The organism is Streptomyces ziwulingensis (genome assembly GCF_039542605.1).
Classification (GTDB): Bacteria; Actinomycetota; Actinomycetes; order Streptomycetales; family Streptomycetaceae; genus Streptomyces; species Streptomyces ziwulingensis.
In genome coordinates this window covers 1-47,430 of sequence record NZ_BAABIG010000015.1, presented here as the reverse complement: position 1 = coordinate 47,430, position 47,430 = coordinate 1, and the positions used below count along the sequence as shown (strand labels likewise).

Below are 47,430 nucleotides of genomic sequence, written 5' to 3'. Positions count from 1 at the left end.
CCGCAAGGGCATCGCCTTCACTGCCCAGGACGTCTTCGAGCACGAGACCCCGGCCGCCCTCGCCACCGTCGCGAGACTCACCGAGGACACCGCGGGCACCGCGGCCCCCGAGGCCGACTCCGCCGGCGAGGTGCCCTGGACGCCGGTGATGCGCGCCCTGCGCGAGAGGGCTCCCCGAGCCGTGGAGACCGGCGGCCTCGCCCAGTGGGCGGTGGTCACGGCCCCGCCCGGCCTCGGCGAACAGACCCTGGCGGCCGGCCTCGGCGCCGTACTCGACACCCACGACATGCTGCGCGCCCGCGTCGAACCCGGCACCGAACCCCGGCTGTTCGTGACCGGACGTGGCACCGTGGACGCCGCCGCACTGATCACCCGGACCCCCGCGGCCGCCACCACCCCCGAAAGCCTCGACGCGCTCGCGGACCGCGCCGCCCGCGACGCCGTCGCCCGACTCGACCCCACCTCCGGGATCATGGCCCAGGCGGTGTGGATCGACGCGGGCGACGAGGCGGGACGGCTGGTACTGGCCGTGCACCACCTCGCGGTCGACGCCGTGTCCTGGCCGCTGCTGCTCACCGGCCTGGAGACCGCCTGCGAGGCGGTGGCCGCCGGGCGGCAGCCGGAACCCGCGCCCACCGGGACCTCCTTCCGGCGCTGGGCCGAAAAACTGGCCGCCGAGGCGCGCGAGGAGTCCCGGACCGCCGAACTGCCCGCCTGGACCGCGCTGCTCGCCGACGGCGACACCCGGATCGGCGGCCGGCCGCTCGACCCCGGGCGGGACACCGCGTCGACCGTGCGCCGCTCCACCTGGACCCTGTGGCCCGCCCGCGCCCGCCACCTGGTGAACCGCGCCCCCAACGCCTTCCACTGCGGTGTCCACGAGGTGCTCCTCGCCACCCTCACCGGCGGCATCGCCCACTGGCGGAAGGGGACCGGAGACACCGCCGTACTCCTCGACATCGAGGGCCACGGCCGCGAGGCACTCGACGGCGTCGACCTGTCCCGAACGGCCGGCTGGTTCACCAGCGTCCGGCCGGTGCGGACGGACACCGGCGGGATCGACCTCGCCCAGGCGCTGACCGGCGGCCCGGCCGCGGGGGAACTGCTGCGGAACGTGAAGGAACAGACCCGGTCCCTGCCCGGCGACGGCCTCGGCTTCGAACTGCTGCGCCACCTCAACCCCGAGACCGCGCCCGCCCTTGCCGCGCTCCCCACCCCCCAGATCGGCTTCAACTACCTCGGCCGGTCCGCCGCCCCCGGCGGCGGCGGAAGCACCGGGCCCTGGCGGCCCCGGGGCGGCATCGGCGGCTCCGTCGACCCCGACACACCCGTCAAGCACGTGATCGAGGCGGGCGCCGCCGTCCGGGACACACCGGACGGACCCGAACTGACCCTCAGCCTGAGCTGGGCCGGAGACATCCTCGACACCGCCGACGCCGAAGCACTCGGCCGGGCCTGGGTGGCCATGCTCGACGGACTCGCCACCCACCTCACCGACCCCGCCGCCGGCGGCCACACCCCGTCCGACTTCCCGCTCCTCGACCTCACCCGGCAGGAAGTCACCGAACTCGACGCGGCGGTCGAGGCCCTCGCCGACGTCTGGCCGCTCTCCCCGCTCCAGGAAGGACTCCTCTTCCACGCCGCCTACGACGAGCAGGGCCCCGACGTCTACGAGGGCCAGCGCTGGCTGGAGCTGACCGGACCGCTCGATCCGGCCCGGCTCCGGGCCGCCTGGCAGGCCGTGGTGACCCGGCACGCCACCCTGCGGGCCGGCTTCCGCGAACTGGAGTCCGGACGGTTCGTCCAGACGGTCAGCCGCGAGGCCGACATCCCCTGGCGCGAGGAGGACGTCTCCCACCTGCCCGAGACCGAGGCACTGGCCGCGTTCGAACGGCTGGCCGCCGAGGACCAGGAACACCGCTTCGACCTCACCCGGGCCCCGCTGCTGCGCGTCCTGCTGACGCGGATCACCGAGCGGCGGCACCGGCTGGCGTTCACCAGCCACCACATCGCCTCCGACGGCTGGTCGCTGCCGGTGATGGTGAGCGAGGTCGCCCGGCTCTACGAAGCCGGCGGCAACCCCCGCGCCCTGCCGCCCGCCACCTCCTACCGCGCCTACCTGGAATGGCTGTCCCGGCAGGACAAGGAAGCCGCCCGCGCCGCCTGGCGGGCCGAACTGGCCCCCGTGGACGGGCCGACGCTCGTGGTGCCCGCGGACCGGATCACCGCACCCGCCGAGCCGCAGCGCGTGACCTACGAGCTGGACGGGGAACTGGGCCGCGCCCTGATCGCCCTCGGCCGGCGCCGCAGCCTGACCCTCAACACCCTCCTGCAAGGGGTCTGGGCGATCCTGCTGGCCCGGCTCACCGGCCGCACCGACGTGGTGTTCGGGACCACGGTCGCCGGGCGCCCCACCGAACTGCCCGGCGTCGAGTCGATGATCGGCCTGTTCATCAACACCCTGCCGGTACGGGCCGGGCTGGACGGCGCGCAGCCGGTCCTGGAGATGCTCACCGACCTCCAGGAACGGCAGGTGGCGCTCATGTCCCACCAGCACCTGGGACTCACCGAGATCCAACGGCTGGCCGGGCCCGCCGCCACCTTCGACACCCTCGTCGTCTACGAGAACTACCCGCGCCCGCCGCTCGGCTCCGACGACCCCGAAGCGCTGTCCATCCGGCCCGCCGGAACACCCGAGGACGCGGGCCACTATCCGCTCACCCTCGTCGCCGTCACGGAGAACGAACGGATCCGCGGCGACCTCGTCTACCGGCCCGACGCCTTCACCCGCGCGGACGTCGAAGAACTCCTCGCCGCCCTGGTCCGGGTACTGGAACAGACCGTCGCCGACCCGTCCGTCCCGGTCGGGCGGCTGGAGGTGACCGGCGCCGCGGACCGCGCCCTGGTCCTGGCCCGGTGGAACGCCACCGCCGCACCGGCCCGGCCCAGGTCCTCGCTCCCCGAACTGTTCACGGACCGGGCGGCCCGCGACCCCGAGGCGACCGCCGTCGTCGGCGCCGCCCGCGAACTGACCTACGCCGAACTGGACGACGAGGCCGGACGGCTGGCCCGCCTGCTGCACGACCTCGGCGTACGCGCCGAGACGAGGGTGGCGCTGCTGCTGCCGCGGTCACCGGAGACGGTCGTGGCGCTGCTCGGGACCGCACGGGCCGGCGGCACCTTCGTACCCGTCGACCCCGCCCACCCCGCCGACCGCATCGCCTACCTGCTGGCCGACGCGGCGCCCCCGGTGCTCCTGTGCACCGCCGCGACCCGGGCCGCCGTACCCGACGGCTACCCGGGCCGGATCGTCGACCTCGACGCCACCACCCTGCCCGCACGGCCGCTCGGCCCCGTAACGGTGGACCCGGACCAGGCCGCGTACGTCATCTACACCTCCGGCTCCACCGGCACCCCCAAGGGCGTCGTGGTCCCGCACACCGGCCTCGGCGACCTGGCCGCCGCGCAGATCGAGCGGTTCGCCGTCACCCCCGACGCCCGCGTCCTGCAACTGGCCTCCCTCGGCTTCGACGCGGTCGTCTCCGAACTGCTGATGGCGCTGCTGTCCGGCGCCGCCGTGATCGTCGCGCCCGCCGAGACGCTGCCCCCGCAGGTGTCGCTCGCCGAGGCGCTGCGCCACTGGGACGTCACCCACGTCACCGTGGTGCCGAGCGCGCTGGCCACCGCGGACGAACTCCCCGACCGCCTGCGCACGCTGGTGGTCGCCGGCGAGACCTGCCCGCCCGCCCTGGCCGACCGCTGGGCCGGCCGATACCGGATGATCAACGCCTACGGCCCGACCGAGACCACCGTGTGCGCGTCGATGAGCCCCCCGCTGACCCCGGGCGCCGGCCCGGTCCCGATCGGCGGGCCCCTCGCCCACACCCGCACCTACGTCCTCGACGCGTTCCTGCGGCCCCTGCCGCCCGGTGTCACCGGCGAGCTGTACGTCGCCGGCACCGGCGTGGCCCGCGGCTACCTGGGCCGGTCCGCGCTCACCGCCACCCGGTTCGTGGCCGACCCGTTCACCCCCGGCGGGCGGCTGTACCGCACCGGCGACCTGGCCCGCTGGACGCCGGAGGGCCAACTGCTCTTCGCCGGACGGGCCGACACCCAGGTCAAGGTGCGCGGCCACCGGATCGAACCCGGCGAGATCGAGGCGGCCCTCACCGAGCACCCGGGCGTGGCCCAGGCGGCGGTGATCGCCCGCGAGGACACCCCCGGCGAGCCGCGACTCGTCGGATACGTCGTACCCGACACCGACGCCGCCGACGACCGCGACCGTGCCGAGCGGGTCGCCCGCGACCAGGTCGGCGAGTGGCAAGTGCTGTACGACACCGTGCACGCCGAGCCCACCGACGCCGCGTTCGGGGAGAACTTCGCCGGCTGGAACAGCAGTTATGACGGACAGCCCCTCCCGCTCGCCGAGATGCGCGAGTGGCGGGAGAGCACCGTGGCCCGGATCCGCGCGCTGCGGCCCCGGCGGGTGCTGGAACTCGGTGTCGGCACCGGACTGCTGCTGTCCCGGCTGGCCGGGGAGTGCGAGGAGTACTGGGGCACCGACTTCTCCGCGCCGGTCGTCGAGGAACTGCGCCGCCAGGTCGGCGAGAAACCGGAGCTGGCCGCGAAGGTGCGGCTGCGGGTACAGGCCGCGGACGACACCGACGGGCTGCCCGAGGGCCACTTCGACACCGTCGTCCTCAACTCCGTGGCGCAGTACTTCCCCGACGCCGGCTACCTGCGGACCGTGCTCGACCGGGCGCTGCGGCTGCTCGCGCCCGGCGGCGCGGTGTTCGTCGGCGATGTGCGCAACCACCGCCTGCAACGGCCGTTCGCGACCGCCGTGGAGACCGCCCGCGCCACCGGCCCGGACGTCCCCGCCCTGCGCCGGGCGGTGACCCAGCACCTCACCCTGGAGAAGGAACTCCTGGTCGACCCGGAGTTCTTCGCCGCGCTCGGCACCGCGCTGCCGGACGTGGCGGGCGCCGACATCCGCCTCAAACGGGCCCGGCACCACAACGAACTGAGCCGGCACCGCTACGACGTGGTGCTGCGCAAGGCCGGCGCGGCCACCCTGACCGTCGCCGACGCCCCCGTGCTGGCCTGGGCGGACTGCGACGGCCTCGCCGCGGTCGCCCGCCACCTGGAGTCCGCGCACCCCGAACGGCTGCGGCTGACCGGCATCCCCAACGCCCGGGTGGCACCCGAGGTCGCCCTCGTCCGCGCCCTCGACGAAGGCGTCCCGCCCACCGCCGACGAGACCTGGACCGCCCCGGACCCCGAGGAGCTGTACGCCCTCGGGGACCGGCTCGGCCACTGGGTGGGCGTCACCTGGTCCGCGACCGCGCCGGACGAGATGGACGCGGTGTTCGTCCGCGCCCCGCTCACCGCCGCCACGACCGTGGTCGACGTCTACACACCCGCCCCGGTGCCGCCGGCCGCGCTCACCAACGACCCCGCCGCCGGCCGCGGCACCGGCGCCCTCCTGGCCGACCTGCGCGAACACCTCGAACGGCGGCTGCCCGCCCACCTGGTGCCGACCGCGCTGGTGCCGATGGACCGGCTGCCGCTCACCCCCAACGGCAAGCTGGACCGGCGCGCGCTGCCCGCCCCCGACTTCGCCGGCCGGGCGGGCGGACGGGACCCCCGTACCCCCGTCGAGGCGCTGCTGTGCCGCCTGTTCGCCGAGGTGCTGGGGCTGGAACGGGTGGGTGCCGACGACAGCTTCTTCGCTCTCGGCGGCGACTCCATCACCTCGATGCAGCTCGCCTCGCGGGCCCGCCGCGAGGACCTCGTGCTCACCCCCCGGCAGGTGTTCACCGAGAAGACCCCCGAGCGGCTGGCGCTGCTCGCCGAGGCCACCGCCGCCGAGCAGGCGGCGACGGGCGAGCTGCCCTGGACCCCCGCCATGCGGGCCGTGCCGGCCGGCGGGGCCGCGCCCGCCCGGTGGCCGGTCCTCGCCGTGCCCGCCGGGCTCGACCGGACCGCCCTGGAACGCGCCCTGCGGGCCGTGCTCGACACCCACGCGATGCTGCGCTGCTCCATCGGCGACGCGGACGCGGGCGGCCGGCTGGTCGTCGGCGAACCCGGAACCCCGGACGCGGCCGGCCTGATCGACGAGGTGCCGGCCGGCGAGCGCCTGGACGACGCCGCCGCCCGCGCCGCCGCCCGGCTCGACCCGGCCGCGGGCGCCCTGGTCCGGCTGGTGTGGGCGGACGCGGGCCGGGACAGCAGGCTGGCCGTCGTCGTCCACGAACTGGTCGTGGACGACGAGTCGTGGCGGATCCTGCTGACCGACCTGCGCACGGCCTACGAGGCCGCGGCGGCCGGACGGGAACCCGCGCCCGAGCCGGAGCGCACCGCCTACCGGCACTGGGCGCGGCTGACCGCCGGGCCGGACGGGGACACGGCGACGGCCACCGAACCCGACGGCCGGACGGCCCCGGCCCGCACCGGCGGGCCGAGCGCACCCGGCGGCGCCGAGAGCCACGTCACCCGGTCGCTCCCGCCGGACGTCACGGCCGTACTCACCGAGCGCACCCCGCGCACCTTCCACTGCGAGCCCTCCGAAGTGGCCCTCGCCGCCCTCGTCGGCGCCGTCGCCGAGGACGACACCACGACCGGCGTGCCGCTGCACCTGGAGATCTCCGGCCGGCATCCCGTCGACGGCGCTGACCCCTCCCGCACGGTCGGCCGCTTCGCCCACCACCTCCCCGTCCACGTCGACCTGCGCGGACTCGACCTCGGCTCCGCGCGGACCGGCGGCCCGGCGGCCGGGGAACTCCTCAAGGCCGTCAAGGAACAGGCACGGGCGGTACCCGGCGGCGAGCCGGTGCCCGCGCGGCCGCACCCCCTCGGCCCCGCCACCGTCCGGCCCGCCCTGGCGTTCGGCTACCGCGGTCACGCCCCGGACCCCGGGGCGCCCTGGCGGCCGCTCACCCGGCCCGCCGCCACCCGGCCTCCCGCCCACGCGGTGCACGCCACCGCCGAACTGCGCGACACACCCGACGGACCCGAACTGACCCTGGAACTGCGCGGCCCGGCCCAGGCGCTCGGCCCCGGCGCGCTCGAACGGCTCGGCCGGGCCTGGCACGAACTGCTCGGCGGCCTCGCCGTCCACACGGACGACCCCGCCGCCGGCGGCCACACCCCTTCCGACTTCTCCCTCCTGGACCTCGCGCAGAGCCAGATCGAGGAGCTGGAGGCGTCCCTCGCCGACGACAGGTGACAGCACACCACCGCAAGCCTTGAGAGGAGTAACGCGATGCCCCGATCCCTTGTCGAAGACGTGTGGCCGCTGTCCCCGTTGCAGGAGGGCCTGCTCTTCCACGCCGCCCTGGACGACCGCGGCGGCCCCGACGTCTACACCGTGCAGGCCGTACTGGCCCTGGACGGACCGGTCGACGGCGCCCGGCTGCGCGCCGCCTGGGAGGCGCTGGTGGCCCGGCACGCCGCCCTGCGCGCCTGCTTCCGCCACGTCAGCGGCGCCCAGATGGTGCAGGTCATCGCCCGGCAGGTGACCCTGCCGTGGCGCGAGGAGGACGTCAGCGCCCTGCCCGAGGACGAGGCGAGGGCCGCCGCCGACCGGGTGGCCGGCGAGGAACTGGCCCGCCGGTTCGACCTGGCGGCGGCCCCACTGCTGCGCATCGCCCTGGTCAGACTGGCCGCCGACCGGCACTGGATGACCGTCACCAGCCACCACGTCCTCATGGACGGCTGGTCGATGCCGGTCGTGATGAGCGAACTGTCCGCCCTGTACGAGAGCGGCGGCGACGCCTCCGCGCTGCCCGCCACCGCCTCCTACCGCGACTATCTCGCCTGGCTGAACCGGCAGGACAAACAGCGGGCCCGGGACGTGTGGCGGGCCGAGCTGGCCGGCCTCGACGCCCCCACGCTGGTCGCCCCCGCCGACCTCACCCGCCTGCCCGACTCCGGTTTCGTCCTCACCGACCTCTCCGAGGAGCTGACGGCGTCCCTGGTGAGCCTGGCCCGCGGCCATGGGCTGACCCTCAACACGGTCGTGCAGGGCGCCTGGGCGGTCGTCCTCGCCCAGCTCGCCGGACGCACCGACGTGGTGTTCGGCGCCACCGTCTCCGGCCGGCCCGCCGAACTGCCCGGCGTCGAATCCATGGTCGGACTGCTGATCAACACCCTGCCGGTACGGGTGCCCCTGGACGGGCGCCGGCCGGCCGTCGAGACGCTGACCGCCCTCCAGGAGCGGCAGGCCGGGCTCATCGCCCACCAGCACCTCGGACTGCCCGAGGTGCAGCGCCTCGGCGGCCCCGGCGCGGTCTTCGACACCCTCGTCGTCTACGAGAACTTCCCGCACGCACCCGGCCGGCCCGGCACCCGGAGCCTGTCGATGCGCCCGGCGAAGCTCTCCCGCGACACCGCCCACTACCCGTTCACCCTGGTCGTCGCCCCCGGCGACCGACTGCACGTCAAACTCGACCACCAGCTCGAACTGTTCGACCGCGGCACCGCCGAAGCGGTACTGGACCGGCTGATCCGGGTGCTGGAGCAGCTCGCCGCCGACCCGCGGGTGCCCGTGGGACGGCTCGCCGCGGTCGGCGGCCCGGAACGCGAACGCGTGCTGCGCGAGTGGAACACCACCGGGGAGGCCGCCTCCGGCACCTCGGTGCCCGAACTGTTCGCCGCGCAGGCGGCCCGCACCCCCGACGCGGTCGCCGTCGTCGACGGCAAGCGGACCGTCACCTACGCCCGGCTCGACGCCGACTCCGCCGCCCTGGCGGCCCACCTGACGGCGCGCGGTGTGCGGCGCGGCGACCGCGTCGCCGTCCTCATGGACCGCTCGGCCGCACTGCTCACCGCGCTGCTCGCGATCTGGCGGGCGGGCGCCGCCTACGTGCCCGTCGACGTGACCCACCCGGCCGAGCGGATCACCTACCTGCTGAAGGACTGCGTACCGGCCGCCGTGCTGTGCACCCGCGCCACCCGCGGCGCCGTACCCGAGGACACCCCGGTGGCCCCCCTCGTCCTGGACGACCTCACCACCACCGTCGACGGGCCGCCGCCGGCGGTGGTGACCCCGGACGACCTCGCCTACGTGATGTACACCTCCGGCTCGACCGGGACGCCCAAGGGCGTGGCCGTACCGCACGGCGCGGTCGCCGCCCTCGCCGGGGACACCGGCTGGGGCCTCGGCCCGGACGACGCGGTGCTGCTGCACGCCCCGCACGCCTTCGACGCCTCCCTGTTCGAGATCTGGGTGCCACTGGTGTCCGGCGCCCGGGTGGTGGTCGCCGAGCCCGGAGTGGTCGACGCCCTGCGGATCCGCGAGGAGGTCGCCGCCGGGGTCACCGCCCTGCACCTGACCGCCGGCACCTTCCGGGTGCTCGCCGAGGAGGAACCCGAGTGCCTCACCGGGCTGCGCGAGGTGCTCACCGGCGGCGACGTGGTACCGGCGCACGCCGTGCACAGAGCCCGGCAGGTCTGCCCGGAGCTGCGGATCCGGCACCTGTACGGACCCACCGAAACTACCCTGTGCGCCACCTGGCACCTGGCCGGACCGGACGTGCCCGGCACCGGCCCGCTGCCGATCGGACGGCCGCTGGCGGGCCGCCGGGCCTACGTCCTGGACGCCTTCCTCCAGCCCGTGCCGGCCGGCGTGCCCGGCGAGCTGTACCTCGCCGGCGAGGGGGTGGCCCACGGGTACGCCGGACGGGCCGCCCTCACCGCCCAGCGGTTCGTGGCCGACCCGTACGCCCCCGGGCGGCGGATGTACCGCACCGGGGACCTGGCACGCTGGACCGGCGACGGCGAACTCGTCTTCGCCGGCCGGGCCGACGACCAGGTCAAGATCCGCGGCTTCCGGGTGGAGCCGGGCGAGGTGGAGACCGCGCTCGCCGCCCTGCCCGGCGTCCGGCAGGCCGTCGTCGTCGCCCGGGACGACGGCCCCGGCCAACAGCGGCTGATCGGCTACGTGGTCGCCGACGGACCCGACCTCGACCCCGACCTGATCCGCGCACAGCTCGCCGAGACGCTGCCGGAGTACATGGTCCCGGCACTCGTGATGGCCATGGCCACGCTGCCCGTGACCGCCAACGGCAAGGTCGACCGCAAGGCGCTGCCCGCCCCCGACTTCGACGCGCGCGTCGCCGGACGGGCCCCGGAGAGCGAGACCGAACAGCTCGTGTGCGCGCTCTTCGCCGAGGTGCTCGCCCTCGACACGGTCGGCGCCGAGGACAACTTCTTCGAACTCGGCGGCGACTCCGGCCTCGGCATGCGCCTCGCCCGCCGGATCCGCGAGGAACTCGGCGTCGACCTGCCCATCCGGCGGCTGTTCTCGGCGCCCACCCCGGCCGGCGTGGCCCGGGCCCTCGCGGCCAAGGTCCGGCCGGTGCTGCAGCGGGTCCCGGACCGCCCGGACCCGCTCCCCGTCACCGCCGGCCAGTTGCGCACCTGGCTGCTGGACCGGCTGGCCGGCGACGGCGGGGCCGCGCCCGCGCACCACGCGCTCGCCCTGCGCATCCGCGGCGCCCTCGACCGGGACGCCCTCACCGCGGCGCTCGGCGACCTCACCGACCGGCACGAGATCCTGCGCACCACCTTCCCCGGCACCGGCCGCTCGGTCCACCAGCGGATCCAGGAGGCGGCGGCCGCACGGCCCGCGCTGCACCTCACCGAGGCCCGCGAGGAGGACCTGCCGGAACTGCTGCGCCGGGCCGGCGCCCACACCTTCGACCTCACCCGCGACACACCCTGGACCCACACCCTGTTCGCCCTCTCCGACACCGACCACGTCCTGCACCTGCTCGTGCACCACATCGCCGCGGACGCCCGGTCGACCGGCGTGCTGATGCGCGACCTCGCCGCGGCCTACGGGGCCCGGCGCCGCGGCCGCGCCCCCGAACGCGCACCGCTGCCCCTGCAGTTCGCCGACTACGCGCTGTGGGAGCGGGAACTGCTCAGCGGCGAGCAGGACCGCGAGACCCTCGCCTGGGACGAGATCCAGTTCTGGCGCGGCGCCCTCGACGGCGCCCCCGAGGGCCTGGACCTGCCCGCCGACCGCGCCCGCCCGGTGCTGCCCACCCGCCGCGCCGGCTCCGTACCGGTCCTGCTGGACGCCCAGGCGCACGCCCGGCTCACGGCTGCGGCCGAACCGGCCGGGGCCGACACGTTCACCGTGCTCCAGGCGGCGCTCGCGCTGCTGCTCGGCCGGCTCGGCGGCGGCGACGACGTCACCCTCGGCACGGTGCTGCCCCGCAGCGACGACGAGGTCGAACTGGAAGGACTGATCGGCGCCTTCGAACGGCCCCTCGCCCTGCGCACCGACCTCTCCGGCGACCCCGGCTTCACCGAACTCCTGCGCCGGACGCACGACGCGGGCCGGGAGGCACGCCGCCGCCAGGACGTGCCCTTCCCCCGGCTGCTGGAGGCCCTCGGACTGCCGCCCACCCCCGACCGCCACCCCGTCTTCCAGGTCGCCCTCGACCTCCGCGACGCCGGCGAGGACCCCTGGGACGCCTGGCAACTGCCCGGCCTGAGCACCAGCCCCGTCGCGCTCGGCACCGACGCCACGGAGTTCGACCTGTCCCTGCGCCTGGACGAGACCGAGGACCCCGACGGCGCCCCCGGCGGCCTCACCGGCGAACTGCGCTACGCCACCGACCTGTTCGACGAGGCCACCGCCACCGCCTTCGCCGCACGGCTGGTCCGCGTCCTGGAACAGGTCGCCGCCGACCCCGGGCTGCGGATCGGGGACGTCGACCTGCTGCTGGACGACACCGAGCGGCGCACGGCCCTGGAGACGGGCGACGACACCGAGCCGCCCGCGACGACCGCCGTCGAGGCACCGGCCGCGCAGGCCGCCGCCACCCCCGGCGCGGTCGCCGTGACGGACGCCGCCGGCTCCCTCACCTACGCCGAACTCGACACGAGCGTCCGCATCCTGGCGCGGCGGCTCGCGGCGCGCGGGATCGGCGCCGAGGACGTGGTCGCCGTGGACGAACCCGCGGGCGCCGCACTGGTCGGCCCGCTGCTCGCGGTGCTGCGCTGCGGTGCCGTGCCCTGGCCGGTCCCCGGCCCCGACGCGGCAGCGGCCGGGATCCGGCCCGCCGCCGTGCTCACCACCGCGGCCCGCGCCGCGGCCTGGACGTCCGCCGCGGACCTGCCCGTCGTGCTCACCGACGCCGACGACCCGACCGCCGAGGGCGCCGACCCGCGCCCCCCGCTCCCCGGCCACGCCGCCCTGCTGCTCCCCGGGACGGCCGGGACCGGCGCGTACACGGTCGTCGAGCACCGCACCCTCGCCGCCCGCGTCGCGCACCGCGCCCGCACCTCACCCGTCTCCGGAGTGACCCTGCTGGACACCCGCGCGCCGGCCGCGTCCCTGCTCACCCCGCTGCTCGCCACCCTCGGCTCCGGCGGTACCGTCCGCTTCGGCACCCCCTCGGCGCGGGAACCGGACGCCGACCTCCTGGTCACCACCGGCGCCCTGCTCGGCGCGCCGGGCGCGGTAGCGGCGGCGTACCCGGAGATCCTGCTCACCGACGACGAGCCGTACCGCGTCCCCGCCGTCACCACCCGGGTCACCGGGCACACCCTCGCCGAGATGGGCGGCGGCTGGCTGGAGGCGCGGCTCGCCCCCGGCGAACACCCGCCCGCCTCCCGGCTCCCGGCGGGACGGCCGCTGCCGCACACCCTCGCCCGTGTCCTGGACGACCGGCTGCGCCCGGTGCCCACCGGCGTCGAGGGGGACCTGTACCTCGCGGGCGGCACCCTCGCCCGGGGCTACGCGGGACGGCCCGGAGCGAGCGCCGAACGGTTCGTCGCCGACCCCTACCGGCCAGGCGGCCGGATGCTGCGCACCGGCGAGCGGGCCAGGCGGGACGCGGCGGGCGTGCTGTCGCTGCGCGACCGGCGTGCCACGCGGACCGCCCGGCCGGCCGGCCGGGGCGGCGGCGAACTGGACGTGCTGCTGCCGCTGCGCGCCGAGGGCGACCGCGCGCCGCTGTTCTGCCTGCACCCGAGCATGGGCCTGAGCTGGTCGTACGGGGCGCTGCTGCCGTATCTGCCGGCCGACCTGCCGGTGTACGGGGTGCAGGCGCGCGGACTGGCCGGACCCGAGGAACTGCCGCACAGCATCGAGGAGATGGCCGCCGACTACGCCGACGAGATCCGCGGTGTGCAGCCCGAGGGGCCGTACCACCTGCTCGGCTGGTCCTTCGGCGGCATGATCGCCCAGGCCATCGCCTGCCGGCTGGAGGAACTGGGCGAACAGGTCGCGCTGCTCGCGCTGCTCGACGCCTACCCCAGCAGCGTGGGCAAGTCGGTCTCCCGGGACCGCGGCGTCTCCCGCGAGGAGCAGGCGTCGACCCTGATGGAGCAGGAGATCGAGGTGTCGGCGGGCGTCGACGCGCGCGGCAACCTCGGCGACCGGGTGCTGTCGCGGATGCAGGAGGTGCTGGGCAACATGGCCCGGTTCGCGCCCGGCCACGAGCCGCGCCGCTTCGGCGGTGACCTCCTGCTGTTCATCGCCGCCGACGACCGGCCCGACGAACTGCCCGCCGACCTGGCCAGGGCCAGTTGGGAGCCGCTCACCGGCGGCACCGTCGAGGCCCACGAGATCCCGGTCGACCACTACCGGATGCTGCACCCCGGACATCTCGCGCCGGTCGGCCGCGTCCTCACCGAGAAGCTCACCGCAAGCCCCACCGAGCGCATCGCGCACCCCACCGCAACCGAAGGCGGATGACACCGTGACGAACCCTTTCGACAACGAGAACGGCACCTTCCTCGTACTCGTCAACGACGAGGGCCAGCACTCGCTCTGGCCGGCGTTCGCGGAGGTACCGCAGGGCTGGACCACCGCGTTCGGCGAGGCCGGCCGGGCCCAGTGCCTGGAATTCGTCGAGGAGCACTGGACCGACCTGCGGCCCAAGAGCCTCATCGCCCGGACGGAGGGCGCCGCCACGGCCTGAGCCGCGGCACCCCCACGGAAGGAGACAGGTGGACACCGAACAGGTGACGGCCGTGGTCATCGGCGACATCGCGCTCATCGTGGTCGCCTCCTGGCTGCTGGGCGCGCTGGCCCGCCGGCTGGGGCAGCCGACCGTGATCGGACAGATCGCGGCCGGTGTCGCCCTCGGCCCCACCCTGCTGGGGCAGCTCCCCGGCGATCCGACGAAGACGCTGTTCCCGCCGGAGGTGCTGCCGTATCTGACCGTGCTCTCCCAGGTCGCCGTCGTGGTCTTCATGTTCCTCGCCGGATACGAGATCGATTACCGGCAGTTGCGCCACGGCGGCCGGTCCGTACTGGCGGTGGCCGCGCTGGCGCTGCTGGTCCCGGCCGCGCTCTCCACCGGCGCGGTCACCCTCCTCGACGGGGCGTTCACCGCGGTCGAACCGGACGCGGGCGGGCGGACGTTCGTGATGTTCATGGCGGTGGCCTGCTCGGTGACCGCGCTGCCGGTGCTGGTGGCGATCGTCCGCGAACGCGGCATGACGGGCACCCCCACCGGCACGGTCGCCGCCACCGCGGCCGGGATCATGGACGTGGTGGCCTGGCTGGTGCTGGCCGCCGCGTTCGCCGGCACCGGTCACACCGCGGGCCCGCCGTGGCTGCTGGCGCTGGTACTGATCGTGCTGTTCGCCGCGGTCATGTTCCTGGTCGTACGGCCGCTGCTCGACCGGCTGCTGCGCCGTTCGCAGGCCTGGCTGCTCAGCCCGGTGCCGATCGCGCTCGGGCTGGCCCTGGGCAGCGCCTGGGTGACGGCCGGGCTGGGGCTGCACCCGGTGTTCGGCGCCTTCCTCGCGGGGCTGGTCATGCCCCGCCGCGACGAGGCCCCGGACCCCGAGGTGGCACGGCCGATGGAGCAGACCGCGGGGCTGCTCCTGCCGCTGTTCTTCGTCACCACCGGACTGAAGTTCGACATCGGCGGGCTCGACACCGACGGACTGGTGCTGCTGGCGCTGATCCTGGTCATCGCGGTGGCCGGCAAACTCGGCCCGGCGTACGCGGCCTGCCGGTTCACCGGACTCGGCCCGCACCACGCCGCGCGGGTGGCCGCCCTGGTGAACACCCGCGGACTCACCGAACTGATCGTGCTCAATGTGGCACTCGACACCGGGGTGATCGGCCCCGGACTTTTCACGGTGCTCGTCCTCATGGCTCTGGTCACCACCTGCATGACCGGGCCGCTGCTCACCTTGATCGGGCGAAACGAACGTCCGATCGCGGAAATTGGACGGGTTGACCGACCCGCCGGACGAATTCAGGCTCCATAGGAACGCAGTAACGGACAGGGAGTTGGCTGTGGCAGCAAGCACCGAAGATTTCGATGTGGCCGTGATCGGGGGCGGACCCGCCGGTTCCACCCTCGCCGCGCTCGTCGCCAAACAGGGCCACCGGGTCGTCGTACTGGAAAAGGAGAATTTCCCGCGCTATCAGATCGGCGAATCGCTGCTGCCGTCCACCATCCACGGCGTGTGCCGGCTCTCCGGCGCCGCGGACGACCTCGCCGCGGCCGGCTTCCCGCTCAAGCGCGGCGGCACCTTCCGCTGGGGCGCCCGGCCCGAGCCGTGGACCTTCGCCTTCGCCGTCTCGCCCCGCATGGCGGGCCCGACGTCCGTGGCCTATCAGGTCGAGCGGTCCAAGTTCGACGACATCCTGCTGAAGAACGCCCGCAAACAGGGCGCCGACGTCCGCGAGGGCTGCCCGGTGCGCGGGGTCGTCGAGGACGGCGAGCGGGTCCGCGGCGTCACCTACAGCGACCCCGACGGCACCGAGCGCGAGATCCGCGCCAAGTACGTGGTCGACGCCTCCGGCAACAAGAGCCGGGTGTACAACAAGGTCGGCGGCACCCGCGAGTACTCCGACTTCTTCCGCAGCCTCGCCCTCTTCGGCTACTTCGAGAACGGCAAGCGGATGCCCGAACCCCAGCGGTTCAACATCCTCTGCGTGGCCTTCGAGAGCGGCTGGTTCTGGTACATCCCGCTCAGCGACACCCTCACCAGCGTCGGCGCGGTCGTCCGGCAGGAACTGGCCGAGAAGATCCAAGGCGACCCGGAGGAGGCGCTGCGGGCGCTGATCGCCGAGTGCCCGATGATCGCCGACTACCTCTCCGACGCCACCCGCGTCACCGAGGGCCAGTACGGCGAGATCCGGGTCCGCAAGGACTACTCGTACCACCACACCACCTTCACCCGGCCCGGCATGATGCTCGTCGGCGACTCCGCCTGCTTCGTGGACCCGGTCTTCTCCTCCGGCGTGCACCTGGCCACCTACAGCTCCCTGCTGGCCGCCCGCTCCCTCAACAGCGTCCTGGAGGGCAAGGTCGGCGAGGACGCCGCGATGGGCGAGTTCGAGGCCCGCTACCGGCGCGAGTACGGCGTCTTCTACGAGTTCCTCGTCTCCTTCTACGAGATGCACCGCGACGAGAACTCCTACTTCTGGCAGGCCAAGAAGGTCACCGCGAACAACGAGCCCGAACTCCAGTCCTTCGTCGAGCTGATCGGCGGGGTCTCCTCCGGCGAGCAGGCCCTGATGAACGCCGGGGCGCTCGGCGACCGGCTCACCGAGAACTCCGAGGAGTTCGCCACCGCGGTGGAGAAGTACGCCGCCAACGACGACGGCAGCGCCGTACCCCTGTTCAGCTCCTCCGTGGTGCGCAACGCCATGCACGCGGCGGGCCAGGTGCAGATGCGGGCGCTGCTCGGCGAGGACGCCGAACCCGAGGCCCCCATGTTCCCCGGCGGTCTCGTCACGTCACCCGACGGCCTCTACTGGCTGCCGGCCACCACCGCCTGAGGAGGCGAACCGAGACGATGGCCCCCCGTGACGTACCCGTGTACAACCGCCGGGACCGGTTCGACCCGGTCCCGGAGCTGGCCGGGCTGCGCGCCCAGTGCCCGGTGCTGCGGACCGAACTGCACGGCGGGCCCTCCAGCCAGGTGGTCGGCTGGCTGGTCACCGGCGCCGAGGAGGCCCGCGAGGTGCTCAGCGACCAGCACCGGTTCACCATGCTGCCGCCCGCCGACACCGAGGCGCAGTCCCGTCGGCTCCAGAACATCGGCAACCCGCTGCACTACGACCCGCCGGAGCACACCAGGCTGCGCAAGATGCTCAACCCCGAGTTCACCATGCGCCGGCTGCGGCGGCTCCAGCCCCGCATCGACGACGTCGTCGAGGAGTGCCTCGATGCGATGGAACAGGCCGGCAGTCCGGCCGACCTGATGCACCACTTCGCCTGGCAGATCCCCGGCCACACCGCCTGCGAACTGCTGGGCGTCCCCCGCGACGACCGGGCGGAACTCTCCCGCCACCTCGACATCACCCGCGACGACGGCCGCGGCCGGGCCCGCCAGATGGCGGCCGGCCGGGCCTACCGCGCCTACTTCACCCAGCTCACCGCACGGCAGCGCCGCGACCCGGGCGACGACCTGCTGGGCATGCTGGTCCGCGACTACGGCGACGAGATCACCGACGAGGAACTGGAGGGCCTGGCCGCGTCACTGACCTCCGCCGGCATCGAGAACGTCGCCAGCATGCTGGGGCTCGGCACCCTCGCCCTGCTCGAACACCCCGGCCAGCTCGCCCTGCTGCGCCGGGACCCCGGCCTCGTCGACCGCACCGTGGAGGAACTGCTGCGCTACGTGTCGGCGATCCCGACCCTCTCGCCGCGCACCGCGCTGGAGGACGTGCCGCTCGGCGGGCACGTGATACCGAAGGGGGAGCGGGTCATCTGCTCCGCCTTCGCGGTGAACCGGATCGCCGCCCCCGGCGGCGACCCCGAGAACGGCTTCGACATCACCCGTGAACCCAGCCCGCACCTGGCGTTCGGACACGGCGTGCACCACTGTCTCGGCGCCCCGCTCGCCCGGATGCAACTGCGCAGCGCCTACCTGGCGTTGTGGCGGCGCTTCCCGGAGCTGCGGCTCGCCGTCCCGCACGACGAGATCCGGTTCCGCATGCCGTCCTCGCGGGTGTACTCCGTGGACGCGCTGCCGGTGGCCTGGTAGGAGGAGAGACGCACATGCCGCAGCAGACCCGAGAGCAGGTCCCGCAGCAACCCCCGCGGGCCCAGGCCTACCCCGAACTGCTCTACACCCGGCGCACCCGGTTCGACCCGGCCGACGACCTGCGGGCCGCGCCCCCGCTGAGCAGGTACGTCATCGGCCCCAACGAGTCCGACGAATGGGTCTGGCTCGCCACCGGCTACGCCGAGGTGCGCCGCATCCTCGGCGACCACACCAACTTCAGCACCCGCCGCCGGTGGGGCGCCGCCGGACCCGACTGGCGCCCGCCGGAGCTGGTCGGCCACCTCATGGACTACGACCCGCCGGAGCACACCCGGCTGCGCCAGATGCTCACCCCCGAGTTCACCGTACGGCGGCTGCGCCGGCTCGAGCCGGACCTCGAAGCGATCATCGAGGAGCACCTGGACGCCGTCGAGGCCGCCGGACCGGGCGCCGACCTGATGCCGCTGTTCGCCCAGCCGGTGCCGGGCGAGGTGCTCTGCGAGCTGATCGGCGTGGCCCGCGACGACCGCCCCGAGTTCCTGCGCCACTGCCACCGGCACCTCGACTTCTCCCGCAGCCGCAAGGTGCGGGCGGCCGACGGCGCCGCGTTCTCCCGCTACCTCGTGTCGATGGTGGCCCGGCAGCGCGAGGACCCCGACGAGGGTTTCATCGGCTCCCTGGTGCGCGAGCACGGCGACCGCTTCACCGACGACGAGATGCGCGGCGTCTGCGTCCTGCTGATCCTCGCCGGCATCGACAACATCGAGGGCATGATCGGCCTCGGCGTGCTGGCGATGCTGGAGCACCCCGAGCAGTTGCCGCTGCTCCTCGGCTCCCGCGACGCGGACGGCGACGGCACGGGTACGGGCACGGGTACGGGCCGGGGCAACGGGGGCGGGGGCGGGGGCCGGCTCGGCTCCGACCGCGCCCTGGACGAGCTGATCCGCTACATGTCGGTGGCCAACGCGCCCACCCCGCGCACCGCGGTGCACGACGTGACCATCGGCGACCAGGTGATCAAGGCCGGTGAGACCGTCATCTGCTCGCTCACCATGGCCAACCGCGACCCGTCCCTCACCGACGGACCGGACCGGCTCGACCTGGCCCGTGAACCGGTCGCCCACGTCGCCTTCGGGCACGGCGTCCACCACTGCCTGGGCGCCGCACTGGCCCGTACCGAACTGCGGATCGCCTACCGGGCGCTGTGGCGGCGCTTCCCCGGCCTGCGGCTGGCCGTCCCCCTGGAGGAGGTGCGCTTCTACAACCGCGCGCTCGCCCACGGGGTGCACCGGCTGCCGGTCACCTGGTGAGCGGCGGGGGAGGGGGCGGACCGATGGAGATCCGGATCGACCGCGACAAGTGTGTGAGCGGGGGTGTCTGCGCGATGTTCGCGCCCCGCGTCTTCGACCAGGACGACGACGGCGTGGGCGTCGTCGACAACACCGCGCCGGCCGCGGAGCTGGCCGCGGCCGTGCGGTCGGTTCTCTGGCGCTGCCCGGGACACGCCATCAGCGTCCACGAGCCGAGCCGCTGAGCCACCGGGGAAGGACACGGAAGGACACGAGAGGGAGGACCCGGGGGGAGGGCGGCGGGGAGGGGGCCGGGTGATCACCCGGCCCCCTCCCCGCCGCCCCGGTCGCCCCGCCGGGCCTCAGGGGCTCGGCCCGCCTCGCCTGAGCGTCGCGAGCCGCCGGGCCTCGGCGACTCCCGCGCATCCGGCCAGCCCCAGCGCGTCCGTCAGCTCGGCGGCCAGGATCTCCAGCACCTGCCGGACACCGTCCTCGCCGCCGGCCGCCAGGCCCCACAGCGGCGCCCGGCCCACCAGCACCCCCGACGCGCCGAGCGCGAGGGCCTTGAGGACGTCCGTGCCGCCGCGCACCCCGCCGTCCAGGAGCACCTCGCAGCCGCCGTCGACGGCCGCCACCACGTCGGGCAGCGCGTCCACGGCGGTCAGCGCGCCGTCCAGTTGGCGGCCACCGTGGTTGGAGACCACCAGGGCGTCGACGCCGTACTCCACCGCCCGCCGCGCGTCCTCGGGGTCCAGTACCCCCTTCAGCACGATCGGCAGCCTGGTGTGCTCGCGCAGCCGCCGCACCGACGACCAGGTCAGGGACCGGGAGAAGGTCTCCGCGGTGTGCGCGGCCACCGCCGACGCGCCGTCGTCGCCGCGGTGCGCCGCCGACGTCCCGGCGCCCAGATGGACCGCCCGGACGTCGGCCGGCAGCGCGAACCCGTTGCGCACGTCACGCAGCCGGCGGCCCATCCACGGCACGTCGACGGTGAGCACCAGCGCCTCGCAGCCGGCGTCCTCGGCCCGGCGGACCAGGTCCAGCGTCCGCCCGGTGTCCCGCAGCCAGTAGAGCTGGAACCACACCGCGCCGCCGACCGCCGTGACCTCCTCCACCGGGACACTGCTCAGCGTCGCCACGGTGAACGGCACCCCCGCCGCCTTCGCGGCCCGCGCGGTCGCCGCCTCGCCCTCGGCATGGACCAGCCGGTGGTACGCCACCGGCCCGACCGCCACCGGGAACCGCACCGGCCGGCCGAGCAGCGTCGTCCCCGGGTCGCACGCGGACACGTCGTTGAGGACCCGGGGACGCACGAACACCGCGTCGAACGCGGCCCGGTTGGCCGCCAGCGACAGTTCCCGGCCGCTGCCCCCGGCGACGAAGTCCCACACCTCGGGCGGCAGGGCCGCGGCGGCGGCCCGCTCGACGTCGTCCAGGTCGAGCGGGCCCGCCGCCGCGTCCCGGCCCAGGTCACCGCTGGCCATGCCGCCCGTTCTTCTCGAGTTCCACCGCCTCGTACAGCGCCTTGATGTTGGCGCTGCCGAACGTCCCCGCGCCCTGCCGTTCGATGACCTCGAAGAACAGCGTGCCCTTGGGGTGCGTGGAGGACGTGAAGATCTGGAAGAGCTGGCCGCCGTGGTCCTCGTCCGCCAGCAGTCCGGTCTCGCGCAGCGTCTCGATGGAGTGCGCCTGCGGCGCGATCCGGCCGTCGAGCAGGTCGTAGTAGGCGTCCGGCGTGTTCAGGAAGCGGACACCGCGCCCGCCCAGCGCGCGGACCGTGCGCACCGCGTCGTCGCTGGAGAAGGCGAGGTGCTGGATGCCGGCTCCGTCGTGGTTCTTCAGGAACGCGTCGATCTGGCCCGGCTCGGCCGAGGTGTCGGGCTGGATGAGGGTGAGCGTCACCGCGCCGTTCCGGCTCTGCACCACCTTCGACTCCATCGCCTGCGTGCCGACGACGATCCGCTCCGCGAAGATCTCGTCGAAGCCCAGCGCGTCACCGTAGAACCGCACCGTCGTCTCCAGGTCCCCGGCGGGCAGGCAGACCGCGAAGTGGTCGATCTCCAGCAGCCCCACCGCACCGGACCAGGACGGCCGTTCACCGGCGACCGGCGTGAACCCCGCCGGGAGCCCGTCCGCCGCGCCGCTCCCGCGCTCCACCAGGGTGTGGACGACGTCCCCGAAGCCGCCGATCAGCGCGCTCGCCCGGACCCCGTCGCCGGAGTGCCGCTCCGGCCCGCGCAGCGCACGGGCGCCCGCGGCCACGGCGGCGGCGTACGCGGCGTCCACGTCGCCGGTGCGCAGCGCGATGTCGGCGACCCCGTCGCCGTGGGCCGGGAGGTACGCGGAGGCGGGGTGCCGGTCGCTCAGCGGGGTCGTCAGGACCAGGGTGATCCCGCCGTGCCGGAGCGCCAGGCCGCGGTGGTCGGCCGAGGCGCTCTCGCCGGCGACCGAGAAGCCGTACGCCTCCCGCCAGTTCCGGGACGCCGCCCGGAGGTCCTCCACATACAACTCGACGTAGTCGATCGTGCATTGGCTGAGGGGATGATTCACGCCCGCTCGATCATTCATGACGGTCCCTGGGTCGAAGAAAGATCGGGATGTGCGGGACAACCGTACAACTCGGCCCTCGAATTACGCACTTGTCCAAGTTTCCGGGCCGAACTCCTCGTCAAAGAAGCGCCGTTGTCGCAGTTGGCCACATGCGTGATACTGGCCCCCATGCAGATCCCGGAAAATCTTGAGGAATTGAGTACGGAGTCGCTGCACGCGTCGCTCACCGCCGCGTCCATGGAATCGATGAATCTGCTGAACAATATTGCCGGCGCCTATCCGGACGCAATATCGTTCGCGGCCGGCCGGCCCTACGAGGGATTCTTCGACACGGATCAGCTCCACACCTACCTGGAGGTGTTCACCGGCCATCTGCGCGACGAGCGGGGCCTGACGCGACAGCAGGTCTCCCGCACCCTCCTGCAGTACGGCGACACCAAGGGCGTCATCGCCGACCTGATCGCCCGCAACCTCGCCGTCGACGAGGGCATCGTCGCCGACCCGGCCTCCGTCGTCGTCACCGTCGGCTTCCAGGAGGCACTGTTCCTGGTGCTGCGCGCCCTGCGCGCCGAGGACCGCGACGCGCTGCTCGCCCCGTCCCCGACCTACGTCGGCCTCACCGGAGCCGCCCTGCTGACCGATCTGCCGGTGCTGCCGGTGCCCTGCGCGGAACACGGACTCGACCTGACGGAGCTGGTGCGGGTACTGCGCGCCGCGCGCGAGGCCGGCCGCCGGGTCCGCGCCTGCTACGTCACCCCGGACTTCGCCAACCCCATCGGCGTCAGCATGCCCCTCGCCGACCGGCACCGGCTCCTCGACATCGCCGCGGCGGAGGGCCTGCTGCTGCTGGAGGACAACCCCTACGGCCTCTTCCACCGCACCCCGGACCGGCGCCCGCCCACACTCAAGTCGCTCGACACCGACCGCCGGGTCGTCTACCTGGGCTCCTTCGCCAAGAGCGGCGTGGCGGGCGCGCGGGTCGGTTTCGCCGTCGCCGACCAGCGGGTGGGCGAGGGGCTGCTCGCCGACGAACTCTCGAAGATCAAGAGCATGCTGACGGTGAACACCTCACCGATCGCCCAGGCCGTCATCGGCGGCAAGCTGATCGCCAACGGCTTCAGCCTGGTCGCCGCCAACGCCCGGGAGGCCGCCGTGTACCAGCGCAATCTGACCCAGGTCCTGGAGGGACTCGACAGACGGTTCCGAGCGTGCCCGGAGGTGACCTGGAACGAGCCCGACGGCGGGTTCTTCGTCGTCGTCACCGTGCCGTTCACCGTGGACGACGCCTTCCTGGAGTACGCCGCAGGCGAGCACGGCGTGCTGTTCACCCCCATGCACCACTTCTTCGGCGCGGGCACCGAATCCCGCCAACTGCGGCTGGCCGTCTCCACCCTGACCCCGGAGCGGATCGAGGAGGGCCTCGACCGGCTGGCCGCCGCCGTCACCTCCCGACTGCCCGGCCCGGCCACCGCCCCCGTCACCACCGGGGCGGTCTCGTGATCCGCACCCTGGCCGTCGTCGGCACCGGACTGATCGGCACCTCCGTGGCGCTCGCCGCCGCCCGGCACGGCGTCACCGTCCACCTCCTCGACACCGACCCCCGCGCGGTCCGCACCGCCGAGCTGCTCGGCGCCGGCACCGCACGGCCGCCCGGGGAGCCGGTGGACCTCGCGGTGCTCGCCGTCCCCCCGAGCCGGGTCGCCGACGTCCTCACCCAGCAGCAGGCGCGCGGCCTGGCCCGCGGCTACACGGACGTGGCCAGCGTCAAGGCCGGCCCGGAACGGGAGGTACTGGCCCGCGCCCCGCGGCCCACGCACTTCGTCGGCGGCCACCCGATGGCCGGCCGGGAACGCTCCGGGCCGCTCGCGGCCCGCGCCGACCTCTTCCAGGACCGGACGTGGGTGCTCACCCCCTCCCGGCTCACCTCCAAGCAGACCTTCGACCGGGCCCTGGAGCTGATCGCCCTGTGCGGCGGCGTGCCCACCGTCATGCAGAGCCTCGCCCACGACGAGACCGTGGCGATCACCTCCCACGCCCCGCACCTCATGGCCGGCCTGGTCGCGGCCCGCCTCGGCGGCCGGTCGCCGGTCACCGCGCTCCTCGTCGGCCAGGGGTTCCGGGACGCCACCCGCATCGCGCGCGGCGACGCCCGGCTGTGGACCGACATCGTCGAGACCAACGCCGCCGAGGTGGCCGGCGTCCTCACCGCCCTGCAGACCGACCTGACCGCCCTGCTCACGGCGGTACGGGAACTGGCGGCACGGGACGGGCAGCACCGGGCGCGCAGCCGGCGCGACCTCACCGGCCTGCTGGAACGCGGCGTCGCCGCCCTGGAGACACTGCCCGCCCCGGCGCCCGGTCCGCTCGCCGCCGACACCGCCCGGGTCGACGTCACCCTCGCCGGGCACCCCGGCGAACTCGCCCGGCTCCTGGACACCGCGGCCGGACACGGCGCGAGCCCCGACACCGTCGCCGCGCCCCTCGCCCCGCACGGCCCGAACGGGCCACTGGTCATCCGCTTCGAACTGGTCCGGGCCGACGCGGCCGTGCTGGCCGGGAAACTGGCCGCCGAGGGCTGGGACGTCGCCCGCGGGCAGGACCCGGAGGGTGACGTACAGGACGGGCCGGCACCCGCTCTCGCCGGTGTTCCCGGCTGACGAGCCGGTGCCCCTCGCGGGGGAATGTCGAGGGGCACCGGTGATCGGGGCGCGGCGGCCGTCGTGACGGGCCGCCGCGGTTCGTCGTACGAGTGCGGCGCCGAGGCCGGTCAGGGGGTCGCCAGTGCCTCGGTCGGAGGCAGCCGGGCCGCGCGCAGCGCCGGATAGAAACCGGCCAGCGCGCCGATCAGCAGCGTCGAGCCGATGCCCCCGGCCATCGCCCAGGCCGGCACCACCGACGGCCAGCCCTGGTACGAGGCGTAGCCGAGGGTCACCACGATGCCCAGGGTCACCCCGCCGAGCCCGCCGAGCAGGGACAGGAGCTGCGACTCGCACAGGAACTGGTTGCGGATCTGGCCCCGGGTGGCCCCCAGCGAGCGGCGCAGCCCGATCTCGGAACGGCGCTCCAGCACGGAGATGACCATCGTGTTGGCCACCCCGACGCCGCCGACCAGCAGCGCCACCGCGCCGAGGCCGAGCAGCAGCCCGCTCAGGGTGTCGTCCGTGGCCTCCTTCGCGGCGAGCACGTCGGAGGGCCGGGACACCGCCACCTCGTCGGGCTTCTCCGGGTTGGCGGTGGCCCCCAGGATGGCCTGCACCTCGGAGACGTGCTCCTCGACGGCCCGTACGTGCACTTCCGTCGGATAGCCGTCGAAGCCGAGCTTCTCCTCGGCGTAGGGCCAGCCGACCAGTGCCTGGGTGTCCAGTTCCGGGATCAGCGCGTTGGGCGCGAGCACCCCGATCACGGTGAACCAGCGGTCGCCCAGCCACACCTGGATGTCCGCCCCGGCGCGGTGCACCCCGAGCTGCTGGGCGGCGCGCGGGCCGAGCACCACGGACGGATAGCGGTCGTTGGCCGCGTTCAGCCAGCGGCCGTCGGCCAGCTTCGCGCCGGTCGTCTCGGTCAGGTTGGTCTTGGCCGCCTTGACGGCGATCCCACTGGTCTCGGCCTCGGGGATGTGGTCGTTGCGGTAGACCTTGGCGTCGACCTTGCCGAGCGCCGTCACCGACTCCACGTCCTGGAGGTTGCCCACCATCTCCACCGACTCGCTCGGCAGCCGGGAGGCGTCACCGCTGAGCGAGGGCCCCGGGGTGACGGAGAGCAGGTTGGTGCCCAGGGCGCTCAGCCGCCGGTCCAGATCCTCCGTGCTGGAGGTGGAGATGCCCACCACGCCCACCATCGCCGCGATGCCGATGGCGATGCCCAGCGCGGACAGGAACACCCGCATCGGCCGGGCCCGCAGCCCGTACCCGCCCACCCGCAGCACGTCGGCGGGGCTCATCCGGGCCGGCCGGGGCCGGGCGCCCTCGGTACGCCGGCCGGTGCCCGTCACCGCTCCACCCCCGGCGCCGCGGCCGCCAGTTCACGGCCCGCCGCGGCCGAGTCGTACTCGATCCGCCCGTCCTTGAGCCGCACCTCGCGCGGCAGCGACGCGGCGACGTCCCGGTCGTGCGTGATGACGACGACCGTGGTGCCGGCGTCGTTCAGCTCGTGCAGCAGTTCCAGCACCGTCGCGCCGGACCGGGAGTCCAGCGCCCCGGTCGGCTCGTCGGCCAGCAGCAGCGGGGGATCGCCCAGCACCGCGCGGGCGATCGCGACCCGCTGCTTCTCGCCACCGGAGAGCTGGTGCGGCTCGTGGTACAGCCGGTGCCCGAGCCCCACCCGGCGCAGCGCCGTCTCGGCGAGCCGGCGCCGCTCGGCGCGCGGCGTGCCGCTGTACAGCAGTCCGTCGGCCACGCTGTCCAGCACCGGGATGCCCGAGGTGAGATGGAACTGCTGGAACACGAAACCGATGGTGCCGGCCCGCAGCGCCGACAGTTCGCGGTCGGTCAGCTCCTCGACGGCGTGGCCGTCGACCCGGACGTGCCCGGAGGTCGGGCGGCTCAGCGTGCCCATGATGTTGAGCATGGTCGACTTCCCCGACCCGGACGGCCCGACGATCCCGACCAGTTCACCGCGCCCGATCACCAGATCCGCCCCGGCCAGCGCGACGACCTCCCCGTACCGCTGCGAGACCTCCGTCAGCTCCACCACGTGCGGCGTCACTTGGGCACCCCCACGGTCATGCCTTCCTTGATGCCGGTGCCCTTCACCTCGACCAGACCGTCGGCGAACATGCCCAGCTCCACCGGCACCATCGAGGTGCCGTCGCCGTCGGCCGCCGGGACCTCCAGGGCGTAACCGCCGCCCGGCCGCGCCATCAGCGCGTTCACCGGCACCGCGAGCACGTTCCGGCGGCTGTCGGCCGCCAGCACCACGTCGACGGAGGCGGCCTGGTAGCGGCCCAGTTTCTTCTGGTCCTCGATCCGCAACTCGACCGGGAGGGTCGCCTCGTCCGCGCCCTGGCTCTCGGCGCCGGCCCCGGCCCCGGAACCGGCGGCGGCGCCCGCCGCGGTGCCGATGTCGGTGACCTCGCCCACCACGGTGGAGCCGTCCGGCAACCGGACCGTGGCCTTGGAGCCCTCCTTCACCAGGTCCTCGTGCTGCGGGTCGAGGTCCACCGAGACGATCCGCTCGGTGCCCGTCCAGGTCAGCACCTCGCCGCCGGCGACCGCGCCGGGCGAGGTCTTCAGCTCCGCGACCCGCCGGGCACCCGAGGCGACCACCGCGTCCCCGGGCCGTACGGTCCCGGTCTCCTCGGCGTTGAGGTCCTCCTGCCACTCCTCGACCGCCTGGGCGGTGCCCGAGGTGTACTCGTCGTCCACCTCGAAGCCGTCGTAGCCCAGCTTGTCGAGGTTGCGTTCCAGCATCCGCACGTCGGAGCCGTCGCTTCCGGGTTCCAGCGTGCGGTAGAAGGGGATCGTCCCGTACAGCAGCGGCACCTCGCGCTCGTTGACCCGGTAGACGGTCTCGCCGCGGGTGAGGGCGTCGCCCTCGCCGGGCACCCAGGTGACGAACTCGCCCTCGGCGGCGGCCTGTCCGCCGCCGCTCTGCCCGCTCTGGCCGGACGCGGCGGCGGAGCCGTCGGTGACGGGGGTCGGCTCGCCGCGGCCCAGGGTGCCGTCCACGGTCTCGGTACTGGTCAGTGTCATCCGCTGGACCTCGGTGGTCGCGGCCGGCCGGTCGGGTGCGGCCGCGGCGGCTTCGTCGTCGCCGCTGAAGGCGCCGGTGGCGGCGAGTCCCGCGGCGGCGGCCACGGCGATCGCCACCACCACGAGCAGGGCCGTACGCCGGCCGCGGCGCCTGCGGCGGTCCGCCGGCGGCCGGTCGCCCTCCTCGGTCACCGCCGGCCGCTCCGCCTCCTCGGCGACGGCCGGTTTCCGCTCCTCGCCGTCCGGGACCGCGGGAGCCCCGCCGGGCTCCGCGACGGCCGGCAGACGATCCGCCTCGTCCTGCGCGGTCACTGGCCCCCGCCGCCCTGGATCATCATGCCGCCCCCAGGCCACTTGTCCTGGCACGCGGAACGGGCCTGCTGGAAGGTCGGGTCGCCCATGCTGAGGCCGGCCCCGGCGAAGTCGAGGGCCATCTGGCCGCCGTTGATCTCCGGGTCCGGGAACTTCGGCACGCCGTTCTCACGGATGCACTCCGCCCAGGCGGCGACCTTCGTCGGATCGAGCGGCTCACCGCCCTGGTCCTGTCCCTGGGCCTGCGGGGCCTTGCCCCGGCACGCCTCCATGGCGCCCTGGAACTCGGGGGAGTCGGTGTCGACGTCGCCCGCGTCCATGCGGACGCCGCCGTCGGCCTGCTGGGGGTCGGGGAAGCCGGGCACGCCCTCGGCGCGCATGCACTCGGCGAACTCCAGGGCCTGGTCGAACTGGCTGTTCGCCGACCCGGAGGAGGAGTCGGAACTCGCCTCGCCGCCGGAGGCCGCGTCGGACTCGTCGGAACAGCCGCTCAGCAGCACGCCGGTGAGCAGCAGGGACACGGGAAGAATGGCGCGCCCGATCAGAGCGCGACGATGTGTGGAGAACATGGACGGAGTTGTACGCGGGCGGCGGTTACACGCCGGGAACAACCGCCCCCACCTCGTTCACCCCGCCACACGTTATTCCCCTGTTACGGGGTCCAGGGCATCCTGACCGGCATGAGAGTGCTGATTGTCGACGACCACCTCGAACTCGCCGAGACGATCGCCGCCGGACTGCGGCAGGAGGGCATGGCCGTCGACCTGGCATTCGACGGACAGCAGGCGCTGGACCAGGCCACCGTGTACGACTACCACGTCATCGTCCTCGACCGGGACCTGCCGGTGCTGCACGGCGACGAGGTGTGCCGCGCCCTGATCGAGCACGGCTCCCGGTCCCGCATCCTCATGCTCACCGCCTCCGCCACCGTCGCCGACCGGGTCGACGGTCTCAGCCTGGGCGCCGACGACTACCTGACCAAGCCGTTCGCCCTGGCCGAACTGGTCGCGCGGATCCGCGCCCTCGCCCGGCGCGCGCACCCCGCCGTGCCCCCGGTGCTCACCCACGGCGATCTGTCGCTCTCGCCCGCCGAGCACACCGCCTGGCGTGGCGAACGCCAACTCGACCTGTCACCCAAGGAGATGGCCGTACTGGAACTGCTGCTGGCCGCGGGGGGCGCGGTGGTCTCCGCGGAGGAACTGCTCGAACGGGCCTGGGACGACGCCACCGACCCGTTCACCAACACCGTGAAGGTGACCGTCAGCAGGCTGCGCCGCAAGCTCGGCGACCCGCCCGTGATCGAGACGGTGCCGCATGTCGGCTACCGCATCTGAACCGGCCGGCCGGTTCCGCATCCGCTGGTCGGCCCGGCTCCGCCTGACCCTGCTCTACGGGGCGCTGTTCCTCGTCTCGGGCGCCACCCTGCTGGCCGTCACCTACCTCCTGGTGGTGCAGAGTCCCGCGTCCAAAGGGACCAGGGTGACCACGGTGAACGCCTCGCGCAACCCGGCCGTGCAGGAGATCAAGTCGCAGATCTCCTACGTCGCCGACCGCCAGCGCCAGGAGGCGCAGCGCACCCTGCTCACCCGGTCCGGGATCGCGCTCGGCGTCATGACCGGTGTCTCCGGCGGGCTGGGCTGGCTGATGGCCGGGCGGGTGCTGCGGCCGGTCCGCGTGATGACGGAACGGGCCCGGCGCATCTCGGCGCACAATCTGCACGAGCGGCTCGCGATGCCCGGCCCCGCCGACGACGAGCTGAAGAACCTCGGCGACACCTTCGACGGGCTGCTCGCCCGGCTGGACGCCGCGTTCGAGGCGCAGCGCCGCTTCGTCGCCAACGCCTCGCACGAACTGCGCACCCCGCTGACCCTGCACCGGACGGTGATCGAGGTCGCGCTCAGCAGACCGGACACCGACGGCCGGGCACTGCGCGCCGTCTGCGAACGGGCGCTGGCCATCGGCGAGGACCAGAACCGGCTGATCGAGGCGCTGCTGACCCTGGCGAGCAGCCAGAGCGGCGTCTTCCCCCGCGAGCCGCTGGACCTCGCGGAGGTCGTCACCGACGTCCTCGACACCCTCGCGCCCACCCGCCCCGGACACGTCCGCGTGGACGTCGCCCTGCGCCCGGCCCCGGCCGAGGGCAACGTCCCCCTGCTGGAACGGCTGGTGACCAACCTGGTCGGCAACGCCTACCGGTACACCCCGCCCGGCGGCTGGATCCGGGTGACGAGCGGACCGCGGGACGCGGGGCCGGTGCTGCGCGTCGTGAACAGCGGACCGGTGGTCCCGCGGGAGGCCATCCCGCTGCTCTACCAGCCCTTCCAGCGGCTCGGCCACCGCTCCGCGCGCGCCGACGGCCACGGCCTGGGGCTGTCGATCGTGGCGGCGGTCGCCGACGCCCACCGGGCCCGGATCGCCACCGAACCGGGCCCCGAGGGCGGCCTCGACATCACCGTCGCCTTCCCCCGCGGCCCCCGCGCCGGCGACCCGCCCGGGACGCCCGGGTGAGTCCAGGCCGACGCCGCACGACCGGGTGCGGGGGAACGCGGGACTGAGCACGGGCCCGGACGGAGGTCCTTCGGAACGAGCCGCCGGAACGAGCCGCCGCGACGAGCCGCCGGGTCGCGTGCCGCCCGTCCTCGGCCCCTGTCACTTTCGGATCGTTCCGGATGCCCCGACCGGCGCACTCGCCCCTACTCGATGTCGTTGGCGATGCCGACGCCCTTGTGGCCGCTGTGGAAGGGCTGGCTCACGAAGCCGGCGGCCGGGCCCGCCGAGGCGGAGACCGCGGTCCCGGCCGCGGCCGGCGTCGTGCCCGCCGCCACCGGCAGGAGGGCAGCGGAGGAGGCGTTGGCCCAGTGGGCCACGATGCCGTTGTCCCGGCGCTGGCTGGCCGGGCCGGAGTGGGCGCTCACCGAGGCGGAGTGGCCGTAGTACTTGGCGGCGTACTTCAGCGCGCCGAAACCGCCCGTCGAGAAACCGGACACGGCTTGGAGTACCAGCCCGCGTGCCCGCCCGGTGTGCGCCCGCCCGGTGGGGGCACACCGGGAGCGGGGGCCTCGACGGGCGTTCTGCGACCGGCGTCAGCGGTTGGCGGCACCGCCCCGGGCGCCGCCGCGCAGGACACTCATGATCATGACAGTCCGCTGCGGTGGGCGTGGCATGTGGTGGCGGTCTTTTCCCGGGCCCGTTCTCGGCGCCGTGACGATCCACTTAGTTTTTGCACTCCGCTTTTCCGCCGCGAATCGAGGAGTCGACGTGTGCCGTGCATTCGTTTCGGGACCCGCGGTCCCGGCCGCCGACGCGGCGGTGGACACCGCGACGCCGGCCGGCCCGCCGGCTCCCACCGACGAGCGGGTGCCGGCCGTGCGGACCTCCGCGGGCGACTTCCCTCCCCGCCCGTCCTGGTGACCGGCGGCGTTTCAGGCAACGCGCGGTACGTCGTGCGGCCCGCCCGTCCCGCGGACCCGCCGGGCACGCCGGCCTTCCCGGTGTCGCCATGACCGCCCGCCCGTCCCGCACCCGCCCGGCTCACGCCCGGCCGTCCCGCATCCGCCCGGCCCACGCCCGGCCCTCCCGCATCCGGCCGTCCCGCATCCGGCCGGCTTCCGGCCGGCCGTCCGTCGGCAGGCTGCTGGGCGTCATCGCGCTGGTCGCCTTCGTGACCACCGCGGACAACTCGGTCCTGGTCGCGGCGCTGACCTCCATCCAGGCCGAACTCGGACTGGGCATGGCGGGCGCCCAGTGGCTCGGCATCGCCTACATGCTGGCCTTCGCCGGGCTGCTGCCGGCCACCGGACCGCTGCTCGACCGCTGGGGTCCGGCCGGGCTGCGGGCGGGGCTGCTGATCTTCGCCTCGACGTCGCTGACCGCCGCGCTGGCGTCCGACGCCGTCGTGCTGCTGGCCGCCCGGGTGGGGCAGGGCCTGGGGGCCGCGCTGGTGGTTCCCGGCACGCTGCGGCTGCTGCGCACCGGGCTGCCCGCCCGGCACCGGCACCTGGGGGCCGCGGTCTGGACCGCGGCCCTGGCCGCGGCGCTCGCGCTGGGACCGTGGCTCGGCGGGCTGCTCACCCAGCACGGCCACTGGTCCTGGATCTTCCTGGCCCATCTGCCCCCGCTGGCCGCCGCGGCGCTCCTGCTCGGCCGGCCGGCTCCCGCCGGGCCCGAGCCGGCCCGCGCTCCGGTCCCCGTCGCCGCCGCCCTGCTCGCGGTCGCCGCGAGCACGGCGCTGCTGGCGGGCGTCGTGGGCTGGGGCGAGGAGTGGTCCTGGCTGCCGGTGGCGGTGGGCGCGGCCGCGCTGGCGACGCTGGTACGCCACGAACGGCGCAGTACGACGCCGCTGCTCCCCCGGGGGGCGGTACGCAACCCCGCCGTGCTCGGTTCGGTCGCGGTGCTGCTGCCCTGGGGGATCGGGGTCAGCGGCGTCGTCTACTTCACCCCGATGGTCCATCAGGAAGCGTTCGCCCAGGGCCCCGTGGCGGCGAGCCTGCCGCTGGTCGTCATCGCGCTCGCGGTGGTGGCCGCCGCACCGGCCGTGGCGCCGATGACCAGGCGGTTCGGGGTGCGTACGACGGTCCTGGCCGGCTGCCTGGCGGGCGGCGGCGGGTTCCTGGCGCTGGCGGGCGCGGCGCACGCGCCCGACCTGCTGTCGCGGCTGCCCGGGCTGGTCCTGCTCGGCCTCGGGGCGGCCTGCACCGCGCCGTTGACCGCGCACCCGCTGGACACGGTCGCCGACCGGGACTCCGGCACGGTCGCGGCGCTGCTGACCGCGGCCCGCGAACTGGCCGCCGCACTGGGCGTCGCCCTGCTCGGCCTGGTGCTGGCCCGCGACGCGGTCGCCGATCCCGCGCACGGCTACGCCACGGCGCTGGTGATCGCGGCCGGGCTCCAGGCCGTCGCCGCGGCCGCCGCGCTGACGCTGCTGCACCCGCCGCCGAAACAGGTCCCCGCTTGACCTCGCCCCCTCACCTCATCCCCGCCCTCACTCCCTCCCGCACTCCCGCCTCCCCAGACCCCTGACCCTGACCCCCTTCCCCTCTCCCTCCGCCCCTCTCCCTCTGCCCCTCTCCCTCTCTCCCCCTTCCCCTCTCCCTCCACGATTGCCGAGAATCCGATGCCCGTGCGACGCGCCGAACCCACCCCCACCTCTGAATTCCTGCCCGCACACACGCTCTCCGCCCTGCTGCGTCGATGTGCCGACCGCCGCGGCGACGAACCCGCCGTCACCTACCTCGACCACTCCCGGGTCCGGGACGGCGCGGCCACCACCGTGACCTGGAGCGAACTCGACGAACGGGTCGACGCCGTGGCCGCGTGGATCCGGCCCCGGGCGGCCGCGGGGGACCGGGTCGCGGTGATGTGCGCCCAGTCGGTCGACTACCTCGCGTCGTTCCTCGGAGTGCTCCGCGCCGGGCTGATCGCCGTACCCCTCTTCCCGCCGGGGGACACCCGGCAGTGGCCGCGGCTGTCCGGCGTGCTCGCCGACTGCGCGCCGACCCTGCTGCTCACCACCTGGCGTGAGGTGCACGCCGTGCAGAAGTTCGCCGTCGCCGAGGGCCTCTCCGAGGGCCGGGTGGTCGCGGTCGACGCGCTGCCCGCCGCCGCCGGCGAGCGGATCGCCGAACCCGACCGGACCGACCCCGACGACATCGCCTACCTCCAGTACACCTCCGGCTCCACCAGGGCCCCGGCCGGCGTCATGGTGAGTCACCGCAACGTCCTCGCCAACTGCCGACAGGCCATCGACACCTTCGGCATGCGGCCCGGACACACCGTCAACGTCTCCTGGCTGCCGCTCTTCCACGACATGGGACTGGTGATCGGACTCGCCTGCCCCGTGGTGTCGCAGACCCGGTCGGTGCTGATGGACCCGGAGGCGTTCCTGGCCGACCCGACCCGGTGGCTGCGCGCGATGTCCGCCAACCCGGGCGCCATCACCGCCGCGCCGAGCTTCGCCTACGGTTACGCCGCGACGCGGGTCGGGGAGGACGACCGCGCGCTGCTGAACCTCGACCACGTGGTCGCGCTGATCGACGGCAGCGAACCGGTCCTGCCCGCCAACATCGAGTTGTTCCGCGCGGCGTTCGCCGACTGCGGCCTGCCGGCACGGGCGCACCGCCCCGCCTACGGACTGGCCGAGGCGACCGTACTGGTGTCGGCCTCGCCCGCCGGGGAAGAGCCGCGGGTGATCCGCCTGGACCGGGACGCCCTCGCCGCCGGACACGCCGTCCGGACGGCGGACCCGCGGGGGGAGACGCCGACGGGAGCACCGGACGGCCCCGGCGTGACCGCGCTGGTCGACTGCGGTCCGCCCGCCGACCAGCGGATCCGGATCACCGACCCGGCCACGGCCCAGCCGCTGCCCGAGGGCCGGGTGGGCGAGGTCTGGGTCAGCGGCGAGAACGTGGGCCTGGGCTACTGGGGCAGGCCCCAGGAGACGGCGGCCGTCTTCGTCCAGGACGGGGAGAGCCGCTGGCTGCGCACCGGAGACCTCGGCGTGCTCGTCGACGGACACCTCTGCGTCACCGGCCGCATCAAGGACCTCGTGGTCCTGGACGGACGCAACCACTATCCGCAGGACATGGAGATCACCGCCGAGCAGGCACACCCCGGCGTGCGCCGGCACGCGGTGGCCGCCTTCGGCATCCCGACCGACGACGGCGAGCGCCTCGTCCTGCTGGCCGAGCGGGCCAGGGGCGTCGAGCCGGACACCGCCCACGACAGCGAGATCATCGCCGCGGTGCGGACGGCGCTGAGCGACGTGCACGGCGTCGGACTGCACGCGATGGTGCTGCTCGGGCCGGGCGAGGTGCCACGCACCTCCAGCGGCAAGATCAGCCGGTCCGGTTCCCGGGCCCTCTTCCTGCGGAACGCGTCATGACGGCCGCGCCGCGCGACGAGCGCGCCTGGCTGCGCTGGCTGCGTACCCGGGTCGGCGCCGAGCTGGGCCACGAACTCACCGACGCGGACCTGTCCCGTCCGCTGCGCGAGTGCGGGCTGTCCTCACGGCAGACCGTCGCCGTCGCCGCGGACATCGCCCGCCGGGCCGGCCGCGACCTGCCTCCCACGCTGCTGTGGAGCGCGCCCACCGTCACCGACCTGGCGAGGGTGCTCGCCGAGGCGGCCGGCCCCGAGGAGCCGGCCGAGGCGCACGCGACCGCGTTCCCGCCGGTCGCGGTGGTGGGGCTCGCGTGCCGGGTGCCCGGCGCCGCCACGGCCGAGGCGTACTGGTCCCTCCTGCTGGAGAGCCGGGACGCGGTCGGAGAGATCCCCGCCGAGCGCTGGCCGCAGGCGGGTGACGACGTGCCGCGACAGGCGGGCGTCCTCGACGGCATCGCCTCCTTCGACGCCGAGTTCTTCGGCATCTCCCCCGAGGAGGCCGCGCTGATGGACCCGCAGCAGCGGCTGCTGCTGGAGGTCGCCTGGGAGGCCCTGGCGCACGCCGGGATGCCGCCGGGCCGGCTGCGCGGCACGGACACCGGCGTCTACGTCGGACTGTCGGCCACCGAGTACTCGCTGCTCACCCTCGCCGACGCGACCAGGGCCGACACCTGGTCCAGCCAGGGCGCGGCGGCCTCGATCGCGGCCAACCGGCTCTCCTACGCCCTGGGCGTGCACGGCCCCAGCATGACCATCGACACCGCGTGCTCGTCGTCCCTGGTGGCCGTGTACCAGGCGGCGCGCGCACTGGCGCTGCGTGAGGCCGACACCGCCCTGGCCTGCGGGGTCAACCTGCTGATCACCCCGGGGGTGAGCGCCTCGTTCGCCGCCGCCGGCGCGCTGGCCCCGGACGGGCGGTGCAAACCGTTCGACGCGGCCGCGGACGGCATCGTCCGCGGCGAGGGCTGCGGTGTGGTCGTCCTCAAGCGGCTCACCGACGCCCGCCGGGCGGGGGACCGGATACTCGCCGTGATCCGCGGCGGGGCCGTCAACTCCGACGGCCGCTCCAACGGCCTGCTGGCCCCCAACCCGCTGGCCCAGCGGCGACTGCTGCGCCAGGCGTACGCCTCGGCCGGGGTCGCGCCGTCCACCGTCGACTACGTGGAGGCGCACGGGACCGGGACCCTGCTCGGCGACCCCATCGAGGCGACCGCCCTGACCGAGGCCCTCGCCGCCGACCGGCCCGAGAGCCAGCCGCTGCTCACCGGCTCGGTCAAGAGCAACATCGGCCACCTGGAGGGCGCCGCGGGCATCGCCGGCCTGATCAAGACCGTGCTGGCCCTGCACCACGGCCGTATCCCGGCCAGCCGCAACCACACCGAACCCAACCCCCACATCGACATGTCACGGCTGCGGGTGGTCACCGAGAGCACGCCGTGGCCCCGGCACTCCGGCCAGGCCCGCGCCGGGGTGTCCGCCTTCGGGTTCGGCGGGACCAACGCCCACCTCGTCCTGGAGGAGTGGCCGCGCGCCGCGCCACCGCCCGCGCAGCCGCAGCGCCGCCCGGCGGTGATCGCCCTCGGCGCCCCGACCACCGAGCGGCTCGCCCGCGACGCCCGTACGCTCGCCGACCGGCTGGCCGAACGGGACGTGGACCCGCACGAACTGGCCGCCGCGCTCGCCCACGGCCGCGACCACGGCACCTGCCGCGCCACGATCGTCGCCACCGAGCAGTCCGACGTCCTCGACGCGCTGCGCGCCCTCGCCGCCGGCCGCCCGCACGAACTGCTGGACACCGCGCGGCCGTCCCCGGCGCTCGACCGGGCACCGGTGTTCGTGTTCTCCGGCTACGGATCGCAGTGGCCGGCGATGGGCGCCCGCCTCCTCCAGGAGGAACCGGCGTTCGCCCGCGCGGTGGCCGGACTCGACGCCCACTACACCGAACTGGCGGGGTTCTCGCTCTCGGCAGCCCTGGACGGGACCGCGGGCGCCGGGGAGTTCCGGGTCCACCAGCCCGCGCTGTTCGGCATGCAGCTCGCGCTGGCCGAGCTGTGGCGCGCCCACGGCGTCACCCCCGGCGCGGTGATCGGGCACTCGATCGGCGAGATCGCCGCCGCCGTCGTGGCGGGCGGGCTGACCGCCAGGGACGGCCTGCGGGTGGTGCTCGCCCGCTCCGCCCTGCTGTCCGGGATCGACAGCGCGGGCACGGGGGCGATGGCGGTGGTCGAACTGTCACCGGCCGCACTCGCCGAACTGGGCGAGGCGTTCCCCGGCGTCACCGTCGCCGTGCACGCGTCCCCGACCCAGTGCACCGTCAGCGGACCGCGCGACCAGGTCACCGCCCTGGTCGCGCACGTCGGCTCGGGCGGCGGCATGGCACGGCTGCTGAAGGTGGGCGGCGCCGGCCACTCGGCGGCGGTGGACCCGCTGCTGGGCCGGTTCCGCGCCGACCTCGGACCGCTCCACCCCGCCCCGCCCATGATCCCGGTGTACTCCAGCGTCACCGACGACCCCCGCGCGAAGGCCGGCTTCGGCACCGACCACTGGGCGGCCAACCTGCGCCGGCCGGTCCGGTTCACCCAGGCCGTGGCGGCCGCCCTCGACGACGGCCACAACGCCTTCATAGAGGTGTCCGCGCACCCCATCGCGACGATCTCGGTCGAGCAGACCGCGGCCGGCCGGGAGCCCGCCGTCCAGGTGCTGGCGACCCTGCGCCGTGACCCGGACCGTTCGACCGGGGGATTCGCCGCCGCGCTGGCCCGCGCCCACGTCCTGGGGCACCCGGACGCCCTGCTCGCCCGGCACCCCGGCCGAGTGGTGCTCGACCTGCCCGCGCCGGGCTGGGAGCACCGCGAGTACTGGGCCCCGCCCGCCCCCGCGGGCCGGCCCGCCGGAGGCCACCCGATGCTGGGGGAGGGCGACGAACTGCCCGAGGGCGACGGCCACGTGTGGTTCGGCGACGTCGGGCTCGCCGACCACCCCTGGCTGGCCGACCACGCCGTCGACGGCATCCCGGTCCTGCCGGCCACCGCGCACCTGGAACTGGTGCTCGCCGCCGGCCGGTCCGTGCTCGGCCCGGCCGCGGTGCGCGACCTCGTCCTGCACCGCATGCTTCCGCTGGCCGACAGCACCCGGGTGTGTCTGCGCGGGCGGCGCACCGGCACCGGCGTGCACCTCCGCGTGTACGGACCGGTGGGGGACCGGCACGTACTGCTGGCCGAGGCCACCGCCGAGCCGGCCGGACGCCGTCCGGCCGACGCCATCGCCGTGCCCGACGGCGACCCGGTCGATCTCTACTCGCGGCTGGACGGCGTCGGCCAGCGCTACGGCCCGGCGTTCCGGGCGCTGCGGTCGGCCACGGCGTCGGCGGGCACCGCCCGGGCCGACCTCACCGTGCCCGGACACCTGCGCCCCCGCCGCTTCCACCTGCACCCCGCCAGTGCCGACGCCTGTCTGCACGCGCTGGCCGCGGCGGTCGACGCCGATGAGGCCGCGCACACGGCCTGGCTGCCGGTCCGCTTCGGCGGCGTACGCGTGTGGGGCGACGTCGCAACAGGCGTACGGGTCCGGGCCAGGCTCGCGCCGGCCGGAGAGGGCGCCGTCCGCCGCGGGGACGTACAACTCCTCGACGCCGACGACCGGGTGGTGGCGGCGTTCGAATCCGTCGAGTGCGCCCCCCTGCCCGGCGGAGACATCCCCCTGGGCCTCGACCGGCTCGGCCACCACGCCGTCTGGACCCCGCTGCCGCACGACGGGACACCCCGGCCCGCGGGCACGCATGTGCTGCTCGATCACGGAGCCGCCTGGACGGCCGAACTGGCCGACGAGATCGCCGCCCGGGGAGGGCAGGTCCACCTCGCCCCGGCGCACGAGGCCGCCACCGCCGGTACCGCCGGCCGGGACAGCGTGATCCTGGCCCTCGACGGCCCCGCCGAACCGCTCGATCCGCACGCGGCCCGGCGGCTGGTCGCCTCGGTCGCGGACACCGTCCGTGCCCTGGCCGAACTCGACACCCCGCCACGGCTGTGGCTGGTGACCCGGGGCGCCGCCCCGCTCACCGACGACCGGACCGGACACCCGGGCACGGCGGCACTGCGCGCGCTGATCCGGGTACTCGCCTTCGAACACCCGGAGTTGCGAGCCACCCTGGTGGACCTCGACCCGGCACCCGGCCGGCCGGCCGTCACGGAGGCGGCCGCCGAGATCCTCGCGTCCGCGCCGGACGACGAGGTCGCCTGGCGCGACGGCATCCGGCACGTCCGCAGACTGCGGGGCGGCGCCCCCGCGCCGGGCGCCCCGCGCACGCCGGTCGTACGCCCGGGCTCCTACCTGATCACCGGCGGTCTCACCGGCCTCGGTCTGGCCACCGCCGAGTGGCTGGCCGAGCGGGGCGCGACCCGGCTGGTGCTCGCCGGCCGCCGGACGCCCGGCCCCACCGCGGCCGGGAGCATCGAGCGGATGCGCGCGGCGGGCGTCGAGGTGGCCGTGGTCACCGGGGACATCGCCGCCTCCGGCACCGCGGACCGCATGGTCGCCGAAGGCGGTGCGGACGGCACCCCGGTCCGGGGTGTCATCCACGCGGCGGGCGCCCTCGACGACGCGGCCGTGGTGGCCATGACCGACGGCCAGCTCGACGCGGTCTGGCGGGCCAAGGCCGACGGCGCCCTGCGGCTGCACGAGGCGACGGCGGCGCTCGACCTGGATTGGTGGGTGGACTACTCCTCGGCCGCGGCCCTGCTCGGGTCCCCGGGCCAGGCCGCCTACGCCACCGCGAACGCCTGGCTCGACGCCTTCGGCGCCCACCGGCGCGCGCGGGGCGTCCCGGTGGTCACCGTCCACTGGGGTGCCTGGTCCGGGATCGGCGCCGCCGTCGTGGCGGCGGAGTCCTCCGCCGCGCGCCTCGGACCCGTCGAAGGGTTCGCCGCCCTGGGCGAGCTGCTGGCCTCGGGGCTCTCCCAGGTCGGTGTGTTCCGGCTGGACATGAGCGCGGTACGGGACCTGTTCCCCGACGCCGCGGACCGGGCCTACTTCGCGGAGCACGCGGCGCCGGCGCCGTCCACGGCGCGTCCGGTCGTCGACGCCGCCGAACCGGAGGCCATCGCCGGCCACCTGCTCGGCGTGTTCGGCGACCTGCTCCGCGTCGACGCCTCCTCGCTCGACCCCGACGTGCCCCTGACGTCGCTCGGACTGGACTCGCTCACCGCCATGCGGGCCCGCTCCACCGTCGAACGCGACCTCGGGGTGCCGCTGCCGCTCCCCCTGCTGCTGCGTGGCGCCTCCACCACGGAACTCGCCACCGCCCTGGCCGAACGGCTCACCACCCCCACGACACCGGCACCCGAGCGGCGGCCGGGGACCGGGGGAGCCCCGGGTCCGGAAGCGGGCGCCGAGCGCACCCTGGCACCGGAGCCGCACGCCGGTGGCGCCCCGGCACGGGAGCCGCGCCCCGGTAGTACCCCGGGACCGAATCCGCGCCCCGGGAAAGCCCCGGGACCGGAACCGCGTGACACCGCCGAGCGCTGGGTGGCCCGGCACTGGCGCCGGGTGTTCGGCGCCCACGCGAACACCGTCGACGTCACGCCGGCGGCCGCGGGTGCCGAGGAGTCGGACCTGGTCCGCCTCGCGCACGAGATGAACGCCGCGCTGCCCGGGGACGACCCGGTCCGGCTCACCCCCGCGGACACGATCGCGACCGTCGCCGACGCCCTGCGCCACCGCATCGAGGGCGACGCGGCCGACGGCCCGGTACGGGTGCTCGCCGACCGCGGACACCACCCGGCGCTCTTCCTGTTCCACCCCTCGGGCGGCCCCACCGCCGTCTACCAGCCACTCGCCGACCGGATCGGTGCGACGGCCAACTGCTACGGACTGGAACGGCTCGACGCCCTCGACACCGTGGAGGCCAAGGCCGCCGCCTACATCGAGGAGATCCGCCGGCTGCGCCCCCACGGCCCCTACCGGCTCGGCGGCTGGTCCTTCGGCGGCTGCCTCGCCTACGAGGTCGCGCGGCAACTGACCGCCGCCGGCGCCGAGGTCGACCTGCTCTTCCTGATCGACGCCATCCTTCCGCTGCCCACCGACGACATCGACCGGGCCCGCCGCACCCGCGTCGCGCGCTACGCCGAGCACATCGAGCACACCTACGGCGTCGCCCTCGGCCTGGACGCCGCGGCCCAGCACGAGGGAACCGACCTCGACCTGTTCGAACAGGTCATCGCCCGCGTCCGCGAACGGGTCCCGCAGATGGGCCGGGCCGCCCTGCACCACCAGTACACCTCGTACCTCGACGCGCGCATCGCCGAGGTCTACCGGCCGCGGCCGTACCACGGCCCGGTCCTGCTCTTCCGGGCGGCCGAGCCGCACCCGCTCACCACGTCGCTCGACCCGCGCTACCTGCGCACCGACACCGCCCTGGGCTGGGACGCCCGCTGCCCCGACCTCGAAGTCGTCCACGTCCCCGGGGACCACATCTCCGTGATCGATCCGCCGCACATCGACGTCGTGGCACATCGGCTGCTCAAGGAACTGGAGTCGATGACACGCGACGGGGGAGGCCACCATGGATGACCACTACCTGGACGGCATCGCCGTCAGCATCGCCGACCTGCTCGCCCGCGACGAGGAAGTCCTGCGAGTCAACGAGAAGAGCGCGGTCGAACGGCAGCACGCCAAAGGCAAGCTGACCGCGCGGGAGCGGATCGACCTGCTCGTCGACCCCGGCTCCTTCACCGAGTTCGACCGCTTCGCCCGGCACCGCTGCACCGACTTCGGCATGGCGGACAACCGTCCCTACGGCGACGGCGTGGTGACCGGCCAGGCCACCGTGGACGGACGCCCCATCTGCGTGTTCTCCCAGGACTTCAGCATCCTGGGCGGCAGCCTCGGCGAGGTCTTCGGCGAGAAGATCCTCAAGATCATGGACCGGGCCCTCGACATCGGGTGCCCGATCGTGGGCATCAACGACTCCGGCGGGGCCCGCATCCAGGAGGGCGTGACCTCGCTGGCGTACTACGCCGAGATCGCCATGCGCAACGTCGCCGCCTCCGGAGTGGTGCCGCAGATCTCGCTGATCCTCGGGCCCTGCGCGGGCGGTGCGGTCTACACCCCGGCCCTCACCGACTTCACCGTGATGGTCGACCGGACGGCGCACATGTTCGTCACCGGACCGGACGTCGTCGCCGCCGTCACCGGGGAACGCGTCAGCGCCACCGACCTCGGCGGGGCCGTCGTGAACAGCACGGTGTCCGGCAACGCCCACTACCGGGCCGGCGACGAGCACGACGCCGTCGACTGGGTCCGCACCCTCCTGGGCTACCTCCCGGCCAACAACATGGACCCCGTTCCCACCTACCGGTCCACCTCCGGCGACGAGATCACCCTCACCGACCGGGCGCTGGAGTCCCTGGTCCCCAGCGATCCCGACCAGTCGTACGACATGCGGGAACTCGTCACCGCGCTCGCCGACGACGGCGAGTTCCTGGAGGTGCACGAGGGGTTCGCGCCGAACATGCTCTGCGCGTTCGCCAGTATCGAGGGCGGCACGGTCGGCGTCGTGGCCAACCAGCCCCGCCACCTCGCCGGCGTCATCGACATCGACGCCTCCGAGAAGGCGGCCCGTTTCATCCGGTTCTGCGACGCCTTCGGCATCCCGCTGCTCACCCTGGCCGACGTCCCCGGATACCTGCCCGGCGTGGCCCAGGAACGGGCGGGCATCATCCGGCGCGGAGCCAAGCTCCTCTACGCGTACGCGGAGGCGACCGTCCCCAAGGTGACCGTCGTGGTCCGCAAGGCCTACGGCGGCGGCTACGCGGTCATGGGCTCCAAGCACCTCGGCGCCGACATCAACCTCGCCTGGCCCTCGGCGGAGATCGCGGTGATGGGCGCCGAGGGCGCGGTGGCCGTCCTGCACCGCCGCACGCTCGGCGAGGCCGACGAAGGCGACCGCGACCGGCTCAGGCAAGCGCTGGTGGACGACTACCGGGCCAGGACGGCGTCACCGTACCTGGCAGCCGAGCGGGGCTATGTCGATCGCGTCATACGCCCCGCGGCGACCCGGATCGAGGTGGCGCGGGCACTTCGCTCGCTCCGCTCGAAACGCAAGAGGCTCCCCGCCCGCAAGCACGGCAACATCCCGCTGTGAGCCCAGCCNCCCAGCCCCACTCCCAGCCCCACTCCCAGCCCCACCCCCAGCCCCACCCCCAGTCCCGAGGAAGACGATGAGAGGAAAGAGCATGGGAATCCCGCGCAGACATCGTGCGGCTGTCGTGGCCCTGCTGGCCGCCGCGCTGGCCGCAGGCCCGCTCACCCCCGCGGCGACGCCCGCCACCGCGTCCGTGCCCCCGTCCGGGACGGCGTCCACGTCGGCGTCCGGGGCCGCCGCGTTCCTGCCCGCCGACGACGGCGCGCAGATCGTGCGCGAGACCCGCGTCGACGACCGCACGCTCGACCTGGAGATCGACTCGCCCGCGCTCGGCCGGCGGGCGACGGTCCGGGTCCTCCTCCCCACGGGCTGGGCCGGCCAGCCCGGCCGGACCTGGCCGACCCTGTGGCTGCTGCACGGCTGCTGCGAGCCCGCCGACTACCGCGCGTGGACCCAGTTCACCGACGTCGAGGAGTTCACCGCCGACAAAGAGACGATGGTCGTCATGCCCTCCGGCGGGGCGGCCGGAATGTACTCGGCATGGTGGAATTTCGGCCTCAGTACGAAGCCGGACTGGGAGACCTTCCATGTGACCGAGACCCGGCAACTCCTCGAACGCAACTACCGGGCGGGCACCCGGCGTTCCGTGGCCGGCCTGTCCATCGGCGGATTCGGCGCCATGCACTACGCGTTCCGGCACCCGGAGCTGTTCGGCGCGGCCGCCTCTTATAGCGGAATGCTAAACACGCTGTCCTTTGGTGTTCCCGCGCTGATAAAAACCATCCTGGTCCGGGAGGGAATCTGGAACTGGACGGCCCTGTGGGGTGAAGAGCTGCTGACCAACAAGTTGTGGCGCTCCCACAACCCGTACGACAACATCGAGCCACTGCGCGGAAAAGCGCTCTACGTCTCGTCCGGAAACGGCCAGCCCAGTGATCTCGCGCCGCAGGAGAGTGCCGACGCCCTCGAACCCGCGGCCCTGGGAACCTCGAAGCAATTCGTCGAAAAACTCCGCGCCAACGGGGTGGCGGTGACCGACGATTTCTACGGAAAAGGCACGCACGACTGGCCATATTGGGAACGCGCGCTGCATCGGTCCTGGCCCACTCTTGCCGAAGGGCTCGGTTTATGAGACAAGTTGTCAGCAGCAGTTGACACCGTGCCGGCCGGAGGTGCTCGGGTGGGAAGGAACAACGTCACGGCCCCGATCTACGACCCTTGGTTCGAATTACCGGTCGAGATGGCCCAGGTACTGCGACCCCGGGCGGACACCATCGCCACCGAGATGATCGAGGTCATCCAGCGCAGCGTGGCCAGCTACCGCGGGTCGCTGGAATCCCCGGTCGGGCGTGACCTGGTCGGCGCGGTCCGGCGTGCCGTCTACCAGTTCGTGGAACTCATCGAGGACCCCGGGCGGCCCCAGGACCAGGTCACCGCCTACTTCCGCAGGCTCGGCCGCACCGAGTTCTTCGCCGGCCGCGACCTCGACCACCTCCAGGAGGCGTATCGCATCGGGGCGCAGGTCGCCTGCCGGTGCTACGTCGAATCGGCCCGGCAGGCCGACCTGCCGCTCTCGGCGGTGCTGCGGCTGGGCGAGGCCGTGCTGGTGCACATCAACGCCCTGGCCAACGAGTCGACCAAGGGCTATGCCGAGGCCAAAGCGGTGGGCACCGACGAACTGGCCGACCACCGGCGCGCCTTGGCCGAGCGGCTGCTGCAGCGCGACCTCGACGGCGGTGCGGCGCTGGAGGTGCTGGCCGACAAGGCCCGGTGGCCCCTGCCCGACCAGGTCTCCTGTCTCGTCGTCGAGAACCAGACGGCGGCGCCGCCCGGCCACCTCCAGGACGTTCTGTTCGTCACCCGCGGCACCGAACTGCGCGCGGTCGTCCCGGTCACGGCCGCCGGCGGACCCGAACGGGAGCAGCGCCTGCGGGCGGCGTTCCCCGGCAGGCGCCTGGTGGTGGGCCCGGCGGTTGCGCTGGCGGAGGCGTGGCTGTCGCTGCACTGCGCCCGCCTGACGGTGCATCACATCCGGCGGGGCCGCATCCCGGGCGGTTCGTCGCTGGTGCGGGCCGAGACACATCTGACCGACCTGATCCTGCTGGCGGGCGACCCGGTCAGCGCCCTGGTGGTCGAGCGGCTGACCGATCCCCTGGGAGGACTGTCGCTCGGCAAGGCCAAACGCCTGGAGGAGACGCTGCGCGCGCTGCTCTCCTCCTGGAGCCGGTCCGCGCCGGAGGTCGCCGCGGCCCTCGGCATCCATCCCCAGACGGCCCGCAACCGGCTGCGCCAGCTCAGGGAACTTCTCGGCGACCGCCTCGGCGACGCCAACTTCCGCTTCGACGCGGAACTGGCGCTCCGCCTCCGGGAGACGTCGTACGGACGGAGCGGAGCGGACGCCTGACCGTCCGCGGATCCGCCGCAGCGGCGTGCCCCGCCGGCGCCGGCGGCGTCACTTCCTGGGCAGTCCCTCCCACACGCGGGCGGCCATGGCGTCCGCCTCGTCCTGTGGGGTGCCGGCCCGCACGAGGATGATCCCGCGGGACCGGTCGGGGAAGGTGACCTCGCGCATGACCGTACCCAGCGGGCTCGGCGACGGCTCGTCCGGCATGGCAGCCCCAATCTCTGGACGACAACCGCCAGGCTAGCGGCCGGCGGGCATCCCGGCGGGCGTGGACGATCGCGCGTCCGGGTGATCCGGGCCGGCCACCGGGTGGTGAGCGCCGACGGGCTTCGGGACCCGCGGCGATCATCCTCGTTCACCATTGCTTGCATCTCCAACGGCATCTCCCGCGGGCAGCCGCAGGTATACGGTCCGAAACGGTCCCCCCTGATCAGGTTCACCGCACCGGTGAGCCGGGCCGACCGAGCCGACCGAGCCGCGCAGAGGTGTCAATGTCGACCACCGCTTCCCCGATACCGCCCCAGCCCGCCCCCGCGTCCCCACCGCCCCGGCGCGCCAGGGCCACCCTCGTCCTCGCCTGCCTCGGTGTCTTCGTCTCCTATCTGCCGGTGGTCGGTGTCTCCACCGCGCTGCCGGTGCTGCACGAGGCGCTCGACGCGGACACCGCCGGACTGCAGTGGATCACCGACTCCTTCATCCTGCCGACCGCCGCACTGCTCCTGACCTGCGGAATGCTGGCCGACCTGTACGGCCGTAAGAAGGTCTACGTGGCCGGGCTGGCGTTCTTCTGCGCCGGCTCGGCGGTCTGTCTCAGCGCCGACGGCGTCGTCCAGGTCTGCGTCGGCCAGGCGCTCACCGGCGTCGGCACAGCGTGTCTGCTGCCCGCCACCCTCGCGCTGATCAGCCACGTCTGTCCCGACCCCCGCGTCAGGGCCCGCGCCATCGCGGCGTGGACCGCCTCCCTCGGCCTGGGGCTGACGCTCGGGCCGCTCATCGACGGCCTCCTCGTCCAGGAGGCCGGCTGGCGCTGGATGTTCCTGCCGGCGCTGGTCCTCGCCGCCCTCACCGCCCTCGCCGGTGCCCTGCTGCTGACCGACTCCCGGGCCCAGCGCGAACGCCACCTGGACCTCCCCGGGCAACTCCTCGCCGTCGTCGCGATCACCGCGCTGGTCTACGCCGTCATCGAGGGCGGCGTGGCCGGCTGGGGCTCCGCGCACACCGTGACCGGTTTCGTGGTGGCGGTCCTCGCGCTCCCCGCCTTCGTCGCCGTCGAACTGCGCTCGCCCTGCCCCATGCTGGACATGCGGCTGTTCCGCTCGCGGGCGTTCTCCGGCGCCGCGCTCGTCATGGGCGTCACCCTCTTCGCCCAGGTCGGCCTGGTCTACACGCTCAGCCTGTACTTCGGCCTGGTGCACCACGCCTCGACCCTGGACATCGGCGTCCGGCTGCTGGCCGTCAACGGCTTCACCGTCCTCCTCGGCCCCGTCGTCGGACGGCTGATGAACCGGACCTCCCCGGGCCTGCTGCTGATCACCGGTCTGCTCGTCGGCGGCATCGGCGCCCTGTGCGTCTCCCTGTTCGACGCCACCACCGGGGCCGGCACCGCGACCCTGGTCGTCGCCGTGTTCGGCATCGGCATCGCGCTGGCGATGGCCCCCGTCACCACCCTCACCATGGACAGCCTGCCCTACCGGCTGGCGGGCACGGCCGGCGCCGCCAACAGCGCCCTGCGGCAGCTCGGCAGCGCGCTCGGCCCGGCCGTCTTCGGGGTGATCCTCGCCGGCCGCACCCTCGACGCCCTGCCCGGCCACCTCGCCGCCACCGGCCTCGCCGCCGCCGACCGGGGAAAGACGCTCGGCATCGTCACCGACGCCGGCATCGAGGCCGGAGCCCGTCTCCAGTTGGGCTCGGCCGAGGCCACGGCCGCCTACTGGGCGGCGTACGGCGCGAGTTTCAGCGACGCCCTGCAGACCTGCGCGGTCGTCGGCGGCGTGGGCATGCTGGTGGCCGCGGCGATCGCCGCGGCCCTGATCGGCGTACGCGGACGGCAGGCGCCCGGCCCGCGGGCCGGGACCGCCGCCGCCCTGACCGGGCCCGCCGCCGGCCCCGCCCCGGCCGAGTGTCCCGCTCACTCATGCGGGAAGTAGCCCCGTTATGTTTTTCGTGGTCCTGCAAGAGGGCCGC

27 protein-coding genes and 1 pseudogene are annotated in these 47,430 nt (G+C 74.5%); 20 read left to right on the top strand and 8 right to left on the bottom strand.

The window, feature by feature from the left end; genetic code table 11:
* The 8 genes from ABEB00_RS07135 to ABEB00_RS07100 all read left to right on the top strand — a co-directional run.
* A partial coding sequence (locus tag ABEB00_RS07135) for an amino acid adenylation domain-containing protein (protein WP_345618107.1) occupies positions 1 to 7,228 on the top strand: 7,228 nt, incomplete at its 5' end.
* A gap of 36 nt (positions 7,229 to 7,264) precedes the next feature.
* Positions 7,265 to 13,717, top strand: coding sequence for an amino acid adenylation domain-containing protein (locus ABEB00_RS07130; protein ID WP_345618105.1), 6,453 nt, complete (start codon positions 7,265 to 7,267; stop codon positions 13,715 to 13,717).
* 4 nt (positions 13,718 to 13,721) lie between these two features.
* The gene (locus ABEB00_RS07125) at positions 13,722 to 13,943 is read left to right on the top strand and encodes an MbtH family protein (RefSeq protein WP_345618103.1); all 222 of its coding nucleotides are present in this window, start codon (positions 13,722 to 13,724) and stop codon (positions 13,941 to 13,943) included.
* Between the two features lie 28 nt (positions 13,944 to 13,971).
* The gene (locus tag ABEB00_RS07120; RefSeq protein ID WP_345618102.1) at positions 13,972 to 15,249 is read left to right on the top strand and encodes a cation:proton antiporter; all 1,278 of its coding nucleotides are present in this window, start codon (positions 13,972 to 13,974) and stop codon (positions 15,247 to 15,249) included.
* 28 nt (positions 15,250 to 15,277) lie between these two features.
* Entirely contained in the window at positions 15,278 to 16,771 is a 1,494-nt protein-coding gene (locus tag ABEB00_RS07115) for a tryptophan 7-halogenase (protein WP_345618100.1), read from the top strand.
* Between the two features lie 17 nt (positions 16,772 to 16,788).
* The gene (locus ABEB00_RS07110; protein ID WP_345618099.1) at positions 16,789 to 17,982 is read left to right on the top strand and encodes a cytochrome P450; all 1,194 of its coding nucleotides are present in this window, start codon (positions 16,789 to 16,791) and stop codon (positions 17,980 to 17,982) included.
* A 14-nt stretch (positions 17,983 to 17,996) separates the two neighbouring features.
* A complete protein-coding gene (locus tag ABEB00_RS07105) occupies positions 17,997 to 19,292 on the top strand; it encodes a cytochrome P450 (protein WP_345618098.1) in 1,296 nt (431 codons plus the stop codon).
* Between the two features lie 23 nt (positions 19,293 to 19,315).
* Positions 19,316 to 19,516 carry a ferredoxin gene (locus ABEB00_RS07100; protein ID WP_345618097.1) on the top strand — a complete coding sequence of 67 codons (201 nt, stop codon included), beginning with the start codon at positions 19,316 to 19,318 and terminating at the stop codon, positions 19,514 to 19,516.
* A 117-nt stretch (positions 19,517 to 19,633) separates the two neighbouring features.
* Here the strand turns inward: ABEB00_RS07100 and ABEB00_RS07095 are convergent, their stop codons facing one another.
* Complete coding sequence (locus tag ABEB00_RS07095; RefSeq protein WP_345618096.1) at positions 19,634 to 20,755, bottom strand: alpha-hydroxy acid oxidase; 1,122 nt, start codon at positions 20,753 to 20,755, stop codon at positions 19,634 to 19,636.
* The gene (hppD, locus tag ABEB00_RS07090; protein ID WP_425586451.1) at positions 20,742 to 21,839 is read right to left on the bottom strand and encodes a 4-hydroxyphenylpyruvate dioxygenase; all 1,098 of its coding nucleotides are present in this window, start codon (positions 21,837 to 21,839) and stop codon (positions 20,742 to 20,744) included. The genes ABEB00_RS07095 and hppD overlap by 14 nt, the downstream gene beginning before the upstream one ends.
* A gap of 150 nt (positions 21,840 to 21,989) precedes the next feature.
* On the opposite strand from hppD, the gene ABEB00_RS07085 reads away from it, so the two are divergent.
* Positions 21,990 to 23,321 (top strand): aminotransferase-like domain-containing protein, encoded by a 1,332-nt coding sequence (locus ABEB00_RS07085; RefSeq protein WP_345618094.1) that lies wholly within the window; start codon positions 21,990 to 21,992, stop codon positions 23,319 to 23,321.
* Positions 23,318 to 24,478 carry a prephenate dehydrogenase gene (locus ABEB00_RS07080; RefSeq protein ID WP_345618093.1) on the top strand — a complete coding sequence of 387 codons (1,161 nt, stop codon included), beginning with the start codon at positions 23,318 to 23,320 and terminating at the stop codon, positions 24,476 to 24,478. The genes ABEB00_RS07085 and ABEB00_RS07080 overlap by 4 nt, the downstream gene beginning before the upstream one ends.
* Before the next feature lie 110 nt (positions 24,479 to 24,588).
* On the opposite strand, the gene ABEB00_RS07075 is transcribed toward ABEB00_RS07080, so the two are convergent.
* From ABEB00_RS07075 to ABEB00_RS07060, 4 genes are read right to left on the bottom strand one after another with little or no spacing between them, the layout of a single operon-like run.
* Positions 24,589 to 25,761, bottom strand: a complete 1,173-nt coding sequence (locus ABEB00_RS07075) for an ABC transporter permease (protein ID WP_345618109.1) — start codon at positions 25,759 to 25,761, stop codon at positions 24,589 to 24,591.
* Between the two features lie 47 nt (positions 25,762 to 25,808).
* Complete coding sequence (locus ABEB00_RS07070; protein ID WP_345618092.1) at positions 25,809 to 26,525, bottom strand: ABC transporter ATP-binding protein; 717 nt, start codon at positions 26,523 to 26,525, stop codon at positions 25,809 to 25,811.
* Positions 26,522 to 27,823, bottom strand: coding sequence for a peptidoglycan-binding protein (locus ABEB00_RS07065; RefSeq protein ID WP_345618091.1), 1,302 nt, complete (start codon positions 27,821 to 27,823; stop codon positions 26,522 to 26,524). The genes ABEB00_RS07070 and ABEB00_RS07065 overlap by 4 nt, the downstream gene beginning before the upstream one ends.
* A complete protein-coding gene (locus ABEB00_RS07060; protein WP_345618089.1) occupies positions 27,820 to 28,392 on the bottom strand; it encodes a hypothetical protein in 573 nt (190 codons plus the stop codon). Before ABEB00_RS07060 ends, ABEB00_RS07065 begins: the two co-directional genes overlap by 4 nt.
* Before the next feature lie 111 nt (positions 28,393 to 28,503).
* Here ABEB00_RS07060 and ABEB00_RS07055 point away from each other — a divergent pair, with 111 nt between their 5' ends.
* Both ABEB00_RS07055 and ABEB00_RS07050 read left to right on the top strand, forming a co-directional pair.
* Positions 28,504 to 29,157, top strand: a complete 654-nt coding sequence (locus ABEB00_RS07055) for a response regulator transcription factor (RefSeq protein ID WP_345618088.1) — start codon at positions 28,504 to 28,506, stop codon at positions 29,155 to 29,157.
* A complete protein-coding gene (locus ABEB00_RS07050; protein WP_345618086.1) occupies positions 29,138 to 30,331 on the top strand; it encodes a sensor histidine kinase in 1,194 nt (397 codons plus the stop codon). The genes ABEB00_RS07055 and ABEB00_RS07050 overlap by 20 nt, the downstream gene beginning before the upstream one ends.
* 323 nt (positions 30,332 to 30,654) lie before the next feature.
* Here ABEB00_RS07050 and ABEB00_RS07045 read toward each other — a convergent pair.
* Positions 30,655 to 30,816 (bottom strand): annotated as a pseudogene (locus ABEB00_RS07045) (alpha/beta hydrolase-fold protein); the annotation flags it as partial.
* Positions 30,817 to 31,081: 265 nt separating this feature from the next.
* On the opposite strand from ABEB00_RS07045, the gene ABEB00_RS07040 reads away from it, so the two are divergent.
* From ABEB00_RS07040 to ABEB00_RS07010, 7 genes are all read left to right on the top strand, one after another.
* The gene (locus ABEB00_RS07040; RefSeq protein ID WP_345618084.1) at positions 31,082 to 31,234 is read left to right on the top strand and encodes a hypothetical protein; all 153 of its coding nucleotides are present in this window, start codon (positions 31,082 to 31,084) and stop codon (positions 31,232 to 31,234) included.
* An 88-nt stretch (positions 31,235 to 31,322) separates the two neighbouring features.
* A complete protein-coding gene (locus ABEB00_RS07035; RefSeq protein ID WP_345618083.1) occupies positions 31,323 to 32,777 on the top strand; it encodes an MFS transporter in 1,455 nt (484 codons plus the stop codon).
* 159 nt (positions 32,778 to 32,936) lie between these two features.
* Entirely contained in the window at positions 32,937 to 34,703 is a 1,767-nt protein-coding gene (locus tag ABEB00_RS07030; RefSeq protein WP_345618082.1) for a fatty acyl-AMP ligase, read from the top strand.
* Positions 34,700 to 41,269: an SDR family NAD(P)-dependent oxidoreductase gene (locus ABEB00_RS07025; protein ID WP_345618081.1), complete on the top strand. Its 6,570-nt coding sequence runs from the start codon at positions 34,700 to 34,702 to the stop codon at positions 41,267 to 41,269. The genes ABEB00_RS07030 and ABEB00_RS07025 overlap by 4 nt, the downstream gene beginning before the upstream one ends.
* The gene (locus tag ABEB00_RS07020; protein ID WP_345618080.1) at positions 41,262 to 42,842 is read left to right on the top strand and encodes an acyl-CoA carboxylase subunit beta; all 1,581 of its coding nucleotides are present in this window, start codon (positions 41,262 to 41,264) and stop codon (positions 42,840 to 42,842) included. The genes ABEB00_RS07025 and ABEB00_RS07020 overlap by 8 nt, the downstream gene beginning before the upstream one ends.
* 124 nt (positions 42,843 to 42,966) lie before the next feature.
* Entirely contained in the window at positions 42,967 to 43,974 is a 1,008-nt protein-coding gene (locus ABEB00_RS07015; RefSeq protein ID WP_345618079.1) for an alpha/beta hydrolase, read from the top strand.
* Between the two features lie 48 nt (positions 43,975 to 44,022).
* On the top strand, positions 44,023 to 45,246 hold the full coding sequence (locus tag ABEB00_RS07010) for a PucR family transcriptional regulator (protein WP_345618078.1): 1,224 nt from the start codon (positions 44,023 to 44,025) through the stop codon (positions 45,244 to 45,246).
* Positions 45,247 to 45,294: 48 nt separating this feature from the next.
* On the opposite strand, the gene ABEB00_RS07005 is transcribed toward ABEB00_RS07010, so the two are convergent.
* Complete coding sequence (locus tag ABEB00_RS07005) at positions 45,295 to 45,453, bottom strand: hypothetical protein (RefSeq protein WP_345618077.1); 159 nt, start codon at positions 45,451 to 45,453, stop codon at positions 45,295 to 45,297.
* 284 nt (positions 45,454 to 45,737) lie between these two features.
* Here ABEB00_RS07005 and ABEB00_RS07000 point away from each other — a divergent pair, with 284 nt between their 5' ends.
* Complete coding sequence (locus ABEB00_RS07000; RefSeq protein ID WP_345618076.1) at positions 45,738 to 47,393, top strand: MFS transporter; 1,656 nt, start codon at positions 45,738 to 45,740, stop codon at positions 47,391 to 47,393.
* Positions 47,394 to 47,430 lie beyond the last annotated feature (37 nt).

Coding starts and splice junctions, on each gene's coding strand:
- ABEB00_RS07130 (WP_345618105.1), top strand. CDS start 7,265: ATGCCCCGATCCCTTGTCGAAGACGTGTGGCCGCTGTCCCCGTTGCAG.
- ABEB00_RS07110 (WP_345618099.1), top strand. CDS start 16,789: ATGGCCCCCCGTGACGTACCCGTGTACAACCGCCGGGACCGGTTCGAC.
- ABEB00_RS07105 (WP_345618098.1), top strand. CDS start 17,997: ATGCCGCAGCAGACCCGAGAGCAGGTCCCGCAGCAACCCCCGCGGGCC.
- ABEB00_RS07100 (WP_345618097.1), top strand. CDS start 19,316: ATGGAGATCCGGATCGACCGCGACAAGTGTGTGAGCGGGGGTGTCTGC.
- ABEB00_RS07095 (WP_345618096.1), bottom strand. CDS start 20,755: ATGGCCAGCGGTGACCTGGGCCGGGACGCGGCGGCGGGCCCGCTCGAC.
- hppD (WP_425586451.1), bottom strand. CDS start 21,839: ATGAATGATCGAGCGGGCGTGAATCATCCCCTCAGCCAATGCACGATC.
- ABEB00_RS07085 (WP_345618094.1), top strand. CDS start 21,990: ATGCAGATCCCGGAAAATCTTGAGGAATTGAGTACGGAGTCGCTGCAC.
- ABEB00_RS07075 (WP_345618109.1), bottom strand. CDS start 25,761: ATGAGCCCCGCCGACGTGCTGCGGGTGGGCGGGTACGGGCTGCGGGCC.
- ABEB00_RS07060 (WP_345618089.1), bottom strand. CDS start 28,392: ATGTTCTCCACACATCGTCGCGCTCTGATCGGGCGCGCCATTCTTCCC.
- ABEB00_RS07055 (WP_345618088.1), top strand. CDS start 28,504: ATGAGAGTGCTGATTGTCGACGACCACCTCGAACTCGCCGAGACGATC.
- ABEB00_RS07050 (WP_345618086.1), top strand. CDS start 29,138: ATGTCGGCTACCGCATCTGAACCGGCCGGCCGGTTCCGCATCCGCTGG.
- ABEB00_RS07035 (WP_345618083.1), top strand. CDS start 31,323: ATGACCGCCCGCCCGTCCCGCACCCGCCCGGCTCACGCCCGGCCGTCC.
- ABEB00_RS07030 (WP_345618082.1), top strand. CDS start 32,937: ATGCCCGTGCGACGCGCCGAACCCACCCCCACCTCTGAATTCCTGCCC.
- ABEB00_RS07025 (WP_345618081.1), top strand. CDS start 34,700: ATGACGGCCGCGCCGCGCGACGAGCGCGCCTGGCTGCGCTGGCTGCGT.
- ABEB00_RS07020 (WP_345618080.1), top strand. CDS start 41,262: ATGGATGACCACTACCTGGACGGCATCGCCGTCAGCATCGCCGACCTG.
- ABEB00_RS07005 (WP_345618077.1), bottom strand. CDS start 45,453: ATGCCGGACGAGCCGTCGCCGAGCCCGCTGGGTACGGTCATGCGCGAG.
- ABEB00_RS07000 (WP_345618076.1), top strand. CDS start 45,738: ATGTCGACCACCGCTTCCCCGATACCGCCCCAGCCCGCCCCCGCGTCC.